Below are 54136 nucleotides of genomic sequence, written 5' to 3' on the forward strand. Positions count from 1 at the left end.
AACAAGGCCAGATGCTCGCGGGGCCCGGCGATCTCGGAGCGATAGCGCGTCACCAGCGGCTCGAGCCGGCCGAGAAAATCGAGGACGGACATCGGGAAACCTCAGGGCAGCGGCAGGCGGTAGCGCTCGAAGCCGCCATTCTTGGCGCCGTCATAGCCGACGATGACATCCAGTCGGTTGCCACGCTGGCCGAGGATCGTCACCGCCTCCGCCTTCAGGCCGGGGCGGGCCGGCAGGTCGCCGAGCAGCTTGGTGGCCTCGGGTTTGATCGGGTCGACCAGCAGGAGCGAATAGGCGAGCGACTGCTCGGCAGCCGGCCCGACCAGGACCAGAAGTCGGCCGTCAGGCAGGGCGGCGAGGTCACGGATGCCGCGGTCGCGGTCGGCGGGAATGGCGATCACGGTCGGCGCGACCGTCGCCGGAGCGTGGCCGGGGGCGAACAGGGCATCGACAGGCGCGCCGACCAGGAAGGCCTTGCCCGCGATCGAGGGAGCGCGCAGGCCGGCCCAGAGGATCGGGCCGGTGACGGCGACGCCTTCGAGATTCATCCCGTTCTCGTCATTGAGGGCCCTGCCGAAATAGGGTGCGGCATCTCCGGCCTGACGCAGCATGTCGCTCAGGCGATAGGTGAGCTCGATTTTTCCGGACGGAGAGCCGGCTTCGTCGACCCGGAGCCGGGCGAGATGGAAGGCCGAAAGCCGGAACTCGCCCTTGTGACGCGAGCAGCCATGCGAGCCGGCGACGTAGAAGGCTCCGGCGGAGAAGGTGACGGCCTCGCCGTCGAGTTCCGCGAATTCGCCGGCTTCCTTGCAGATACCGCCGGGCGGCGTGCCGAGCGTGGCGCTGGAGGCTTCGTCGCCGATCAGGGGCACGGTCGCGCCGGGGGTGACGCGGTTTTCGGCGATCTGGGCGAATTGCGCGAAGGAGCCTTCGTCATTGATCACGAGGCAGCGCAGCGTGCCGGTCGCCGAGGGCATGCAGGCGAGGCCGCTGAGATCGACCGCCGTCTTGCCGGGCTTCTTGCCGGCGAAATCGCCATTGCTGCGCAGGCGCTGCTCGGGCGTGAGCGTGTTGGCGTCCGCCATGGCAGGGCTGAGCAGGGCGGTGGCGAGCAGAATGGCGAGCAGGCGAGACGGCATGGCGAATCCAGGCGGCGAATCGAGCGGGCCGGACTGGCGGACGCCCGAAATTAGCTGACCCGCAGCCTCGCCGATTGCAAGGCTGCGGGTCAGCTTAGAATGAATGCAGCGCTGCGGCGAGCCGCCGAATCCGGGTCATGCTGTCGAAAAGGCCGGGTTCTCCGTGATGCGTCATTAGCGTTGCCGTGGCCGGCTTGCGGGCCGGCTGCGCTAGCCGCGCTTGCGGCTCCAGTCTTCATAGAGCCCCGCCTCGTCGGCGGGGCGCAAGGGCCGCAGCGGGATGGACTGGGCCTGCGGCTCCCTGGTCATCTCGGCATAGACCTTGGCGGTGGACAGGCCGAATTCCTCACCATCCTCGTTCGAATAGGCGAAGAAGGCCGCCTTGACGCCGGTCAGATGCATGGCGGCGAGGCACATCGGGCAGGGATGGCCGCTGGCATAGATGGTCGCGCCGTCGAGGCGCGGCGTGCCGAGCTCCGCGCTCGCCTGGCGGATCGCTTCGAGCTCGGCATGGGCGGTCGGGTCGTTCGTCTCGTGGGTGCGATTGACGGCGCGGGCGAGAATCTTGCCGTCGCGCACCAGCACGGCGCCGAAGGGGCGTCCGCCCTGCCCGATATTGTCGCGGGCAAGCGCCACCGCCTCGCGCATGAAGCTCTCGTCGGACATGGGCTGCCTCCGATCATCATGGCCCGGGCCGGGGACGAGCCCGGCCCGGAGCCTTTGTCAACTTACCGGCAGGCGCCAAGATGGCGGTGCCTGTCGCGGGCTTCAGCCGAGCTTGCCATAGGCGGGGACGGTGAGGAAATCCTCGAATTCCGGCGCGAGCGAGAGCTTGGCGAAGAGTTCGATCGCCTCCGGGAAGCGGCCCTTGTCATAGGCCTCGGCGCCGAGCTCGCCGCGGACGCGCTCCATCTCCTCGGCGAGGCAGCGCTTGAACAGGTCTGCGCTGACCTTGGTGCCGCCGTCGACCTCGACGCCGTACTGGACGAACTGCCAGATCTGGGCGCGGCTGATCTCGGCCGTCGCAGCATCCTCCATCATGTTGTAGATCGGCACGGCGCCGCGCCCACGCAGCCAGGCCTCGAGATACTGCACGCCGACGCGGATGTTCTCGCGGAAGCCGGCCTCGGTGCGGCTGCCCTCGTGCACTTCGAGGAGATCCGCGCGGCCGACATTCACATCCTCGCGCTTCTTGTCGAGCTGGTTCGGCTGCGGCATCAGCCGGTCGAACACCTCCATCGCGACCGGGACGAGGTCGGGATGGGCAACCCAGGTGCCGTCATGGCCGTCGCCGGCCTCGCGCTCCTTGTCGGCCTTGACCTTGGCGAAGGCGGCGGCATTGGCTTCGGGGTTGTTCTTGACCGGGATCTGCGCCGCCATGCCGCCCATGGCAAAGGCGCCGCGGCGATGGCAGGTCTTGATCAGCAAGAGCGAATAGGCGCGCAGGAAGGCCTTGGTCATTACCACCTGCGAACGGTCGGGCAGGATGAAGGCCTTGTTGCGGGCGAGCTTCTTGATGAAGGAGAAGATGTAGTCCCAGCGGCCGCAGTTCAGGCCGGCCATGTGATCGCGTAGCTCGTAGAGGATCTCGTCCATCTCGAAGGCGGCCGGCAGGGTCTCGATCAGCACGGTCGCCTTGATCGTGCCGGCCTTGAGGCCGAGCGCGTTCTGGGCGGCGACGAAGACGTCGTTCCAGAGCCTGGCCTCGAGATGGCTTTCGAGCTTGGGCAGGTAGAAATAGGGGCCCGAGCCCTGGGCCAGCGCCGCCTTGGCGTTGTGGAAGACATAGAGGCCGAAATCGACCAGGGACCCCGAGGCGATCTCGCCGTCGATCTCGATATGGCGCTCGGGAAGATGCCAGCCGCGCGGCCGAATGATCAGGACGGCGGGCTTGTCCTTGAGCTTGTAGGCCTTGCCGGTGGTGGCGTCGGTGAAGTCGATCTTGCCGGCCCAGCGATCCCTGAGATTGATCTGGCCTTCGACCATGTTGGCCCAGACCGGCGAGGAGGCGTCCTCGAAATCGGCCATGAAGACCTTGGCGCCGGAATTCAGCGCGTTGACGATCATCTTGCGGTCGACGGGGCCGGTGATCTCGACACGGCGATCCAGCAGATCGGCCGGGATCGGCGCCACCTTCCAGTCGCCTTCGCGAATATGCCGGGTCTCCGCCAGGAAGTCGGGCGTCTCGCCGGCGTCGAAGCGCTTCTGGCGCTCGGCCCGCAGCGCCAGCAGGCGCTTCCTGGTTTCGTTGAAGCGGCGCTGCAGATCGGCGACGAAGGCGAGCGCCTCATGGCTCAGGATCTCGTCATAGCGCGCGGCGAGCGCACCCTTGACGACGACGCCCTTCGGCAGGGACAGACTGGGCTCGGTGGCGGACATGGCGGGCTCCTCTCGGCGGACCAATGCGTGCTGGAGGCCACTATGTCCCTGGATTATTTTATCCGGTAGGCGTCAGATTGCCGAGGACTTTTGCCGCTTTGGAAATAATAAGCCGCCGCCCTTGGAAGGGCGACGGCCGGTCCGGACGTGCTGGGTCCGTTCAGAACTTGTAGGTGATGCCGGTGCCGAAGATCCAGGGATCGATCTTCACCTTGCCGCTGATGGCGCCGCCATTCACCTTGACCTTGGGCTCGAGGAAGAGCTTCTTCACGTCGAAATTGATGCCCCAATGCTTGTCGAGCATGATGTCGACGCCGGCCTGCAGGGCGAAGCCGAACGAATCCTTCAGGTTGAAGCTGGTGAAGCCGCCCTTGGCCTTCTCGTCGAAGAAGACGGTGTAGTTGATGCCCGCGCCGACATAGGGCTTGAAGGCGCCGATCGGATCGAAATGATATTGCAGCGTCAGCGTCGGCGGCAGCAGCCAGGCCGAGCCGATGCGCGCGCCCGCGAGCGCGCCGGCGCCCTTCACATTGTGCGGGGTGACGCCGAGGATGAGTTCGACCGCGAGGTTGCGGGTGAAGAAATAGGTGATGTCGAGCTCGGGCACGACCGAGGTCGAGATCGAGACGTCGCCGCCGACGATTGGCGCGCCGCCCATCCGCAGGCTGGCCGATTCCTGTGGCATCACGACGAGGGCGCGTCCGCGGATCATCCAGGGGTTCCAGGGGTCGATGGCGGTCATCGTGGGGGCGGTCTTGCGCGAAGGCAGGTCGGCGGCGGTGGCGCCGAGCGACGTCGCGCCCAGGAGCGCGGCTGCGAGCGAGGCGAGGGCGATACGAGACGTCATCGGAGAGATTCCTGCACGGAGGGGCCGCATGAGGCGGTGCAGATCGCTTCGATCATGAGCCGGGGCGGCTGATCCTTGACCTCTGTCAAAGATCCGGATGCGGGCGGGCGAACCGCGATCGACGTGGCATTTTTGTGACGGCGGCGATGCGAGAACCGCTCTGAGGCCGACATAGGCGGAAGGCCGGCGGCCATGGACGCCGGTCGACGACCAGAAGGATGCCCTTATGACCGCCCTCCGCCTCGGACTCTTCGCCGCCGCCCTCGCTGCCGGTTTCGTCGCCGGACCGGCCATGGCGCAGAACCGTTGCGCCGTGACCGACCCGACCGGCACGCCGCTGAACATCCGCGAGACGCCCAATGGCGACATCATCGGCCGCGTCACCAACGGCGTCGGCGTCAGGGTGGTGAATTCGAGCTTCGACGAGCGCGGCCGGCCCTGGGTGCTGATTCGTCCGCGCGGCACGAGCCAGGTCGTCGGCTGGGTCTATCGGGAGTTTGTTTCTTGTTACTGAGGTGGTCGCAGGGCGACAGGCTGACGTTACAAACGCGGGGAACCCTCTCCTGTAAGGAGAGGGCAGGGTGAGGTGTAGGCCCTGTGACCAGTTCCGCGAGCGTTAACCGCGCGATTGGGTTGAAGCTAACGACATTCCTCCGAACACCTCACCCCTACCCCTCTCCTTACAGGAGAGGGGATCCTGCGCCCTATCCTGCCAGTTCGCCGAACCGCTTCAAAAACGCTCCCTGCGCCACTTCCGTCGGCTCGGGCTTCAGCAGGTCCAGCACCTCGCGCGGCAGCGCCTGAGGCCTGCCGAAGATGCGCAGCGCCTCGGCCCGCTCGAAGCCGGCGAGTTCGGTCGCCTCCAGGAAGGCGGCGACGTGGTCGGCTTCCTTGGTCTTGCGCTTGACCAGCGCCGGGGTCGACGCCGGCAGAGAAAAACGCAGATGGATAGCACCGAGCAGGCGCAGCTCGACGCCCTTATAGGCATCGCCCATCACCGCCTTGAACGGCGAGATCATGTCGCCGATGACGTATTCCGGCGCATCATGCAGCAGCGCCATCAGCCGCCATTCTCGCGACCAGTCCGGGTTGAGATGGCCGGCGATCGCCTCGACCAGCAGGGAATGCTGCGCGACCGAGAAGGAATGGGCGCCGCGCGTCTGGCCGTTCCAGCGAGCGACGCGGGCAAGGCCATGGGCGATGTCCTCGATCTCGACATCGAGTGGCGAGGGGTCGAGCAGATCGAGCCGCCGGCCCGACAGCATGCGCTGCCAGGCGCGTGGTGCGGCAGGTGCTTTGGCCATCAGGCTGCCGGGCGGGTGTCGCGCGCGAGCGCCGCGCATTCCTGCCAGCGGAAGCAGCCGGTGAGGTGGTCGTTGACCATGCCGCAGGCCTGCATCACCGCGTAGACGATGGTCGGGCCGCAGAAGGTGAAGCCGGCAGCCTTGAGTTCCTTGGAGATCGCCTTCGACACGGCGGTCTCCGCCGGTACGCCCTCATGGGTCCGGAAGGTGTTCTGGATCACCCGGCCGTCGAGATGTTTCCAGAGGAAGTCGGTGAAGGGCTGCTTCTCGCTGATTTCGAGATAGGCCCGCGCATTGCGGATCGTGCCCTCGATCTTGCCGCGATGGCGGACGATGCCGGCGTCGGCGAGCAGGCGCTGGACATCAGCCTCGCCGAAACGCGCGACCTTCTCCGGTTCGAAACCGGCGAAACCGGCGCGGAAGGCGTCACGCTTGCGCAGGATGGTGATCCAGGACAGGCCGGCCTGGAAGCCGTCGAGCATGAGCTTTTCCCAGAGCGCGCGGGAATCGTATTCCGGCACGCCCCATTCGCTGTCGTGATAGGCGAGGTAGAGCGGATCGCTCCCCGGCCAGATGCAGCGATATTTGCCGTCTGCTCCCTGGACCGCCTCGCGCCCGCCGGTGAGGTCGTTCATGCCGCCGCTCCGAATTCGGGCTCGCCGGGGAAGGGGAAGCGGATGAAGGCCGGTTTCTCCAGCGTGAAGGCGAGGCCGCCGGCATCGAGTCCGTGGCCGGCGGCGAGCGCATCCGCCACCCGGTCGAGCCGGAGCAAAGCGAGGCCGCGGCCTCCCGCGCAGGAGCCGACGCGGCCGAGCAGCTTGCCGCCGGCGCTGGCCTCGACGCCGTCCTCGGGATTCAGGCCCTCGCTGAAGACCACCGGCACGACCCGCGAGCGCGCCGTGCCGCGATGCTGCATGCGCGAGACCACTTCCTGGCCGATATAGCAGCCCTTCTTGAAGGAGACGCCGCCGAGCTGGTCGAGCAGCGCCTCATGCGGAAAAGCGTCGCCATAGACGAAGTCGCGCCCGCCATCGGGAATGCCGAGGGCGATGCGGCGGGCGTGATAATCCTCCATCGCGCCGCCCGCGATCTCCTCGACACCGTCGAGATCGGTGATCGCGCGGTCGCCGAGCTCCGGCAGGCGCGGATCGGCATAACGCAGGCCGAGATCATCGGGCAGCCGGCCGCCATCGCCCGCGACGATGACGGCGGTGCTTTCGGTGAGGTCGTCGAGCGCCACCTTGGCGCGCAGCTTGTAGAGTTTCAGGCGCTTCATCAGATCGGCGGTCTGGAGGAGCGGGCAATCGAGCAGGAAGCCGCCGCCCTCCTCCTCCGGCACGGCGACGATGAGAAAATCGCCGATGATCTTGCCCTGCGGTGTCAGCAGCGCGCCATAGCCGGCGCGCTCGTTGCCGACCTCGTCCATCTCGTTGGTGACGATGTTCTGCAGGAAGTCGCGGGCATCGTCGCTGCTGACGCGGATGACGCCGCGGTCTACCAGTCTGATCGCCGGCATGTCGAACCTTACGCTTCGTGGTGGCTGCGGCTGGGCGCCGTTCGCAGGGATAGTTAGGTCGCTTCGGCGGCATGCTCAACCGGCCGCGTGCCGACAACCGCGATGGCGAGGCGGTTTTCCCTAGGCTCCGCAGGAAACGGGTGCCTGGAGGCCGGGGCGGGCGAGCCCGACGCACCTTCGCATATTCAGCTGACAATGGCCTGTTTCCTGCCAGAATGGGCCCGCCGACGTCATGGAGCGCGCGCCATGCCGAAGCCGCCCTTCGATCAAGCGGAGCTGTTCGCCGATGCGGCACGACGGGCCGCTTCGTTCCGGGAGACCTTGCCGAACCGGCTTCAGCGGCCGCTGGCCGATTATGCCGGGATGCTGCGCCGCCTTGCGGCACCGACGCCGGAAACGGGCCTGCCGGCGGGCGAGGTGATCGCGGCGCTCGACGCGCAGATGCAGCCCGGGCTCCACGCCATGGCAGGCGGGCGCTTCTTCGGCTGGGTCATCGGCGCCTCACACCCTGTCGGCGTCGCTGCCGATTTGCTGACCAGCGCCTGGGGGCAGAATGCCGGCAATCATCAGGCCTCGCCGGCGGCCGCGGCGGCAGAAGCGGTCGCTTCCGGCTGGCTGCTCGACCTGCTCGGACTGCCGCGGGATGCGTCCGTCGGCTTCGTCACCGGGGCGACGGTCGCCAACTTCGTCTGCCTCGCGGCGGCGCGCAGCGAGGTGCTGCGGCGCGTCGGCTGGGATGTCGAGGCCGACGGCCTGTTCGGGGCGCCGCCGATCAAGGTGGTGATCGGCGACGACGCGCACACCACGGTGTTCTCGGCGCTGCAATTGCTGGGGCTCGGCCATGACCGCGTCGTCAGGGTCGCGACCGATGCACAGGGGCGGATAGAGGCCGAGGCCTTCGCGGTGGCGCTCAAGGCCGGCGAAGGGCCGGCGATCGCGGTGCTGCAGGCCGGCCAGATCAATACCGGCGCCAGCGATCCTTTCCGCCGGCTGATCCCGTTCGCACACCGGCACGGGGCCTGGGTGCATGTCGACGGCGCCTTCGGGCTCTGGGCGCGGGCCAGCGCGCAGACGGCCCAACAGGTCGATGGTGTGGAGGAGGCCGATTCCTGGGCGACGGACGGGCATAAATGGCTGCAGACGCCCTATGATTGCGGCTATGCGATCATCCGCAACGGAAAGGCGCATCGCCGCGCCATGACGGCGGCGGCGAGCTATCTGCCCGAGGTCGCCGATGGTGAGCGTGACCCCAGCCATTTCGTGCCGGAATTGTCGCGGCGGGCGCGGGGCTTCGCCAGCTGGGCGATGATCCGCCATCTCGGCCGCTCGGGCATCGCGGCGATGGTCGCCCGCCACTGCGCCTTGGCGCGCCGGATGGCCGAGCGCCTCCAGGCCGAGCCGGGTATAGTGATCGTCAACGAAGTCTGCCTGAACCAGGTCGCGGTGCGTTTTGGGAGCGATCTGCCGGTCGCGGAAGGCGATGCGCTGACGCAGGCCGTGATCGCCCGCCTGCAGGCCGACGGCACCTGCTTTGCCGGCGGGGCGAAATGGCGCGGCCAATCGATCATGCGGCTCTCGGTGATCTCCTGGCCGACCGATGATGAGGATGCCGACGCCGCGGTCGCGGCGATCCTTTGCGCCTGGCGTGCCTGCCGCGGCTGAGTTTTGCGGCGGCCCTGTCGTGCTCGCCGCCTCCAATTCGACGTGCCGACGACGGCGGTTTCCGCTGCTGCAAAAAAAATGCGCCGGGCTCTGAAAAAAATTTCGGCGGCCTGTCGATCTCGCCGTGCCTCGTTCGACGTGAAGACAGAGAGCAGGAATTCTCCTGCTCCGGACATCAGGGCAAAGCGAACTCTAGAAGGCAGGAGAAGACGGATGCGCGTGATGGTTTTGGTCAAGGCCGACAAGGACAGCGAAGCCGGCGTGATGCCGAGCGCAGAGATGCTCACCAGGATGGGCGCTTATAACGAGGAGCTGGTGAAGGCCGGCGTGATGCTGGCGGGCGAGGGGCTCCACCCGAGCGCGAAAGGCCTGCGCATGCGCTTCTCGGGCACGCAGCGGATGATCACCGACGGCCCCTTCGCCGAGGCCAAGGAGCTGCTCTGCGGCTTCTGGATCTGGCAGGTCCGTTCCTTCGACGAGGCGGTCGAGTGGCTGAAGCGGGCGCCCTTCGACGGGGGCGCCGAGATCGAGCTGCGGCCGGTCTTCGAGATGGAGGATTTCGGCGAGGTGCTGACGCCGGAACTGCGCGCGCAGGAAGAGCGGGTGCGCGCCGAGGCGGCGAAGCTCGCCAGCTGAACGAAATCCCTTCTAAAACGACGGCCGTGGCGCAGCGCGGCCGATCCGTTCCCCAATCAAGGAGAAGTCCGATGCGTTTCATGATTCTGGTCAAGGCGACCAAGGACAGCGAAGCCGGCGCGCCGCCGAGCCAGGAACTGCTCGAAGCGATGATGGCCTATAATGAGGAGCTGGTGAAAGCCGGCATCATGAAGGGCGGCGATGGCCTGCAGCCGAGCGCCAAGGGCGTGCGCGTGCAGTTCGACGGGCCGAAGCGCGCGGTCGTCGACGGCCCCTTCGCCGAGACCAAGGAGCTGGTCGCGGGCTACTGGCTCTGGGAATGCGCTTCGCTCGACGAGGCGGTCGCCTGGGTCAAGCGCTGCCCCAATCCTATGCCTGGCCCGTCCGAGATCGAGATCCGCCCGCTCTACGATCTCGCCGATTTCGGCGAGATCGTCACGCCCGAGACGGAGGCGACCTGGCAGCGCCTCAAGAGCGAGATCGGCGACTAGAGGCGCTGAGCCGCCCGACGGCCGCCGTGGCCCGGGCGACTTGCCAGCCGGCGATCCTGATGCTGTCTATCGCAGCCGATGTCGGCGAGCGATGCACACCGCGCCATCGAGGCGGTCTTCCGGATCGAGGCTCCCAGGCTGATCGCCGGCCTCGCCCGTCTCACGCGCGATGTCGGCCGGGCCGAGGAGCTGGCGCAGGACGCGCTGGTCGCGGCGCTGCAGCAATGGCCGGGCGAGGGCGTGCCGCGCAATCCCGGCGCCTGGCTGATGCAGGCGGCCAGGCACCGCGCCCTCGATGGCTTACGCCGCGACAAGATGCTGAAGCGCAAGCACGAGGAGATCGGCCGTGATCTCGACGAGGAGGCCGATCCGATCGCCGAGATCGAGGAGGCGCTCGACGACGAGGTCGGCGACGACCTGCTCAGGCTGATCTTCACGGCCTGCCATCCGGTGCTCGCGATCGAGGCGCGGCTCGCGCTGACGCTGCGCCTGATCGGCGGCCTGACCACCGAGGAGATCGCCCGCGCATTCCTGGTGCCGGAACCGACCATGGCGCAGCGCCTGGTGAGGGCGAAGAAGGCGCTGGCCGAGGCGAATGTGCCCTATGAGGTGCCGCATGGGCCGGAGCTCGCAGAGCGGCTCGGCTCGGTGCTCGAGGTCGTCTACCTGATCTTCAACGAGGGCTATGCCGCGACCACCGGCGAGGATTGGGTGCGTCCGGGGCTGTGCGAGGAGGCGATGCGGCTCGGCCGTATCCTGGCGGGGCTCGCACCGCGGGAGCCCGAGGTGCACGGCCTCGTCGCCCTGATGGAACTACAGGCCTCGCGCCTGCGTGCCCGAATCGGCCAGGACGGCCAGCCCGTGCTGCTGCTCGACCAGAACCGGGCGCTCTGGGACCATCTGCTGATCAGTCACGGCCTCAAGGCGCTGGAGACGGCGCGGGGGCTGACGCCGTCGCCGGGGCCTTACGTCCTGCAGGCCGAGCTAGCCGCCTGCCATGCCCGGGCCGGTAAGGCGGAGGAGACTGACTGGGCGCGGATCGCTGCGCTCTATGGCGCGCTCGGCGCGCTGACGCCCTCGCCGGTGATCGAGCTCAACCGGGCCGTGGCGGTCGCGATGGCGGAAGGGCCGGCCGCCGGGCTCGCGCTCGTCGATGCGCTGGCCGCGGCACCGGCGCTGAAGAACTACCATCTGCTGCCGAGCGTGCGGGCCGATCTCCTGGCCAAGCTCGGCCGCCATGGCGAGGCGCAGGCCGAGTTCAGCCGCGCTGCCGGCATGACCAGGAACCGGCGCGAGCGCGATCTGCTGCTGGGCCGGGCGGAGACGGCGCGAAAGGCGGCCGGCTGAAGGTCCTGCCGTCATTCACGGGCGCAGCGAAGCGCGGACCCGAGAAATTCATGACGAGAAGCACAGGCCGGAGCCTCTTCCGGCCTGAGATGCCCCAGGTCAAGCCCGAGCATGACGTCCTGTATTAGTGGCGCGTGCCGGTGGTGAAGATGCCGGTGCGAAGCTTCTCGGGCAGGGCCTGGGCGAAGACCGCCGTCGCTTCCTCGCCATAGGTCTCGACCAGCGTGCGCATCGCCGCGAACAGCGCGGCATGGGCGAGGGCATCGGAATCGAGCCCGTCCTGCCGGCCCTCGGCGAAGGCATCCTCGATATAGCAATAAGCGACGCGGCGGGCGTCGCTCACATCTTCGGCGAGCAGCGGATCGAGCGGCAGATCGTCGGAGAGAACGGACATGAAGTCTTCAAAACCCGGCAGGCGTCAACGGGGTGCATTCCCGATCCGGTGCGCGAGAGAACGCATCCGTCTCGAAGCAGTGATGCCATGGTTTATAGGCGGGGGCGGCGGGGGGCGCCATCATGGTCTTTAAGAAAGGTTAATTCCCTGGGGAGAGTTTTGGCGAATTGCGACGATTGAGCGCGGCTTATCCGCCGAAGCGCCCGGCCAGGGCCCGTGCCAGCTTCTCGCCTTCGCTGGCGAGCCGGCTCGAGGCCTCCTGGCTGCCCTCGCCGCAGACCCGATGCGTCGCCGAATAGGCCCGAAAACCGCGATTATAGGCGCTCGCCAGCCGCTCGCGTCGCTGCGGGCCGCGGCCCTCCGATTCGAGCAGCGCCGCCATACGCTCGCGCCAGTCCTGCGCCTCGCGGGCGCCGCACAGGGTGCGCAGATAGGCGAGCGAGCCCATGATCTCGGCGAGCTTGAGCAATTGCGGCTCGTAGGGCGGGGGCGGCGCCTCGGGTTCCGGCGCCGGCGCTTCCTGGCGCTGCGAGGCAGGCGGCGACTGTCGCGGCTGATTCGACTGGCTCAAGGCCGGCCCGCTGGCGAGGAGCGCGCAGAGCAGGGCCGAGCCGAGGCGCCGCACCGTCATGGGCCACCGGTCTCTCTCGAGAAGATCGCGGCGGCGCGGCGCAGTACGTCGCCGAGCTCGCGCGTCGTCGGAATGCCGCCGAGCCGCAGCGGATCGGCCCACATCACCGCGCCGGCTTCCGGCCCCGGCTTCGGCTCGCCTTCCAGCCAGGCGCCGACGAAGGAGGCGACGACGAAGTGATGCGTAACCACCCCTTCCGGATCGCGCCCCATGATCTCGACATGGCGGTTGAAGCCGATGATCCGGGCGCTGACGCCGACCTCTTCCGCCAGCTCGCGCAAGGCGGCCGCCTCGAGGTTCTCGCCGAGCTCGACCTTGCCACCGGGCAGCGACCAGAGCTGGTCGGCCGGAGGCTTGGTGCGGGTCGCGAGCAGCACCTTGCCGTCACGGAAGACGGCGACCGAGGCGGCCAGCACCGGCCGCACCGGCTGCCTGCCGGCCGCCGGGAAGGGGATGACGCGGCCGCCCTGCGCGCTCAAACGTGCTGCCCGCCATTGATGTGCAGCTCGGCGCCGGTGACGTAGCTCGAGGCGTCGGTGCAGAGGAAATAGATCGCCTTGGCGACCTCCTCGGTTTTGCCGAGCCGCTGCATCGGCAGCTTCTCGACGATCTTGTCGGTGCCGGGCGAGAGGATCGCGGTGTCGATCTCGCCGGGCGAGATCGCGTTGACGCGGATGCCGAGCGGGCCGAAATCGGCGGCCATTTCGCGGGTCAGGCTGGCGAGCGCTGCCTTCGAGGTGGCGTAGGCCGCGCCGGCGAAGGGATGGACGCGCGAGCCGGCGATCGAGGTGACGTTGACGATCGTGCCCTTGGCCGCCTTCAGCTCGTCGAGCAGGCCGCGCGCCAGCATGATCGGCGCGAAGAAATTGACCTGGAAGACCTTGTGCCAGTCGTTGAACGAGGTCGTCGCGGCGCCGAGGCGCGCGCCGCCCTGTCCCTTCGGGGAGATGCCGGCATTGTTGACCAGCGCATGAAGTTTGCCGCCCTCAGCGGCGAGACGCTTCTTGATCTCGGCGATGCCGCGCATCGTGTCCTCGGGGTCGCCGAGATCGATCTGGACATGGTCGTCGGCGCCGGAGGGCCAGGGGCATTTCTCCGAGAAGGCCTGGCGCGAGCAGGAGAGGATGCGCCAGCCCGCCATGGCGAACTGCATGACGGTGGCGTGGCCGATGCCGCGGCTGGCACCGGTCAGCAGCATGACCGGGCGCTTGCCCGGCTCGGTCTTCGGAAAGTCGAATTTGGGCATGGCCATGGAACGAGACTTCCCTCAGGGATAGAGCCGGGTCTTCGTCCAGGCCTCGCCTGGCGAGGCGCGGCGGAAGACGATGCGATCATGCAGGCGGAAGGCGCCGTCGCGCCAGAATTCCATATAGATCGGCGCGATCCGGAAGCCGGTCCAGTGCGGCGGACGCGGAATCTCGCCGACCCCGAACTTCAGCGCATGGGCGGCGACCGCCTTTTCAAGAGCAAACCTGCTCTCCAGAGGCCGCGACTGCTGCGAGGCCCAGGCGCCGATCCGGCTGTCGCGCGGGCGCGATTGGAAATAGGCATCGGCCTCGGCATCGCCGACCACCGAGACCGGACCACGGATCCGGATCTGGCGGCGCAGGCTCTTCCAGTGGAACAGCACCGCGGCCTTGCTCTGGCCGAGCAGTTCCTCGCCCTTCTGGCTCTGCGTGTTGGTGTAGAAGACGAACCCGTCCGGGCCGCGCCCGTTCAGCAGGACCATGCGGCAATTTGGCAGACCGTCGGCGTCGACGGTCGCCAGCGCCATGGCGTTGGGGTCGTTCGGCTCGGAGGTTTTGGCCTCCTCGAACCAGCTCTCGAACAGGGCGAAGGGCTCGCTGGCCTCGGTGAAGTCACCGCTCGTTAACGCATTCACGTGCTTAATCCTCGGAGGTTTCAGGAAGCGTCGGGCGAGCGCGATCCGTAATGCGGTTTGAGTTGCGAGACATATATAGACCCGTGCGGCGTGCGGGCCAGAGCCCCTGTGAGCGCAGCCCGGTTGCGCGCCGGGCATCCTTGGCCGGCGCGCTGCTGCTGGCGCTGGCCTCGGCCGGCTGCTCGATGTCCTTTCCGATCCTCGGGCTGTCGAGCAAGGCCGAGGACGAGGTCGCCATGACCACCTCTTCGGTGCTGCCGGCGCGTGGCGGGCCGGAGCGCGGCCCGCTGGTCGCGCTGGCGCCCGATCTCGGCCCGGAGGATTGGCGGCGGGCCGAAGGGGCGATGGCGCTGGCGCTCGACCCGCAGGGCAATGGTGCGCCGGTCTCCTGGGACAATGCCCAGAGCGGCATGAAGGGCACCTTCACGCCGGTTGGTGGCCCCTTCCTCAAGGAAGACGAGATCTGCCGCGCCTTCCTTGCCTCGATGGCGCTGCAGAGCGGTCCGGTCAGGCTGCAGGGCACGGCCTGCCGACCTTCCGGTGGGGAATGGGCGGTCAAGGACGCCAAGACCTGGAAAGGCGCGGCCTGAGCGCAGTCCCCCTGTTGCCAACGCGCCACAGTCACCCCATCTAGGAAGCGCTTCCGGCGTGCTGGGAGACTCAATTCATCAGGGGTGCATGTATGCGTGATCCGTATCAGGTTCTGGGCGTGGCGAAATCGGCGAGCGATGCCGAGATCAAGAAGGCGTATCGCCGCCGCGCCAAGGACCTGCACCCCGACCGTAACCAGAACGATCCCAAGGCGCAGGATCGTTTCGCCGAGCTGAACGGCGCCTATGAGATTCTCGGCGACGAGGCCAAGCGCAAGCAGTTCGACCGCGGCGAGATCGATGCCGAGGGCAAGCCGAAATTCTCCGGCTTCGAAGGCATGGGCGCCGGCCGCGGCGGCGGGCGCCAGGGCGGCTTCGAGTATCATTTCGGCCAGGGCGGCTCGCCCTTCGGCCAGGGTGGGGATGCCGGCTTCGACCCGGCGGACATCTTCGGCTCGCTGTTCGGCGATGCCGCGCGTCGCGGCGGCCGGGGCCGCGCGAGCCCGCCGCCGAAGCCGCCGGAGCAGAGCTTCACCCTCGAGGTCGCGCTGGCCGATGCGGTGAAGGGAGCGACGCGCCGGGTCAAGCTGCCGGGCGGCCGGGAGGTCGAGGTGACGATCCCCGAAGGCGTCGCCGACGGCAAGGTGATGCGCCTGCGCGGGCTAGGCCAGCCGCATCCGCTCACCGGTGAGAGCGGCGACGTCCTGATGACGATCAAGGTCAGGCCCGATCCGCGCTTCACCATCGAGGGGCATGATCTGCGCAGCCGCGTCGCCGTGCCGCTTTCCACGGCGGTGCTCGGCGGACCGGTCCATGTGCCGACCCTGTCCGGAACGGTCGAGATGAAGGTGCCGCCGATGACCGGTACGACACGGCAGTTCCGCCTGCGTGGCAAGGGTCTGCCGACCGGGAAGAAGGGCGAGTTCGGCGACCTCTTCGTCGCGCTCGACGTCGAGATGCCGGCGGAGGATGCCGAGCTGACGGCGCTGATGAAGGCACGGGCGGGCTGACCGGATTGCGCCGGGCGAAACCCACACGCCAGCAGTCACGATAGGACGAGGGGACCGGGCGGCATGGCCGGCCGGTATCCTGCTCCGGCTGAATCCGTCTCTTATCCAAAGCGTTGGCACCGACCCGCAGCGAAAAGCGGTTCCCAGTTCTCACCGCCTGCTCTAAGAGACCCTCCGGTTCGTCCAGTTTGAAGGTCCGAGATGGCTGATTCCAGCAGCGTCGCCCCCACCGCCAACCTGCTCAAGGGCAAGCGCGGCCTCGTCATGGGCGTCGCCAACAACCGTTCGATCGCCTGGGGCATTGCCAAGGCGGCCGCCGATGCCGGCGCCGAGCTCGCCTTCACCTATCAGGGAGATGCGCTGAAGAAGCGCGTCGAGCCGCTGGCGAAGGAGCTTGGCGGCCATGTCGTCGGCCATTGCGACGTCACCGACGGCGCGACGATCGACGCGGTCTTCGCCGAGGTCGAGAAGCTCTGGGGCAAGCTCGACTTCGTCGTGCACTGCATCGCCTTCTCCGACAAGGACGAGCTGACCGGCCGCTATGTCGAGACCAGCGAGGCGAATTTCACCAAGTCGCTGCTGATCTCCTGCTATTCCTTCACTGCGATCACGCAGCGTGCCGAGAAGCTGATGAGCGATGGCGGCTCGCTGCTGACGCTGACCTATTACGGCGCCGAGAAGTGGATGCCGCATTACAACGTCATGGGCGTCGCCAAGGCGGCGCTGGAATCGAGCGTGCAGTATCTCGCCGCCGATCTCGGCCCTTCCAAGATCCGCGTCAACGCGATCTCGGCCGGACCGATCAAGACGCTGGCCGCCTCCGGCATCGGCGATTTCCGCTACATCCTGAAGTGGAACGAGTACAACTCGCCGCTGCGTCGCACCGTGACGATCGAGGAGGTCGGCGAGACCGCGGTCTTCCTCGTCTCCGACATGTCGCGCGGCATCACCGGCGAGATCATGCATGTCGACGCCGGCTATCATGTCGTCGGCATGAAGGTGCCGACCGCGCCGGATATCTCGCTCGACAAGGGCGAGTGAGCCTGCACGGTCGCTGGCTGATCGTTCATACATTGTTGTAACAGTTTCGAGTCTCCCGTATTCTGTCCGGCAGAATGCGGGAGATCATCATGCTGAGCGCAGTGAAGAAGTTCGGGAATTCGGCCGGTGTGCTGATTCCGAAGCCGCTCCTGTCTGAGATCGGAGCCAAGGCTGGTGACAGCGTCGACCTGCGGGTCGAGGACGGCCGGATCGTGATCGAGCGCGTTGCCAGACCGGCACGGGCGGGTTGGGCGCAGGACGCGCAGCGGCTGGCACAGGAACAGGACGATGCGTTGGCATGGCCGGAGTTCGGCAATGCCGATGACGAGACGCTGAAATGGTGAAGCGCGGCGAGATCTGGCTGGTCACGCTCGATCCAACGGTCGGCAGTGAAATCCAGAAGACTCGGCCCTGCCTCGTCATCTCGCCCGCCGAGATCCACGACCATCTGCGCACGGTCATCGTCGCGCCGATGACGTCCGGAAGCCGCCCGGCCGGATTCCGTATCCCTGTACGGTTCGACGGCGTCGACGGCCTGATCCTGCTCGAGCAGAGCCGGGCGCTCGACAAGCGTCGGTTGCTGAAGCGCCTGGGACAGGTGCCCGAGGAAACGCTCGCGCAGGTACTGCGGACGCTTCGCGAGCTCTATGAGGACTGACGCGACAGCATGGCCTTCAGCCGCGCTGTCTCCGTATCGTCCCGTTTGACGTCGCTATCCGCGGTTGCCGCTAGCAGCGCGCCGACCTTGAAGCCCCCGATCATTTCCTCCGGCGCGATCTCGGCGAGCGGCGCCAGCACGAAGGCGCGTTCGGCGATGCGCGGATGCGGGACCTGCAGGCCGGGCCGGTCGATCGTCTGGCCGCCATAGGTCAGGATGTCGATGTCGAGCGTGCGCGGCCCCCAGCGCTCGCGGCGCTCGCGGCCGCTCTCGCGCTCAATGGCGAGGCAGAGGTCGAGCAGTTCCTCGGCCGAGAGCGAAGTCTCCAGCAGCACCGCCATGTTGCGGAATTCCGGCTGGTCGAGCTTGCCCCAGGGGGCGGTACGCCAGACAGAGGAGATACCCGTCAGCGTGATGGCGTCATGGCCGCGCAGCCGCGCCAGCCCCGTGCCGAAGGCCGCGACGGGATCACCGATATTGCCGCCCAGGCCGAGCGTCGCTTCAAGCTTCACGCTGGAAGTCCAGCTTGATGCCGACCGATTCCATCCGGCCGGGGATGGGCGGCGAGGGCTTGCGCAGGGTGACCGAGACGCGGGTCACCGGCGGATATTGTGCCAGGATCGCGTCGGCGAGCGCGCGCGCCGCGGCTTCCAGAAGCTTGAAGCGCCGGGCCGAGAAGGTGCGGGTGACGAGCGCGACCACCTCGCCATAGTCGACGGTGTCGGAGAGGTCGTCGCTGACCGATGAGGTGCGCAGGTCGCAGTCGAGGACGAGGTCCATCGAGAAGCGCTGGCCGAGGCGGCCCTCCTCGGCGAAATGGCCGTGATAGGCGTAGAGGTCGAGCGCCTCGATGAAGATCTGACCGGTCGCGCTCATGCCGTCCTCCTGATCGCGGCCCAGATCTTGAGCGCGTCGACATGTTCGTCGATGTCATGGGCCCGGATGATCGCGGCGCCGCGCATCACCCCGTAGAGATGGGCGGCGAGCGTGGCTGCGAGCCGCTCGGCCGGGATTGTCTTGCCGGTGACGAGGCCGAGCGTCGATTTCCGGGAGGCGCCGAGCAGGACCGCGCAGCCGAGAGCCTGCGGCAGCCGATCGAGCTTCTCGATCAAGGCGAGGTTCTGTTCCGGCGTCTTGCCGAAGCCGATGCCGGGATCGACGACGATCTGCTCGCGCGGAACTCCGGCCGCGACGGCGATGCCGATGGATTTTTCCAGGAAGCGCAGCACTTCGGCGAGGATGTCGAGGCCGGCATCGACGCTGTCGCGATTGTGCATCAGCACCATCGGTGCGCCGAAGCGGGCGGCGACCCCGGCAATGGCCGGCTCGCGCTGGCAGCCCCAGACATCGTTGACGAGCGCGGCGCCGGCCTTCAGCGCCACCTCGGCGACCTCGGCCTTGTAGGTGTCGATCGAGATCGGCACCGGGCTCGCGGCGGCGATCCCGGTGATCACCGGCAGGACGCGGGCCAGCTCGGCCTGCGCATCGAGGCGCTCATGGCCGGGCCTGGTCGATTCGCCGCCGATGTCGACGATGTCGGCGCCCTGCTGCGCCAGCTTCAGGCCATGCGCGACGGCGATGGCGGGGTCGGCGAAGAGGCCGCCATCGGAGAAGGAATCGGGCGTGACGTTGACCACGCCCATCAGCAGGGGGGCGGTTCCGAAGGCGAACCTGCGGCCGTCCGGCAAGGTTAGAGAGGTGTTCATGCGGCGACCTGGAGGGCGAGAGCCGCCTATACACAGGCTGCGCGGTCCCGGCCACCGGAAAGCTCGCATGCATGTGAGGCAGCCCTGCGGCGCTTTCGCCGCTTTGACGCTGCGGGCGCGAGCGTGCATGAGGCAGGGCATGATACGCATGTCGCTTCCTGGTCGCCTTTTCCTCGTCCGCCATGGCGAAACCGATTGGAACCGTGAGGGCCGTCTGCAAGGCTCGCAGGACATCCCGCTGAACGCGCTCGGCCGGATGCAGGCGGCCGAGGTCGCCGACCGGCTGCGGGCGCTGAAGCCGGAATTCGCGACAAGTGCCTATGTCGCCTCGCCGATGCATCGCGCTCGCGAGACGATGACCATCCTGCGCAACGAGCTTTCCCTGCCGCCCGAGGATTACCGCATCGACGATCAGCTCAAGGAGCTGACCTTCGGGGATTGGGAAGGCTTCACCTGGCGCGAGATCCGCAAGAGCGAGCGCGAACTCGCCCAGGCGCGCGAGCGTGACAAATGGGGTTTCGTGCCGCCCGGCGGCGAGAGCTACCGCATGCTGGCGGAGCGCATCCGCCCGTCTCTGGAGGCGATGGCGCCGGACACCGTGATGGTCAGCCATGGCGGCGTGGCGCGCGCCGTGCTGGCGCTGATCGGCGCGGTCGACCCGGCGGAAGCCGCGAAGGTCGAGATCTGGCAGGGCAAGATCCTGGTCGTCGAGGGCGACAAGGCGAGCTGGAAGTAACCGAAAGCTGCGCTCCGAGACGAGCCCTTAACCGCGTTTCGGCTTGTCCCTCCGGCGTTCATAGGGCATTCATCGCGAACTGAGCAGTTACGCTCGACGGGGAGCCGCGCGGCTGCGGCGTTCAAGGTCTAAGGTTCGAGCGGGCGCGGGCGCGAAGGGGATGCGTCCGCATCGGCGTGGATGAAGGTGCGGCTTTAGCCGCCGGAGGCCGGGATGCGCGGCGGGTTTTCCGGGCCCGAACGCAACGGCGTCGGTGGTCGCCGCTGCGGGGCAGAATGAACGAAATCAGCGCAATTTCCGCCGATGATAAGCTCGCCCAGGGTGCAAGGCCGCTGGCCATGCTGGCCGGCGAGAAGCTGCCTGAACTGATCCGCGACGAGGTTCTCGCCGAGATATTTGCCGCGACGGTCGCGGGTCGCCCTGACCATCCGGCGATGATCTCCGGTGCGCGCCGTCTCACCTATGCCCAGGTCTGGGAGCAGGCGCAGGCGCAGGCGCGCGGTTTGGCTCTCGCCGGCATCGGCCCGGGCGACATGGTCGGGCTCTGGATGCCGCGCGGCATCGATCTTCTGGTGGCGCAGATCGCGATCACCCTGTCGGGTGCCGCCTGGCTGCCCTTCGATGCCGAGGCGCCGGTCGAGCGCATCGCGACCTGCCTCGACGATGCCAGCGCCAAGGGGCTGGTGACGCAGGCCGACTGGAAGGCGAGGGCGGCTGCCACCAACCGCACTGCCTGGTCGCCGCAGGAGCTCGCGGCTGCGAGCGACGGCACCTTGCCGCCGGCCCGGCCGGCCGGGCTGACGCCCGAGCATCCGGCCTATCTGATCTACACCTCGGGCTCGACGGGCGTCCCCAAGGCGATCGTCATCAGCCATCGCAATATCTGCCACTTCCTGCGCTCGGGGAACGTGCTCTACGGCATGGGGCCGGACGACATCGTCTTCCAGGGCGCCTCGGTCGCCTTCGACCTGTCGATGGAGGAGATCTGGACGCCTTATCTCGCAGGCGCGACGCTTTTCGTGGCCTCGCCGGAGATGATGGGCGATGCCGAGAAGCTGCCGGCGATCCTGACCGAAGCCGGCGTCACGATGATCGACACGGTGCCGACGCTGCTCGGCATCCTGCCCGCCGATATTCCGTCGCTGAGGCTGATCATTCTCGGCGGCGAGGCGCTGCCGCCGGCGGTCGTCCAGAAATGGTCGAGGCCCGGCCGGCGCATTCTCAACAGCTACGGCCCGACCGAGGCGACGGTGGTCGCGACGGCAGCGCTGGTCGAGCCCGGCCAGCCGGTGACGATCGGCCGGCCGATCCCGAACTACACCGCCTATATCGTCGACGAGGAGATGAAGCTGACCGGTATCGGCCAGCAGGGCGAGCTTCTGATCGGCGGCCCGGGCGTCGCCAAGGGCTATCATCTGCGGCCCGAGCTGACCGCCGAGAAATTCATCGCCAATCCGTTCGGCGGTACCGAGGATCCGATCCTCTACCGTTCGGGCGACGCCGTCAGCCTCGACGAGAACGGGAACATCGTCTTCCACGGCCGCATCGACGACCAGGTCAAGATCCGCGGCTTCCGCGTCGAGCTCGGCGAGATCGAGACGGCGCTGTCGGACGAGGCCGGCATCAGCCAGGCCGCGGTGGTGCTGCGCACCGATGACGGCATCGAGCGGTTGGTCGCCTTCCTGGTCGGCGAGCCTGGCGTGCAGCTCGAGGGCGCGGTACTGCGCGCCTCGCTGCGCGAGAAGCTGCCGCCCTACATGATCCCGGCGCATTTCGAGCCGATCGGCTCGCTGCCGCGCATGGTCTCGGGCAAGGTCGACCGGAAGATGCTGAAGGCCGCGCCCTTGACGGCGCCGGCGGCGAGCGGCGAGCAGGAGCCGCCGCGCAACGCGACGGAAGCGACGCTGCTCGACGCCGCCAAGCGTGTGCTCGGTGCTCAGGCCCTGCCGCTCGAGGCGGACTTCTTCGTCGATCTCGGCGGCCATTCGCTGCTGGCGGCGCGCTTCATCTCGATCGTGCGCGAGACGCCGGCCTATGCCGGCATCACCCTGCAGGACGTCTACGGCGCGCGCACCTTGCGGGCGATGGCGGCGCTGCTCGACAGCCGTGGCGCGCAGGTCGCCGAGGATCTCTCCTTTACCCCGCCTTCGCTGCTGCGCCGCTTCCTCTGCGGCCTGGCACAGGCGGCGGCGCTGCCGATCATCATCAGCCTGTCGACGGCGCAATGGCTCGGCATCTTCGTCAGCTACATGCTGCTCTCGGGCGAGGAGCTCTCGCTCGGCGGCCAGGTCCTCGCGCTGCTCGGCATCTATGTCGCGATCACTATCATCACCGGTTTCATCTCGATCGGGCTGAAATGGCTGGTGCTCGGCCGGACCAAGCCGGGCGTCTACCCGCTCTGGGGCGTCTATTACTTCCGCTGGTGGTTCGCCTCGCGCGTCGCCGGGCTCGTCCATATCAAATGGCTGCAGGGCACCCCGGTGATGCGCTTCTACTGGCGCCTGCTCGGCGCCAAGGTCGGGCGCGACGTCATCATCTCCGACTATGAAGCCGGCGCGGTGGATCTGATCGAGATCGGCGATTATACGACGCTCGGCTCGAAGACGACCTTCGCCAATGCCGAGGCGGTCGGCGCCAATCTGATCATCGGGCGGATCAAGATCGGCAAGGATGTCTATGCCGGTTCCTCGGTGGTGTTCGGCCATGACTGCGTCGTCGGCGATCATGCCGAGATCGGCGATCTGACGCCGATCGCGCCGGGGATGCAGATCGGCGAGGCCGAGATCTGGGATGGCTCGCCGGCGCGCAAGACCGGAATGGTCGATGTCGCGGCGCTGCCCGAGCAGGCGCAGGCGAGCGGCAAGCGCCGTGCCGCGCTGACGCTGTTCTACATCGTCATGCTGATCGTGCTGCCGCCGATCAGCCTCTTGCCGATCTTCCCGGCCTTCTGGCTGTTCGACAAGATCGACAACTGGGTCGCGACCTGGTCCGATGTCAGTTATCTCTGGTATCTGCCGTTCCTGACCTGGCCGACCGCGATCGGCCTGATCTCGATCACCGTGTTCCTGATCATCGCGCTGCGCTGGCTGATCCTGCCGCGGGTCAATTCCGGCTCCTATTCGATCCATTCCGGCTTCTACGCCCGCAAATGGACGGTGGCGCTGGCGACCGAGGTGACGCTGGAGACGCTCTCCTCGCTGTTCGCGACGATCTATATGCGCTTCTGGTACCGGATGATGGGCGCCGGCATCGGCCAGGGCTCGGAGATCTCGACCAATCTCTCTGGCCGCTATGACATCACCGGCATCGGCGCCGGAAACTTCATCGCCGACGAGGTGATCTTCGGCGACGAGGACATGCGCCGCGGCTATATGCGCCTAGATCTGACGAAGACCGGCGACCAGGTCTTCGTCGGCAACGACGCGGTGGTGCCGCCCGGCGCCGTGATCCCTGACAAGGTGCTGATCGGCATCAAGTCGAAGCCGCCGGCGAACGAGCTGATGTCGCCCGGCGACACCTGGTTCGGCTCGCCGCCGATCAAGCTGCCGACCCGGCAGAAGGTCGATCTGGGTGCCGACTGGACCTACAAGCCCTCGCTCGGCAAGAAGCTGGCGCGCGCCGGCTTCGAGGCGCTGCACACCTCCTTCCCGGCGATGCTGTTCATCACCTTCGGCACTATCGCCGTCGATCTCGTGCTGCAGCAGAAGATCTTCGACCGCGACTGGGTCGGGCTCGGGCTCGCCTTCATGGGCTGCGCGGTCGTCATCGCCATCCTGCAGGCGCTGATCTGCGCCCTGATGAAATGGCTGCTGATGGGCGTCTACAAGCCGGTGATGAAGCCGATGTGGTCGTTCTGGGCGATGCGGACCGAGGCCGTCTCGGTGCTCTATTGGGGCCTCGGCGGCAAGGTGCTGTTCGACTATCTGCGCGGCACGCCGTTCCTGCCCTGGTTCCTGCGGCTGTTCGGCGCGCAATACGGCCAGGGCGTCTGGCTCGACTCGACCGACATCACCGAATTCGACTGCATCAAGGTCGGTGATTTCTGCACGGTCAACGCCCATTCGGCGCTGCAAACCCACCTCTACGAGGACCGGGTGATGAAGGTCGGCCGGGTGCATCTCGGCAAGGGCGTCTGCGTCGGAGCCGGGGCGACCGTGCTCTACGACACCCATGTCGGCGACTACGCCCAGATCGGCCTGCTCACGGTGATCATGAAGGGCGAGAACCTGCCGGCGAATACGCGCTGGGAAGGCGCTCCCGCCGTGCCGGCCAAAGCGGCGCATTAGCGACTGCTGAGCCGGGCCGCACAGCCGGTCCGGACGCGACGCGAATCCGGAGACGCTCGTAAGGCGGCGCTGGAACTCATGAAAAAGGGCTCGCCGGGCATGGCCTGGCGAGCCCTTTGCGTTGCGGTTGCAGAGCGTCTCAGCCGATCGTGGCGACGCACTCGATCTCGATGTCGAAGGGCAGGGGCCAGGGCTTGATGGCGAGGCTCGTCCGCGCCGGGAAACCGTCGGCGAAGCGGGTCCGGTAGACGGCGTTGACACCGGCCATCAAGGCGGGATCGGTGACGTAGACCGTCGCCTTGACGACGGCGTCGAGCGAGGAGCCGCCATGGCGCAGCGCGACGTCGAGCGCGTCGAGCGCGGCGCGGGTCTGGGTCTCGATGTCGCCGGTGACGATCTCGCCGGTCACCAGGTCGACCGGCGGCATGCCGCAGGTGAAGAGCAGGTCCCCGGCGCGGGCCAGCGCCGAGGTCGGGGCGCCGAGCCGGCGGATCGCCTCCGAAATGACGGGGACTTCGATGATTTCTCGTTTCATGGCAGGCATGGCCTTCTCGATCGGGTTCCCGGCAAGGCTAGAGCGCTTTGAGCGGGGCGTCAGATAGATATTGGCTATCCGAAGCAGAGGCCGCCCCGGCGCCCGCCGGATCGGCTGCCAGAAGCTGAGCTTCGAAGACACGCTGGAACGCCGCCTCGGCAGCGCTCGGTTCCATCGCCGGGTTGGTGATGAAGTAGAGATCGGCGCCGAGATTCTCGTCCGGAGAGGAGAGATCCCAGAGCGTGCCGGCGGCGAGTGCATCCTGCACCGAGGCAACGGGCAGGATGCCGATGCCCATGCCGGCCGCGATCATGCGGGCGACCTCCTCGAGATGCGGGCTTGAGCCGATGATCCGGCTGCCGAGGCCGACGCCCTGGCGCAGCGACACCATCGGCTCGAGGGCGCCGTCCTGACCGCAGGCGAGCGCGATGAAGGGCTCGTCCTTCATGTCGGCGAGCGGGATGTCCTTCAGCCCGTAGAGCGGGTGGTCGCGCCCGCACAGGATGCCGAACTCCTCGCGCAGCAGAAACCGGCAGGTCAGCCCGGCCAAGGGGTTCGGCAGAAGGCAGATGCCGAACGGGCTGAGCTTTTGCGAGACGGCACGGACGATGTCCTGGCTGGTCGCGACGTCGATGCGGACATTGACCGACGGGTGCTGGCGATTCAGCAGGGTCAGCGAGCGATCGAGCACCGGCATGACGACATGGGTGACGACCAGGACGCGGACGAGGCCGGTGAGCTCGTCATGCTCCTCCGACAGCTTGTCGCCGATCCGGGCGACGCTGCGATAGATGTCGACGCATTCCTTGTAGAGCAGCTCGCCGCGTTTGGTCAGCACGAAGCGGCGGCTGTCGCGCTGGATCAATTGGCTGCCGAGCGTCTCCTCCAGCCGCTGCAGCGCGGCGCTGACCGAGGGCTGCCGCACCAGAAGACGGTCGGCGGCCTTGGTGATGGAACGCTCCTCGACAATCACCAGGAAGGTGTGGAGCAGGTTCCAGTTCAGGTGGTGCAGCTTGGGGCGTGTCGCATTCAACGGAGCTCTCCCGCGCCTCGCGGCGAGGCTCAACGGCGGATCGGCCCCATATCGCCCCCGATGCCCGGAGGAGGCAACGGCTTTCTCGGGGGGAGCGTCGCGTGGCGGTCCGGAAGCAGCGGCTTGCCGCTGCCGCTCAGGCGAAGGTGGGGGTCAGGATCGCCCGCGTGTGCAGCCAGCTCTCGCGATCGGGCGCGCAGAGCAGGCCAAGCGTCGGATTCGCCGGCTCGTAGACGCTGCCGTCGAGCATCCGGACATGCCCGCCGGCTTCGGCATAGAGCAGTGAGCCCGGCGCATGGTCCCAGGGGCTGAGGCGGCCATAGAGCAGGAAATGGCCGTTCCCGGCGGCGGCGAGCCGGTATTCATGGCCGCAGCAGCGCAGCGAGGAGACATTGGCGAAGGCGGGCATGCGGCCCGGCAACTCGCTGCGCAGCGGCTCCGGGAAATATTGCCAGCTCATCATGCCGGTCATCTCGGAGGGAGCCGCGCCCGGCGCCACCCGCAGATCGCGGCTCTTGCCGTCCGTGCGGGCGAGCCAGGCGCCTTCGCCGCGCAGCGCCATGGCGCTGTCCTCGACGACGGGGTCGTGGATCACCGCCGCGATGACCTCGCCCTTGACCAGTGCCGCCGCCATCACCGCGAAGAGCGGAAGGTCGGAGGCGTAGTTCAGCGTGCCGTCGATCGGGTCGATGACGAAGGCGAGCTCGGCATCGGCCAGCCGTTCGAGCAGAGCGGGGTCGGCGGCGGCAGCCTCCTCGCCGACCAGCGTGGCGCCCGGAAAGGCACGGGCGAGCTCGGCGCTGATGAAGCGTTCCGCCGCCTCGTCGGCCTCGGTGACGAGGTCGGTCGCCGAGCGCTTCTCGCGGATCTCGCCTTCGGCGAGGTTACGGAAGCGCGGCATCACCTCGCGGCGGCCGGCCTCGGCGAGGATGCGTGCGAGCGTCTCATGGTCCTGGCGTGAAAAGAGCATCGTGGTCCGGTCTCGAATGGCGTGGTCGCGCTCGCGGCCTTCAGCCGAGGTCGAATTCGACGAGGATGGGCTGATGGTCGGAGACCTTGGTCTCGACGTCGCAGATGACGGTGCGGGCGCGGGCGGCGAGATCGGGCGTCGCCAGCACATAATCGAGGCAGCCGGGCTGGCCATAGGTCTGGTCGAAGAGATTGGCGGTCGGCGGATGCGGCGCCTCGCCCATCACCGAGGGCCAGAGATCGACGAGCGGCGGAACCTCGCCCTCGAAGGGCGCCATCAGGCGCGCCAGAACCGGGTCGTCCGGCCGCATGTTGAAGTCGCCGGTGAGCACGGCGCTCGGCGAGCTCGGCGTCATCCTGTAGGTGTGCGGTCCGGCGGAACGGGGCTTGGCGTGACGGGCGAGGGCCATGCGGTGGGCCTCGCGGATGCCCTCGACCTGCGCGGCGCGCAGTTTCGAAGACGAGTATTCGAGATGCGTCGTCATCAGCCGGACCGGGCCGAGCGGGGTCGACGCCATCGCCTCGATCATGATGCGCGGCATGTTGCGCGTCTCGGCGGCCTCCCAGGGCAGGAGATGGCGCAGGATCTGCGCGACCGGATAGCGCGTCAGCAGCATGTTGCCGAAGCGCCGGCGGCCGCCCTTGCCGTCATCGACGTCGACGCCGATGCCCTCGATCGCGGTGAAGCCGGGCAGCAATTCGGCGAAGCGGGCGAACTGGTCGGTCTCGTCGTTGAAGTCGAGCTCCGGGAAATTGTCGGCGACCTCCTGCAGGCAGAGCACGTCGAAATCGGCCATCTGCCGAGCGTGGGCGATGACGCGCGCCGGGTCGACGCGGTTGTCCATGCCGCGGGCCCACTGAATGTTCCAGGTGATCAGTTTCATTGGAATAGCCGTCTCGTCACTTGATGCCTGCGCGCATGAAGCTCTGCACGAACTGACGCTGGAACAGCAGGAAGCCGACCAGAAGTGGGGCCGAGGTCATCAGGGTCGCCGCGCAGATCACGGCCCAGTCGATGCCCTGGTCGGTCGAGGAGAAAACCTGGAGGCCGACGGTGAGCGGCCGCGCCTCGACCGAGTTCGTCACCAGCAGCGGCCAGAGGAAGTTGTTCCAGTGATAGCTGACCGAGACGAGGCCATAGGCGATATAGGTCGGCCGGGCGAGCGGGACATAGACCTTCATCAGTACCTGGAGCGGGCTCGCGCCCTCGACGCGGGCGGCGTCGTCGAGCTCCTTGGGCACCGTCTTGAAGGTCTGCCGCAGCAGGAAGATGCCGAAGGCCGAGGCGATATAGGGCAGGGCGATCGCGGTGATGGTGTCGACCAGGCCGAGCTTGGCCATGGTGCGGTAGTTCTCGACGATCAGCGCGTCCGGCATGATCATCAGCTGGGCGAGGATCAGCGCGAAGGCGACGTCACGCCCCCAGAAGTCCTGGCGCGCCAGCGCATAGGCCGCGAGCGTGCCGAGCACGAGCTGGCAGACCAGGATCAAGGTCACCAGCACGAAGGTGTTGAGGAAATAGCGGGCGAAGGGCGCTGCCGCCCAGGCGCGGGAAAAATTCTCCAGTGTCAGCGGCGCGGTCAGCTCGAAGCGCGTCGTGAACTCGCTGGGATGGAAGGCCGCCCAGACCGCATAGGCCAGCGGCAGCACCCAGATCAGCGCGAGCAGGATCGCGCCGCAGGATTCCAGCGTCAGCGAAAGGCCTTTGGGCGCGTAAGGATCGGCGCGGCTGATGCCGCCGGCGGGCAGCTTTGCGGGCTTTGCGGCGGCGCTCATCGATAATGCGTCCTGCGTTCGAGCCAGCCATACTGGATGAAGGCGATCAGGGCGAGCAGGGCGAGCAGCACGCAGGTCAGCGCTGCCGCATAGGCCGTGTCCCAGAAGCTGAAGCCGACCTGGTAGATGTAGTAGAGCAGCAGCGTCGTCGCATTGTCCGGGCCGCCACGCGTCATCACGAAGAGATGGTCGACCATGCGGAAGGCGTTGATCATCGCGTTGATCAGGACGAACAGCGTCGTCGGCATCAGCAGCGGGAACTGGATCCGCCGGAAATAGGTCCAGCGCGAGGCGCCCTCGATCGCCGCCGCCTCGCCGAGGCTGGGCGGAATCGTCTGCAGCGCCGCGAGGTAGAAGATCATGAAGAAGCCGGCTTCCTTCCAGATCGCGACGATGGTCACGGCGTAGAGCGCGGTGTCCTGCGAGCCGAGCCAATTGGTCGAGCTGCCGCCGAAGAAGGCGACGATCTGCTCGAGCAAGCCGTATTGCGGCGTGAAGAAGAACAGCCAGATGTTGGCGACCGCGATCATCGGCAGCACGGTCGGCGTGAAATAGGCCATCCGGACCCAGGTTCGCGCCAGGATGCGGTCGTTGACCCAGACCGCCATCAGCAGGGCAAGCGCGATCGAGGTCGGCACCGTGCCAAGCGCGAACCAGAGATTATTGCTCATCGCCTTCCAGAAGATCGGGTCGGCGAGCATCTGCTGGTAGTTGTCGAGGCCGATGAACCGCGCGGGCCTGCGCCCGCGCGGTGTCGAGTAGAAGGAATCGATGAAGCTCGCGACGGCGGGCCAGTGCGTGAAGAGGGCGAGGCAAGCCATGGCCGGCAGCAGCAGCAGCCAGCCATGGAGGGTCGCGGTCGCGCGGGTGTTCATCGTCCGCTTCGTCGTCCGGTCAGCGATAGGGCTTGAGGATGCGCTCGGCCTCGGCCTGCGCGTCCTCCATCGCCTTCTGCGGCGCCTTGGTGCCGGTCAGCGCGGCCTGGAGGCCGTCATTGAGGGCCTTGGTGACGCGCTGGTTCTCATGGGTCGAGAGCTCGGCGACGGCGTGCGGAAGCTGGTCGCGAGCGACCAGGGCCGGCGGGAACTCGGCGGCGTATTTCTTCATCGCGGCGGTCTCGTAGGAATCCGGCCGCACCGCGACATAGCCGGTGTCGATGCTCCACTGCGCCGCGCGCTCGGGCGTGGTGATCCAGCGCACGAACTTGAAAGCGGCTTCCTGCTCGGCCTTCGAGGCCTTCTTGGAGATGTAGAAATTGCCGCCGCCCGTCGGGCTGCCGAGCCGCTTGCCGGCCGGCAGCAGGCCGACGCCGAAGGGGAACTTGGCGTTGCTCCTGACATTGGTCAGGTTGCCGGTGGTCGTCCACATCATCGCGACCTTGCGCTCGAAGAAGTCGCGCGGGGTGGTGCCCCATTCGACGATGCCGGTCGGGTGCACCTTGTGCTTCTGCGCGAGGTCGACCCAGTACTGCAGCGCCTCGACCACGGCCGGGTTGGCATAGTCGGTCTTGTCGCCCGCCGCATTGGCGAGGATCGCGCCGGCCTGCGTCGAGAGGCCCTGGAACAGCCAGTAGGGGAAGCCGGAGGAGGGGATCTGGATGCCCCATTGCGTGACGTTGCCGGCGGCGTCGCGCTTGGTCAGCTTCTGGGCGAAGGCGAGCTGCTCGGCCCAGGTCTTGGGCGGGGTCTCGGGATCGAGCCCGGCTTCCTTGAACAGCTCCTTGTTCCAGTAGAGGACCACCGTGGAACGCTGGAAGGGGATGCCCCAGGTCTTGCCGCCGGTCTGGCTGTTCTCCATGAAGCCGGGGAAGAAGCTGGCGAGCCACTTCTTGTCCTCGTCGGTCTTCACGAACTCGTCGAAGGGGACGATGGCGTCCTCGTCGATCAGCGTGAACATGTCCGTCGAGAGCAGCACCGAGAGCACCGGCGGCGTGCCGCTCTTGTGCGCGGTCAGCGCCTTGACGATCGTCTCCTGATAGGTGCCCGCATAGATCGGGTTGACCTTGATCCCGGCGTTCTCGCCGGCGAAGCCACTGGCATAGGCGTCGATCAGCTTGGTGATCGGCCCGCCGACGGCGACCGGGTAGAAGAACGAGATCTCGGCGGCCTGCTGCGCGCGTGCCAGCGCCGGCATCGCCACCGAACCGGTCAGCGCCATGGCGCCGGTCATGAATTCACGTCTGTCCATGTTCTGAACTCCCTGTTGTCGTGCGATCGCCCGGCTTCTGCGGCCGGATCACCCCGGAACCACCCTTCGCTCGGTCGACTGGTCGAACCAGTGCAGCAGCGATTGTGACAGCTTGATGTAGACCTTGTCGCCGGCCAAGGCCCGGACCTTGCCGGGGCGCCGGACGATGAAGGGATGGCCGTCGATGCGGGCCTCGATCAGCGTGTCGGCGCCGAGATACTCAACCGCGACCACCTCGGCCGCGATGCCGTTCTCGGCGAGCTCGCTCACTTCGGGGCGGATGCCGACGCTCAGCCTGGCGGGATCGAGCCCGGGAGGCGGAGCGATGTCGCCGCCGCCGGCGAGGAGCGCCGTCAAGGGCACGACGTTCATCGGCGGCGTGCCGACGAAGCGCGCGACGAAGATGCTGGCCGGATTCTCGTAGAGCTCGTCGGGCGGCGCGTCCTGCTCGATGCGGCCATTGCGCATCAGCACGACCTGGTCGGCCATGGTCATCGCCTCGACCTGGTCATGGGTGACATAGACCATGGTCATGCCGAGGCGCTGCTGCAATTCGCGGATCTCGCGCCGCATCTCGACGCGCAGCTGGGCGTCGAGATTGGAGAGCGGCTCGTCCATCAGGCAGACCGGGGCTCGCGCCACGATGGCCCGGCCGAGCGCGACGCGCTGCTGCTGGCCGCCGGAGAGCTGCGAGGGCTTGCGGTCGAGCAAGGCTCCGAGGCCGAGGATCTCGGCGGCGCGGGCGAGGCGCTCGTCGCGCTCGGCGCGCCCCAGCTTGCGGACCTTGAGCCCGAACAGGATGTTCTCGGCCACCGAGAGATGCGGGAACAGCGCATAGTTCTGGAAGACCATGGCGATGCCGCGGCCCGAGGGCGGCGCCTGGGTGACGTCCTTGCCGCCGATGGCGATGACACCCGAGCTGGCATCCTCCAGCCCGGCGATCAGCCGCAGCGTCGTCGACTTGCCGCAGCCGGATGGGCCGAGCAGCGCGACGAGCTTGCCCTCGCCAACGGTGAAGGTCACCTGGTCGACGGCGGCGGTTCCGCCCCAGTTCTTAGAAACGGCCTTGAGCTCGACTGATACCATACGCTGACCGGTTCTTCCCGATAGACATTGCCTCTGCCCGGCCGAATCCGCAGCGTCCTGCATCTTTTTCCCCGGCGTGCGCGAGCATGCCGGTATTTTGCCGGCGCACAAGCCTTCCTCCACAGGGAGTATCGCGTGCCGGCGTCGCCTCGGCTGGGAGACCGACTGCCTTCATAAAGCTGTTGCGTGCCGGTGCAAGTGTCCGCTACGCTTATTCCAAGCGATGAGAGAAATGGATCAGATGTTCCATTTTCTTGGAATAAGGTCGCATAGGGAGACGGTGTTGCGGGCCGAACGGCAACAGAGCTTGCGCTCGGGCGAGGCGATCAGCGTGCGCGGTCTGCACGTTGGCTACGGCAATACGCGTGTCCTCCACGGCATCGATCTCGATTTCTCGCCCGGCAGCTTCACTGCGCTGCTCGGCTCCTCCGGCTGCGGCAAGACCACGCTGCTGCGCTCGCTGAGCGGCTTCGTGCCGGTCCAGTCCGGCTCGATCATGGTCGGAGGGCGCGATGTCGCCGGGCTGCCGCCTGAAAAGCGCGGCATGGCGATGGTCTTCCAGTCCTACGCGCTCTGGCCGCATATGACGGTGCTCCAGAATATCGGCTACGGGTTGAAGCTGCGCGGCGTGCCGAAGGCCGAGATCGCCGCCAAGGTCGCCGCGATGCTCGAATTCCTCGGCCTTTCCGGCTATGAGGGCCGCAAGGTCACGGCGCTCTCGGGTGGCCAGCGCCAGCGTGTCGCGCTCGGCCGGGCGCTCGCCATCGATCCCGGCATCCTCCTGCTCGACGAGCCGCTCTCCAATCTCGACGCCAAGATCCGCATGACGATGCGGCATGAGATCCGGGCGATCCAGCAGCGCCTCGGCGTGACGGCCGTCCATGTCACGCATGATCGCGAGGAGGCGATGACCATGGCCGATCGGCTGGTCATCATGGAGGCCGGGCGGATCGCCCAGGTCGGCACGCCGGAGGAGGTCTATGATCGCCCGGCCAGCGCCTTCGTCGCCAATTTCATGGGGGCGGAGAACATCCTGCCGCTGCGCGTCGAGCATTCTGCGGGCGGCGCCTCGCTGTTCGCCGGCGATGCCGCGGCCGAGCTGCCGCCGGCCCTGCGCGACGCCCTGCCTGCCGGCCGGGCAATGGCCTATTTCCGCGACGATGTCGCGCGCCTCGATGCGGCCGATGCGCCGTCGGCGGGGGATCTGGTGATGGCGGGCCATGTCGCGGCCCGTGCCTATCCGGGTGGGGTCTATCGCTACCGCGTCAAGACCGACGACTGCGAGGTCACGGTCGACGACGCCACCCGTCACGAACTCGGAGCGAAGGTCGGGCTGCGCATTCCCGTGCAGCGCCTTCACATCTTCCCGGCATCCGAGGCCGGGCTTGCTGCCTGACAGGGGTTGATCACATGCGCACGCTCACGATTGCCTGTTCGATCGCAGCGCTGATGGCGGCGACGCCGCTCTCGGCGCAGACACTCAACGTCGCCACGGCCGGCGACCAGAACATGGTCGACTATGTGAAGGACTATCTCGGGCCGATGTTCGAGAAGGCTCATCCCGGGGTGAAAGTGGTCTCGGTCGGCACCGGGCCGGGCGATTCCGGCTCGCAGAAGATCTATGAGAAGCTCGACGCCCAGAAGGCCTCGGCCGCCACGGATTTCGACGTCGTCGTGATCCACCAGAAGGCCGCCGGCACGATGGTCAAGGAAGGGCTCCTCGCCAAGTACACCGGCGGGGTCGACACCGCGAAGCTCGTCTCCAGCGAGGCGGCGAAGAACGCGCTCGGCGCCGACGTCTCCGGCTATGTCCTGCCGATGTTCCAGTCGCAGACCGCGCTGGCCTACAATGCCGATCTGTTGAAGACCCCGCCGAACAGCTTCGCCGAGCTGAAGGACTGGGTGAGCAAGAACCCGAAGCAGTTCGGCTATAACGGCATCAAGGGCGGCATGTCCGGCGTCGCCTTCGTCACCGGCTGGGTCTATGCCTTCGGCGGCGATGCCGACAAGCTGGTCAAGGGTCCCTATGATCCGGCGGTGAAGGCCGGCTGGGACGGCGCGCTCGCCGATCTCAAGACCTTCAACAAGAACGCGGTCATCACCCCCGGCAATGCCGGCACGCTCGACATGCTGAACCGCGGCGAGATCGCCATGGGGCCGGTCTGGGTCGACATGTTCTATTCCTGGCAGGCCGACGGCAAGTTGCCGCCGAACATGAAGCTCAAACTCGCCGCGCCGGGCATGCCGGGTCAGCCGATGTATTACGCCGTGCCGGAGAAGACCGCGCACCGCAAGCTGGCGGAGGCGTTCATCGCGCTCGCCACCAGCCCGCAGGTCCAGGCCGACGGCATCGTCAAGCGCTTCAACTGGTATCCGGGCATCGATGCCAAGAACCTCGAAGGCAAGCTCGACCAGGCCGCCTGGAACAAGCTCTTCACCGATATCACCCCAGCCGATCTCAGCGCCAAGGCGAAGCCGTTCCCGATCGCGCCCTACTTCAACGACATTCTCGAAAGCTACGAGAAGAAGGTCGCGAACTGAGCCTCACCCCCAATCGCGGCCCGGCTCCTGCCGGGCCGCATCTTTCCCGATGGCGCCCAACATGCTGTCTCAACGCCAACTGGCGCTGATCCTGATCGCTCCCGGCCTGTTCCTCGTCGCGGCGCTGTTCCTCTACCCGCTCGGCTTCTCGCTGATCTCGGCCTTCACCCGGCCGGACGGCTCGCTGACGCTGGAATGGTTCGCCAAGGCCTTCGAGCTCTATTCGGGCGACATCCTCTTCACCATCATCATCGTGGTGACCTCCTGCGTGCTGACCGGGCTCGCCGCCATCGCGATCGCCGGCACGCTGACGCTCGGCGAGAACCGCTGGGTCGTCGGCACGCTGCGGGCGCTCTATCGCTGGCCGCTGTTCATTCCGTTCATCGTCGCGGCGCAGTGCATGCGCACCTTCCTCGCCAAGAACGGGCTGATGAACAACACCTTCGTCTCGCTCGGGCTGATGGAGCCCTTGAGCGCGACGAGCTTCCTCGACTGGCGCGGCATCATCGCCACCTTCGTCTGGAAGCAGACGCCTTTCGTCGCGCTGCTGCTCGCCGGCGCGCTCGCCTCGATCGACCGGGCGACGCTGGAGGCCGGGCGCAATCTCGGCGCCTCGCGCCCGCGCGTGCTCTTCGAACTCGCTCTGCCGCAGGTGATGCCGACGCTGCTGGTCGCGCTCGTCCTGTCCTTCGTGACGATGCTCTCGGTGCTCTCGGTGCCGATGATGGTCGCCGGCTCGCAGCCGACCATGCTGACCGTCGACATGGCCTTCCGGATCAACGCCTATGGCGACTATTCGACCGCCAACGCCCTCGGCGTGATCACCTATCTGATCAGTGCCGGTGCCGCGATCCTCTATCTGAAGCGCGGGCTGGCCAAGGAGGGCGCGCCATGATGCGGCTCGCTTCCGCCGCCAGGGCGACTTTCGCCGCGGCCATCCTCACCGCCTTCGCCTTCGTTCTGATCGGCCCGCTCGCCAATCTGGCGCTGTGGTCGGTCGCCGAGCGCTGGTACACGCCCTACAAGCTGCCGGTGACCTATGGCACGCGCTATTGGGAGCAGGTCTTCCGGCCGACCGGCGACGCCATGGCTTCGCTCGGCACCAGCGTCTGGATCGCGGTGCTGACGGTCATCGTCGCGCTCGCCTTGTCGATACCCGCCGGCTACGCGCTGGCGCGGCTGAAGCTGCCGATGCGGGCGGCCTTCATGGTGCTCTTCCTGCTGCCGCAGGCCTTTCCGTCGGTCGCGATCTACATCAACGTCGCCCGCGTCTTCTACCAGCTCGGCATCAACGGCACGGTGCTGGGCGTGGTGCTGGTCCATGCCGCGCATGGGCTGGTCTATTCGGTCTGGATTGCGGCAGCGGCCTTCGCCGCCGTCGACAAGGACCTCGAACTCGCCGCGCGCAATATCGGCGCCTCGCCGCTGCGGACCTTCTTCACGGTGACGCTGCCCTTGGCGATGCCGGGCATCATCGCCAGCGGCATCTTCGTCTTCCTGGAATCGCTCGACGAGTTCACCGGCACCTTCTTCGTCGGCGTGCCGCAGGTCACAACGCTGCCGCTGCTGCTCTACAATGCGGCGATGGGCGGCAACTACCAGGTCGCCTCGATCACGGCACTGATCCTGCTCGTGCCCTCGGTGCTGTTCATGCTGTTCATCGAGCGCTTCCTGCGCGCGGACGTGCTGGCGAAGGTCGGCGCCTGAGGCCGGCCCCGCTACTCCGCCCAGGACAGCAGGATCTCGCCGGCGATGGGCTTCACAGCCCTGATGTCGGCATCGCTTGAGGAAAACTCGCTATCGCCGGAGACGCGATCAAGCGCCGCGGCATTGGCCCCTGGCGTATCGTGGAAGCGGACGAGCAGCCGGCAGCCGCCGCCTGCCTTGGCCAGCTTCCCACCTCGCCAGTCGGTTGCGGTGCCGGCATAGTCCCAGCCGAAGCCGAGGATGGTGAAGGGGCCGCCATTGGCCTTCTCGACCGCCGCGAGTGAGGTGCCGATGCCGATAGGCGTGCCGTCCGGGGTCTGGACGACCTGCGTCGAGCCTTCGCGGATGTAGATCGTCGCCGGGCGCCGCCGTTTCGCGCCGTCATGCCAGATCAGTTCGATGCGGCGCTTGCCGTCGCCCGGGAAGATGATGGCGCCTTGCTGCTTCTCGCCCTCGCCGACCTCGATCCGCGCCCGCCGGACATTCGCCTTGCCGAAGGCCCGGATCAGCGAGGCCTCGTCGGCATTGCGGGCGAAGGGGCCGGTGCAACTGAGCGGGGCGGACTGCGCGAAAGCCGGGGCGGCGGCGAAGAGCGCCGTTGCGGCGACGGCGTGTCGTAACCGGAAGGGAGAGCATGGGCGCGGAGCGGAACGCATGCGCTATTTAGCGCGCCTTCCGCAAGGGAAGATAGGCCCGTCCTTCAGATGCGTCGCGCCCACTTCCGGCGAACTTTTCAAGCCGCGCAACGTTTCAAGCGGTGAAGGGAGCCTCAGATGACGATGTACCACCAGGCCGCAGGCGAGCCCGGCGGCGATCCGCTGCCGCCCATGCCGCCGCCCGAATTGCCGCCGCTGACGCCGGGCGAGGTGCCGCCGGCGCCGCCGGTCGAGACGCCGCCCGATGCCGAACCGATCGGCATTCCGACCGATCCGCCGCCGGAACTGCCGCCGAACGCGCCGCCGGAAACACCGCCGGCGACGCCTGTCGACCTGCCGCCGGCACGCGATCCGCGCCAGCCGCAGGAGTGAAAGGGCCCGTACGGGTCCTCGGTCAAACCAGTCTCAGAGCGCCGGCGTGTTGCCGTCGCCGAGATCCCAGTAGAGCCCGGCCATCATGGCGAGCGCCTCGCGGGCGATCGCGACCGGCAGGTGCTCATTGGGGGCGTGCTGCGAGCAGCCCGGATAGGAGTGCGGCACCCAGATCGTGCGCAGGCCGAGGATCTCCGAGAAGATGTCGTTCGGCAGCGAGCCGCCGAGATTGGGCAGCAGGGCCGGCTTCTTGTTGGTCGACTTGGCGATCGAGGCCAGCGCCCAATGCACCCAGGCATCCTCGGGGTCGAGGCGGGTCGCGTTGAAGATCTCGTCACGGGCGAGCGTGACCTCGACCATGTCGAGGCCCTGGCGCTTCAGATGGCGGCGCAGAGCCGGCAGCACCTCGTTCGGGTCGATGCCGACGACGAAGCGCAGCTGGCAGCGGGCCCAGGCGCTCGGCGGCACGGCGTTGACCGGGGTTTCCGGCACGCCCGACTTCATCGCCAGAACGTCGAAGGAGCACCAGCCGAAGACCTGCTCGGCCGGCGACAGGCCGGGCTCGCCCCAGTTCGGATCGATGGTCGGGCCGTCCGGGCCGCCATCGACCTCGCAATCGGCCAGCGCCTTGCGGACCGGCTCGGGCAGCTCCTTCGGCACCCATTCATGGATGCGGATCTGGCCGGTCGGGCCGGCGATCGAGGCGATGGCATGGGCGAGCTGGATCGCCGGGTCGGAGAGGATGCCGCCCCAGTTGCCGGAATGGTGGCCGCCCTCGCGGGCATTGATCGAAAGGTCGAAGGTGACGCCGCCGCGCGAGCCGAGGAAGATGGTCGGGCGCTCGGCATTGAGGCGCGGCCCGTCGGAGCCGATCAGTACGTCCGACTTGAACAGCTCCTTCTGCTCGGTGCAGAGCTCGCGCAGGCCCGGCGAGCCGCATTCCTCGCCCATCTCGATCAGGTATTTGGCGTTGAAGCCGAGCTTGCCGCGGGTTTCGAGCACGGCGCGCAGGGCATTGATGTTGATGACGTGCTGGCCCTTGTTGTCGACCACGCCGCGGCCGTACCAGCGGTCGCCGCGCTCGGTCAGTGTCCAGGGTGACAACCCCTCGCTCCATTGCGCGTCGAGGCCGCGGATGACGTCGCCATGGCCGTAGCCGAAGATCGTCGGCAAAGACGGGTCCTCGATGCGCTCGGCGAAGAGGAAGGGTCCCTTGGCGCGCGGATGGGTCAGCGTCCTGCAGGTGAAGCCGAGGCCTTCGAGCAGCGGGCGCATCTCGTTTTCGAGATAGTCGCTGAGCACGGGCGCGCGCTCGGGATTCTGGCTCTCGGTCGGCATGGCGATGAGACGCGAGAGGTCGCGCTTGAGACTGCCGGAATCAAAGTAGTCCTGGGCATGCGCGACGGCCTGGGCGCGGGTCATGGGAACGTCTCCTCGCTGGGAATTCTGCCTGTCCCGGCCTCATCCTGAGGAGCCGTGCAGCGGCGTCTCGAAGGATGCTCCAGTGTGCTCTGGAAGCATCCTTCGAGACGCGATCTGCCATCGCTCCTCAGGATGAGGGCCGAGGGGAAAATGGACATGTCAGGCGGCGGCGGTGCTCGCCGGTTCGTCATAGAGATGGCAGGCGACGAGGCCGGCCGCGTCCTGGCGCAATTTCGGCTCGACGCTGGCGCAACGCTCCGTCCGCGCCGGGCAGCGCGGGTGGAACGGGCAGCCGCTCGGCGGGTTGAGCGGGTCCGGGAAGGCGAGGCCGAGCCCGGTCTCCGGGATGCCCTTGCCGGGCTCCGGCGTCAGCACGGAAGCGAGCAGCGCCTTGGTGTAGGGATGGCGCGGCGCCTTGAAGAGCGTCGCCGTATCGGCGAGCTCGACGACGCGGCCGAGATACATCACCGCCACCCGCGTCGCGATATGCTCGACGACGACGAGGTTGTGGCTGATGAAGACATAGGTCAGGCCGAGCTCGCGGCGCAGATCGTTGAGCAGGTTGAGGATCTGCGACTGCACGGAGACGTCGAGCGCCGAGGTCGGCTCGTCGCAGACCACCATCTCCGGATTGAGGATCAGGGCACGGGCGATGGCGACGCGCTGGCGCTGGCCACCGGAGAGCTCGCGCGGATAGCGGTCGGCGAAGCGGCGGGGCAGGCCGACCTTGTCGAGGATGGCGATGGCGCGCTCGCGGCGTTCCTTGGCGGTGCCGATGCCCTGGACGGCGAGCGGCAGCGCGACGATCGAGGCGATGGTGCGGCGCGGGTTCAGCGAGGAATAGGGGTCCTGGAACACCGGCTGGACCCGCTTGGCCATGCCGAGCCGGCCGAGCTTGCCGACATCTTCGCCGGCGAGTGCGATCTCGCCGCTGGAGGGCGGCAGCAGGCCGAGCAGCATGCGCGCCAGCGTGGACTTGCCGCAGCCGGATTCGCCGACGATGCCGAGCACCTCGCCCTTGGCGATGGCGAGCGAAACGCCGTTGACGGCGTGGAGCTTGCGCTTGCCCTTGAACAGGCCCTGGCTGACCGAGAAGGAGCGGGTGAGGTCCCGCGCCTCGAGCAGGATCGGATTGGTCGCGCTCATGCCGCGTCCTCCAGGATGCAGCGCCAGCTATGCCCGTCCGGCCGCTGTCGCAGCGGGGGCGCCTCGGCACAGGCGGGCTTGGCGTGCTTGCAGCGGTCGCGGAAGCTGCAGCCCCTGATCTCGCCGACCAGGGAAGGAACGACGCCCGGAATGACGCCGAGCTTGCCGCCGGGCTCTGTACGACCGGGCACCGGGATACAGTCGATCAGCCCTTGCGTGTAGGGGTGGCGCGGATTGCGGAAGATCGCCTCGGTCGGACCTTCCTCGACGATCTGGCCGGCATACATCACCCCGACCCAGTCGGCGATGCGGGCGACGATGCCGAGATCATGGGTGATCAGCACCATGGCGATGCCGAGCTCCTTCTGGAGATCGGCGAGCAGGCGCAGGATCTGGGCCTGGATGGTGACGTCGAGGGCGGTGGTCGGCTCGTCGGCGATCAGGAGGTCGGGCGAGCACATCAGCGCCATGGCGATCATGACGCGCTGGCGCAGGCCGCCGGAGAGCTGGTGCGGATACTGGCCGAGGCGCTGGGCGGCATTGGCGATGCCGACCTTGCCGAGCAGCAGGATCGCGCGCTCGCGGGCCTCGGCCTCGCTCGCCTTGCGGTGCAGCTTGTAGGCCTCGGTCATCTGGTCGCCGATGGTGTAGGCGGGGTTCAGCGCCGTCATCGGTTCCTGGAAGATCATCGCCATGCGGTCGCCGCGCAGCGCGTTGATGCGCTTGGCACCGGCCTTGGCGAGGTCCTCGCCGGCGAAGGAAAGGCGCTTCGCGCTCTTCTTCGCCGCCTTGGGCAGGAGGTCCATGATCGCGAGCGAGGTCATCGACTTGCCGCAGCCGGATTCGCCGACGAGACAGAGCGTCTTGCCCTTCTCGACGGTGAAGGAGAGTTCGCGCACCGCATGCAGCGGGCCGCGCGGGGTCGCGATGTCGACGCTGAGGCCGTCGACCTGGAGGATGGCTTCGCTCATCAGGTGCGCCCCTCCGGCGAGATGACGTCGCGCAGGCCGTCGCCGGCGAGATTGATCGCGAAGATCAGCAAGGCAAGCGCGCTGCCGGGCAGGGCGATGAGCCAGAACGAGAAGAACATGTAGGCCTTGGCTTCCGAGATCATCAGTCCCCAGGAGGGCAGGGGCGGCTGCACGCCGAGCCCGAGGAAGGACAGCGCCGCCTCGAGCAGGATGGCGCTCGCCGCTTCCAGCGTCGCGACGACGATGAGATGCGGTGCGATGTTGGGCAGCACCTCGCCGAGGATGATGCGGCTGGTCGAGGCGCCGGCGGACTGGGCCGCGGCGACATAGTCGAGCGAGCGGACCTGCTGGGTCGCGCTGCGCATCACCACCGCGAAACGGTCCCATTTGAGCAGGCCGAGCACGAGGATGACGATCCAGAGCGAGGAGCCGACGATGGCGACGACGGCGAGCGCCACCAGGATCACCGGCATGGAGAGCCGGGTGGTGACGAGGAAGGTCATCACCATGTCGATCCGGCCGCCGAAATAGCCGGCGAGCAGACCCATGGTGGTGCCGATCAGCCCGGAGATGATGACGACGCTGATGCCGATCAGCAACGAGATCCGGGCGCCGTAGAGCAGGCGCGAGAGATAGTCGCGCCCGAGCGGGTCGGTGCCGAGCGGATGCACCCAGTTGCCCTTCTCATACCAGAAGGGCGGGATGTTCCGCGCCGTCAGGTTCTGCAGATAGGGGTCGTGCGGTGCCAGAAGCGGGGCTGCGAGCGCGATCAGAATGAACAGCACGAGCAGGCCGAAGCCGAAGACGAAGGCCTTCTGGCCGAGGAAACGGCGCAGCAGCTTGCGACCTTCGGAGAGCTCGGGCGCTTCGGCGACGGAGAGGGAGGTTTCGCTCATGGTCAGGCCACCCGGATGCGCGGATCGAGCCAGGCATTGGCGATGTCGGCGGCGAGCGTCAGCAGCACATAGACGACGGAAAGCAGCAGGACGACGACCTGCATGACCGGGAAATCCTTGTAGGTGATGCTCTGATAGGCGAGGTAGCCGAGGCCATCGAGCGCGAAGATCGTCTCGATCACCACGGAGCCGCCGAGCAGGAAGCCGAGCTGCACCGCAGCCAGGGCCACGACGGGAACGACGGCGTTGCGCAGCGCATGCTTGAAGATGATCTTGCCGGAGGGCAGGCCCTTGGCCCGGGCGGTGCGGATATAGTCGGCCGAGAGCACTTCGATCATGCCGGCGCGGATCAGCCGCATGAAGGCCGGCGCGGCATAGTAGCCGAGCGCCACGGTCGGCATGATGTAGTGCTGCCAGGTCGCGGAGCCGGAGACCGGCAGCCAGCGCAGGGTGATCGAGAACAGCATCACCAGGATCAGCGCGAAGAAGAAGTTCGGCATTGCCTGGCCGAAGACCGCGACGGCGAGCGCCACCCGGTCGATCCAGCTATTGGCGTAGATCGCCGCGAGCACGCCGAGCGGGATCGAGATCAAGAGCGCGAAGGCGAGCGAGGTCAGGCCGAGGATCAGCGTCACCGGCATCTTGGCCAGGACCAGCTCGGAGACGTCGGTCTTGAAATAGATCGATGTGCCGAAATCGCCGCGCAGCGTCTTCCAGAGCCAGTCGAGATACTGGACGAGGAGCGGCCGATCGAGCCCGTAGGTCTTGCGGATCACGTCGATGTCCGCCTGCTGCGCGCCTTCGCCGGCGATCGCGACCGCGACATCGCCGGACAGTCGCAGCAGGAAGAAGGCGATGGCCGAGACCGCGAGCGCGACCATCAGTGCCAGGCCAAGACGTTTGAGTATGAAGCCGAGCATGGGGCTTCCTTCGAAGTCTGAAGGGTTATGTTCGCCAGGCCGGCGAGCGACCGGCCTGGCGTCATGGTCGGCCTCGAGCCGACCATCTCGTGACTGAGAGTCTCGGGCCTACGCTTCGCTGCGCCCGAGAACGACGCTGCGCGTCACTTCCAGCCCATTTCCCAGAAGCGGACCATCTCGTCCGGATAGGCCTTGAAATTCAGGTCCTTGTTGGCGACGTAGTAGACCGGCAGCGAGTAGAGCGGCGTCGCATAGGCCTTGTCGGCGATGATCTTGAGCGCGCCCTTGTAGGCTTCCTTGCGGACCGCCGGATCGACCGAGTTGTTGCCCTTGTTCAGGAGGTCGCGGACCGCCGGATCACGGGTGATGTCCTCGCTGCGGAAGGCGAAGTAGTTCGGGGTCGCGGCCGAGACGTCGTTGACCGAGAAGGAGCCCCAGGTCTGGTGGGTCAGCATCGCCTTGTTGGTGGCGATCTGCTCGCGCATCGCGGCATATTGCAGGAAGCGCAGATTGGTCTTGATGCCGACGGCCTGGAGATAGCCGATCAGCGCCTCGGTCTGGTTGCGCTCGCGATAGGCGACGATGTCCAGGGTCAGGTCCTTGACGCCGGCTTCGGCCAGCAGGGCCTTGGCCTTGGCGGGATCGTAATTGTAGCGCGTCGCGCCCTCGTCGGTGCAGCCGAACTGCGAGGGGAAGCAGATCGTGTTGATGACGCGCGAGCCTTCGCCGACGATGTTCTTGACCATCGCCTCACGGTCGATGGCGTGGATGATCGCCTTGCGGACGCGCTCATCCTTGAGCGCCGGCGCCGGGGTGCCGTCCTGGATGTTCATCTGCATGAAGACGATGCGCATCGTCTCGCCGGAGACGACCTGCAGGGTCGGCACGGTCTTGAGCTGGTCGGCCTGGTCCTTGGGGACGTGCATGATCAGGTCGCCGCCACCCGAGAGCATCTCGGCCATCTGGGTCTGGCGATCCGGGATGAAGCGGATGTCGATCTTGCCGATCTTGGGCTGCGGCTTCGGCGAATCCTTGAAATAGTCCTTGTTGAGCTCGAGCGTGATCGACTTGCCCGGGACGTAGTTCGAGACCTTGTAGGGGCCCGAGCCGACCGGCTTCTCGTTCTGGCCCTTGGGGCCGACCTTCTCGTAATACTCGTTCGGATGGATCACCACCGGGCCGGCGAGATATTCGATCGCGGCCGGGAAAATCTCCTTGGTGGTCAGGCGGACCTTGTACTTGTCGAGCTTCTCGGCCTTCTCGATCCAGTTGACGTTGCCCTGGGTGACGACCTTGTTCTCGGGCTTGGAGATGAAGTTCAGCGTGTAGACGACGTCGTCGGCGTCGAACTCCTCGCCATTGTGGAACTTCACGCCCTCGCGCAGCTCGAACTCGATGGTCTTGTCGTCGATCTGCTTCCAGCTCTTGGCGAGCTGGCCCTTGTACTCATTGGTGTTCGGGTCGCGGTAGATCAGCGTGTCCCAGACATTGGCGCCGATGATCACGCCGATGCGGACATTGTTGAAGAACGGGTCGACGTTCTCGGGCGCCTGGTCATAGGCGAAGCGGACCGTGTTGGCGGCCTTCTGGGCGGAGGCCGGCATGGTGGTCAGGGCCGCCATGGCGGTACCCGCCAGCGCGACGGCCAGCGTCTTCATCGAGATTCGCATTCTTATCCCCTCACGGCTTCATCGAGCGTGCTGACAAAGCTCCGCCACGGCTGGACTGCCGCAGTTTTGCTTTATTCGAAATCTGCCCAAGGATTGAGCTTGCCGCCATAAGAATGAATCGAAGGGATCGTTGCCGAACCGGCAAAGCTTCTCTAAAGCCGCGCCATGCAGACAGCGGCCCTCCGATATTTCCTGGCGGTGGCGCGGACCGGCTCGGTCAGCGCGGCGGCGCAGCGCCTGCGGGTGGCGGCTTCGGCCGTCAGCCGTCAGATCGCCAATCTCGAAAAGGAGCTCGACGCCGACCTGTTCGAGCGGCGCTCGCACGGCATGATCGTGACTCAGGCGGGCCAGACGCTCGCGGCCTATGCCCAGCGCCTTGAGCTGGAGGCCGAGCAGGTCGTCAACGAGATCCGCGAACTGCACGGCGCCGGCCGGGGGCTGATCCGCCTGGGCGTCACCGAGGGCTTCGCCGTCTCCTTCATTCCCGAGACGATCTATGCCTTTCGGCAGCACTATCCGGACGTCGCCTTCGACATGAAGGTGATGTCGCCACAGGTCGTGACCGAGCAGGTCCGCACCGGCGCGATCGACCTCGGCCTGACTTTCGTGCTGCAGCAGGAGCGCGGCGTCACCATCAATTGGCAATGCGCCGTACGGACCTATGCCTTCGTCGCACCGCCTCATCCGCTGGCGCAGCAGGAAACCGTCCGAATCGAGGACATCTTCGCCCATCCGATGGCGGTGCTCGACAACGAGGCGACGGTGCGCAAGATCGTCGACATCTATTTCTCGGCGCGGGGGCTGACCGTCGATCCGGTGCTGACCTCGACCAATGTCGCGAGCCTGCGCCATTTCTGCAAGCTCGGCGGCGCCGTGATGTTCGCCAGCTCGATCTCCTTCGGCGCCTCGATCCGCGACGGCTCGGTGGTGGCGCTGCCGCTGAAGGACGGCGAATTGCCGCCGCGCAGCCTGCAGATCCAGACCATGTCCGGCCGGGCCCTGCCCAAGGTGGTGACGAATTTCATCGGCACGCTGATCGAGCGGCTGCAAAGCGAGAACGCGGCGGTCGCCGAGGCCGCGCTCGCAGGCGAAGCGGCGAAGCCGGGTGACCGTCCGCAAGGGCTACAGGGATGAGGCTCGATGACGTGACGGGCCAGGGCGCCGCGGCCGACACCATGGTGCCGCATCCGCACCAGCTGGTGGCGCGCGACGCGATCCTGGCGGCACGGGCGGCCGGCAAGCCCGGATTCCTGCTCGGCGATCTCACCGGCCTCGGCAAGACGCTCTCGGCCTGGCTCGCCATCGCGGCGATGCCTGAGCAGGAGGTGCTGGTGATCTGCCCGAAGGGTGCGATCCCGCAATGGCGGCGCACCATCGCCCGTTCCGGCCTGCCGTCGAAAAAGCTGACCCTGATGAATTTCGAGCGGACGAAATCGCTGCTCGCGCCGCCGCCGGCGAGCAACAAGCGTTCGACCAGGGCGAAGAACAACGAACTCGCCAAGCATGGCACGCCGAAGCGCGTCTGGCCGCTGGTGGTAATCGACGAGGCGCACCGCATCCGCAATCCGAATTCGCAGCAGGGGCTGGTCTGCCGGCAGATGGCGGCGGCGGCGCAGTTCACGATCTATATGAGCGCGACGGCCGGACAGGCGCCGCACGAACTCTCCTATCTCGCGAGACTGCTCGCGGACGCGACCGGCGCGCCCGATGGCGATCTCGACGGTTTTCGGGCACTGATGAAGAAGCTGAAGATCGGCCGTGCCAAGGGGCGCTGGAAGAACTGGAGCTGGGAGCCGAACGAGGCCGACCGCAAGGTGATGGCCGAGCTGCTCTATCGCGGCCGCAACGCCATTGGCCTGCGCCGGCGGCCGGAGGAGATCGCCGGCTGGCCGGAGGTGCAGCGCGAGCTTGCCCCCGTCGCGCTCGATGCGAGCGAGCGCAAGCTCTACGACGCGACCTGGCGCGAGTTCCGGCGCGAGCTCGGTCTCGCCGGCGGCTCGACCCGCAAGCCGGCCGGCTGGGCCGCCGATCTGCGCTTCCGCCAGAAGGCGAGCCTGCTCAGGACCGCCGGCACCGCGGATTTCTGCCAGGACCTGCTCGAGAATGACGAGCAGGTCGCGATCTCCGTCGCCTTCCTCGAAACCGGCGCCATGCTGGCGGAGAAGCTCGCGGGACGGGGCTGGCGCGTCGGCTCGATCACCGGCGAGCATTCCGGCGAAGCCAATGAGGCGACGCGGATCGCCTTCCAGACCGGCAGGCTCGACGCCGTCATCTTCACCGTGACCGAGTCGATCTCGCTGCATAAGGGCGAGATGCCGGGCGGGGAGCGCGAGCGGGCGCTTGTGGTCCACGATCTGCGCCACAGTGCGATCCAGCTGCAGCAGATCGAGGGGCGTTGTCATCGCGACGGCCAGCACGCGACGATCTTCTACGCCTATGCCGAGGATACGGTGGAAGAGAAGGTCGCTGCGACGGTGCTCGCCCGCATGGCGGCGATGGAGGGACTCGCCGGCGACGAGACCGCCCTGATCGAGGCGATCGCCGGCGAGATCGAGCAGGCGGCACTGGCGCGGGAGGCGGCTTAGCCGGTGCCTATCCCGTTATGGCCGGGCTTGCCACGTCTTGGCCTTTGCCTATCAGCCTCGGTGTTCAGGACGTGGATGCTCGCCGCAAGGGCGAGCATGACGGCGTCGTTCAATTCATCTGCGTGCGCGGCGGCGTGTCCGGCGCCCGCTCGCTGACGCGCTTGGCTTCGTCGACCACGCGCTCGGTCGCGCCGACGGCCTTGGACCAGAGGTCGCGCGTATAGGCGCCCTGATGGACCACGGCGTCATAGCCGATGGCGAGGACCGCGATCACCAGCAGAATGCGAAACATGGGATGTCCCCCGTCATTGCGATGTCGGCTGGAAGAACGCCTCGGCCGCCGGGCGGTTCCGCATCGCATCGTGGACGACCGGTTGACCGGGGCGGTGCGGCATTGTCCCCTCACGGCCTGACAACGCTTCGCAGGGCCGCGGGAGAGAAACGGCATGTTCGACGATCTGAAGGGAAAGCGCGTACTGGTGACCGGCGCCTCCTCCGGCCTGGGGGCGCATTTCGCCCGGCTGCTGGCGGAGCGCGGCGCGCATGTCGCCGCTGCGGCGCGCCGTACCGACCGGCTCGCGGCACTGGCGCGGGAGGCTACCGGCCTGCCGGGGAAGATTGTGCCGGTCTCGCTCGATGTCGGCTCGGTCGCGGCGATCGAGAGCGGCATCGCGGAGGCGGCCAACCTGCTCGGCGGGCTCGACGTCCTCGTCAACAATGCCGGCGTCGGCGAGACGGAGCAGGCGCTTTCGGTGAGCGAGGCGCAATGGGACGCCCAGCTCGATGTCAACCTGAAGGGCTGCTTCTTCGCGGCGCAGGCGGCGGCGAAGATCATGGTGGATCAGGGACGTGGCGGCGCCATCGTCAACATCGCCTCGATCCTCGGCGAGCGCGTCGCCGGCAGGGTTGCGCCCTATGCGATCTCCAAGGCCGGGCTGATCCAGATGACCAAGGCGCTGGCGCTGGAATGGGCGCGCCATGCGATCAGGGTCAATGCGTTGGCGCCCGGCTACATCGTCACCGACATCAACCGCGAGTTCTTCGCCAGCGAGGCAGGCGAGGCGCTGAAGAAGCGCATCCCTATGCGCCGGGCCGGCGAACTCGCCGATCTCGACGGTCCGCTCCTGCTGCTCTGTTCGGATTCCGCCCGCTACATGACCGGCGCGGTCGTCGCCGTCGATGGCGGGCACTTGGTGAGCGGACTGTAGTCGATCCGTTTGTCCGTTATTCCGGCCGCAGCGAAGCGGAGCGCCGGAAATCACGGACGCGACGTTGCTACAACTCGTCATGCTCGCCCCTGTGGCGAGTATCCACGTCTTGAACACAGGTCGCGACCAGCGAAGACGTGGATGGTCGGGACAGGCCCGACCATGACGGAAAGGGCGGTGTTCATGGCTTCCGGGCTCAGGCCTGTGACCTGCCCCCGGAAAGAGCGCAGCGTGTTCTAGCTGGCCGGCAGCAGGTCCCTCAGCCTGATCAGGGCGATCTTCTCGACCTGCGCCAGTGCCGTCCCGAACTCCTGCTCCGGCGTGCTCTTCAGCCTAACCTCGAACGCGGCGAGGATGTCCGCCTTGGTCAGGCCCTTCACCGCGAGGATGAAGGGAATGCCGAACCGCGCCTTGTAGGCCTCGTTCAGCGCGGTGAAGCGGGCGCGCTCGTCGGATGTCAGCCGGTCGAGCCCGGCGGAGCCCTGCTCGCCGGCCGATTCCGGCGTCAGCTCTCCCGCCGCAGCGATCTTGCCGGCAAGGTCCGGATGGGCGAGGAGCAGCGCCTTCTGCCGCTCGCGCGGGGCGGCGCGCATCACCGCGACCATCGCCCGGTGCAGCGCCTCGGCGCCGTCATGCTGCGGTCCGAGGCCGGCAGCATGGGTCGCCTCGGCGATCCAGGGCGAATGCTCCCAGATGCGGCCGAAGACCTCGACGAACAGCGCCTTCGGCACGGCCGAGGGGCGATAGCCGCCGGCGGGCGGATGCGTTCGTACCCAGTGGCGGGCGATGTCGAGCCGGGTCGCGACCCAGACCCTGTCATGACCCCGGACATAGTCGAGGAAGCGGGCGAGGGCGGCGGCGCGGCCCGGGCGGCCGACGAGGCGGCAATGCAGGCCGACCGACAGCATCTTCGGGGCGGTCTCGCCTTCCGCATAGAGCGTGTCAAAGGAGTCCTTGAGATAGGCGAAGAACTGGTCGCCGCTGTTGAAGCCCTGCGGCGTCGCGAAGCGCATGTCGTTGGCGTCGAGCGTATAGGGCACGGCGAGCTGGGGCCCATGCGGGCCTTCGAGCCAGTAGGGCAGTTCGTCGGCATAGACGTCGGCGGTGTAGAGGAAGCCGCCTTCCGCCATGGTCAGGGGGATGGTGTTGACCGAGGTGCGGCCCTGATAGCAGCCGAGCGGGCGCTCCCCGGCGAGCTCGGCCTGGATGCGGATCGCTTCCTCGATATGGGCGCGCTCGGTCTCGGCTGGCAGGTCGCGATAGTCGATCCATTTCAGCCCGTGCGTGGCGATCTCCCAGCCGGCCTCCTGCATCGAGGCGACGATCTCGGGATAGCGCTGCAGCGCCGATGCGACGGCGAAGACGGTGACCGGCAGCTTGCGCTGCGTGAACATCCGCCAGAGCCGCCAATAGCCGGCGCGCGAGCCGTATTCGTAGATCGACTCCATGTTCATGTGGCGTTGGCCGGGCCAGGGCGCGGCGCCGACGATCTCGGAGAGGAAGGCTTCCGAGGCCGCGTCGCCATGCAGCGTGCAGTTCTCGCCGCCTTCCTCGTAGTTGATCACGAACTGCACCGCGATCCGCGCCTCGCCCGGCCAATGCGGATGCGGCGGGGTGCGGCCATAGCCGACGAGGTCGCGCGGATAGGAGGAGCTCATAGCTAGATTCAGGTCCATGCGACGGTGATTCAGGAGCGGCGCGTAAGGCGTTGGAAACGGAATCGTTTCGCCTCAGCTGCCGCGATAGGTCGAGTAGCTCCAGGGCGAGGCGAGAAGCGGCACGTGATAGTGCCCCTCCGGCTCGGCGATGCCGAAGCGGATCGGCACCTGGTCGAGGAAAGCGGGCTCCGGCTGGGCCGTGCCGAGGCCTCGAAAATAGTCGCCGATGCGGAAGCTCAGCTCGTAGCAGCCTGTCGTCAGCGTGCCGCTCAGCAAGGGAGCGTCGGTGCGGCCATCGGCATTGGTCTGGGTTTCCAGAACGCGATTGCGCGAGCCGTCCGGGGCGATCCAGTCGAGCGTGAGGCGTACCCCCGCTGCCGGCCTGCCATTGACCGTGTCGAGCACATGCGTCGACAAGCGCCCCATGCCTGATCCTTTCGCTGATGATGCCGCGGGAGCGCGGCGGGAATGATGCTTGCGTTCCGGAAAAGGCCGAACCTAGTCTGGAGACAGCATGCAAGTTCCATCCCCGAATCTGCCCTGTCAATTCGCGCGCCGAGGCGCCTTCGCGGAGACGCCGCATGCTTGAGGCCTATCTCATGGAATGGGGCGGCATGCTGCTGCGCTGGCTGCACGTCATCGCCGCCATCGCCTGGATCGGCTCGTCCTTCTTCTTCATCCATCTCGACGCCTCGCTCAGGGCGGCGCCCGATGCGCCCCAAAACGCGGCCGGCCAGCCGACCCAGTTCCTCGCCTGGCAGGTGCATGGCGGCGGCTTCTACGCGATGCGGAAATATCTGGTCGCGCCGGAGGTGCTGCCGAAGGAACTGACCTGGCACAAATGGCAGGCCTACTGGACCTGGATCTCCGGCTTTTTCCTCCTGGTCTGGGTCTATTATGCCCAGTCGGAACTCTATCTGATCGACCCGGCGGTGATGGCGCTCTCGCCCTTCGCGGCGGGAGCGATCGGCATTGCGGCTTTGGCCGGCGGCTGGCTGTTCTATGGCCTGCTCTGCAAGTCGCCGCTGGGCAGGAACGACGTCGTGCTCGGGCTGCTCGGCTTCGGCTATGTCATCGCCGCGAGCTGGGCCTTCTCCAGTGTCTTCTCGGGGAGGGGCGCGCTGATCCATACCGGCGCGCTGATGGCGACGATCATGTCGGCCAACGTCTTCTTCGTGATCATGCCGAACCAGCGCAAGACCATCGCCGCGATGGTCGCCGGCGAGGTGCCCGATCCGAAATACGGCAAGCAGGCCAAGCAGCGCTCGCTGCACAACAACTACATCACCCTGCCGGTGCTGTTCCTGATGCTGGCGAACCATTACCCGGTGACCTACGCCAATTCGGCGGTGATCCCGGTTCTGGTCGCGCTCGTGATCGTCGCCGGCGCGCTGATCCGCCACTTCTACAATGTCCGCCATGCCGACCATGCGAAATCGCCCTGGTGGACCTGGGCGGTGGCGGCGCTGGCACTCTGGCTCGCCTTCTGGGTGGCGATGGCCTCCTCGCCCGGTGGGCGCGAGCGACTCGGCCTGAAACCGTTGCCTGAGGCCAGGCCGATCATGCTGGCGGGGTTGGTGCCGCCGCCGGCCGAGGTCGCCAACATCGTCACCGGGCGCTGCGCCATGTGCCATGCGCCGGAGCCGTCCTGGCCCGGCATCGGGGTCGCTCCGAAGGGCGTCTATCTGCACGAGCCGGAGCTGATCGCGCGCCAGCGCCATGCGATCGGCGTGCAGGCGGTGATGACCCATGCCATGCCGCCGAACAATCTGTCGGGGATGACCACGGATGAGCGGCGCCAGCTCGCCGCCTGGGTGGCGCAGAAGCGCTGAACTGTTCGGGGGCGTTGTCCCTCCAGCCCTCATCCTGAGGAGCCGCCCTCGGGTCCGGCCTTCGGCCGGCCCAAGGATAAACTCCGGGGCGTCTCGAAGGATGCTCCAGTTCGCTCTGAGCCTTCCGATCATCCTTCGAGACGCGATCTGCGATCGTTCCCCAGGATGAGGGCTGAGAACGAGATTCCGCGACCCTGGTAGCGGCGCGTTGACGCTGCCGCGTGAATCTGAACGGCGCGCCGGTTTCATTCAGTTTCGGTTCACGTCGCGGGCCGCATTTTTCCGGCCTGTTCAAATCGGCGTGAACAACCCCCCGGCAAGCGGGCGGTGGGCGCGCCCCAGGGACCGGGGGGTCCAGTTGGACCACGCATCGACCAAGGGCGCCGGCTACAGGCTGGCGGCCGTGCTGTTCCTGTGCGCCTGGGTGGCGCTGTGCTGGCCCTGGCTCTCCGGGGCGGTGACGATTCCATTCGACGCCAAGGCGCATTTCCAGGCGCAGATCCAGTTTCTCGCCCAGGCGCTGCATTCCGGCCAGTCGCCGTTCTGGACGCATAACGTCTTCGGTGGCTCGCCGCAGATCGCCGATCCGCAATCGCTGATCTTCTCGCCGGCGATCCTGCTGGCGCTGATCAACCCTTCGCCGAGCTTCCGGGCGGTCGACGCCTATGTGCTGGCGCATCTCCTGGTCGGCGGCCTCGCCTTGCTGATGTTCTTCCGCGACCGCGGCTGGCATCCGGCGGCGGGCCTGCTCGCGGCGCTGGTCTTCGCCTTCGGCGCCTCGGCGGCTTGGCGCGTCCAGCATGTCGGGCAGATTTCGAGCCTCGCCTTCTTCGCGCTCTCCCTCTGGCTGACGGCGCGCATGCTGCAGCGTTCCTCGCTGCTCTATGGGTTCCTCGCCGGGCTGGCCTCCGGGATGATGGTGCTCGATCCCGACCAGGTCGCGCTGCTCGGCGCCTATGTCCTCGTCGGCATGGTGGTTTCCTACTGGATCGCCGAAGGCAAGGCGGGCTTCCGCGCCAGCCTCGCGCCGATCGCCGCAGCCTCCGTCGCCGGTATCGCGACCATCGCCGTGCCGCTGCTCTGGACCTGGCTGTTCGCCGAGGCGACGACGCGCCCGGCCGTCGATTTCGTCGAGGCGGGCAGGGGCTCGCTGCACCCGGCCTCGCTGCTCACCGCCTTCATCGGCGACCTGTTCGGCGCGAGCGACCCGGCCGTCGACTTCTGGGGGCCCTACAGCCCGCAATGGGACGCCAAGGAGCTGTTCCTGTCGCAGAACATGGGGCAGGTCTATGTCGGGGCGCTGCCATTCCTGCTGCTGATCGCGCCGGGTCTCAGCCGTGGCTGGCTCTGGGACAGGGCGATCCGGCCCTTCACCATCCTGTTCGTGCTGATGGTGCTGTTCTCGCTTGGGCGCTACACCCCGTTCTTCCACCTCGCCTATGAGTACCTGCCCGGGGTCAAGGCGTTCCGCCGGCCCGCCGACGCGACTTTCCTGATCGGGGCGCTCGGCGCGGTGCTCTCGGGCTATCTGCTGCACCGGCTCCTGACCGAGGAGAAGGCGAAGGCCCCCTGGCGCGATCTCGGCATCGTGGCGCTGGTGCTCGCGGCGTTGATCGCCGGGGCGCTGCTGGTCGCGCAGCGCGAAGGCCATCTCGGCGATGCCTGGTGGCCGAGTGCGATTGCGGGGCTCTGGTTCGCGCTCGCCGGGGGCATCGTTCTCGCCCTGACGCGCTGGCGCGCCGCGATCGGCCCGCTGGCGGCGAGCCTGATCGTCACGGCCGCCGTCGGTGCCGATCTCGCCTTCAACAACGGTCCTAACGAGTCGACGGCGCTGGCGCCCGAGCTCTACGACGTGCTGCGGCCGGAGACGCAGAACGAGACGGTCGCCGTGCTCAAGCGGCTGACCGCCCAGCCGGCGGGCTCGCCGCGGCGCGACCGGGTCGAGCTGCTCGGCCTCGGCTTCGAATGGCCCAATGCCGGCATGATCCACGGCTTCGACCATACGCTGGGCTACAACCCGCTGCGGCTTGCCGATTTCTCGGACGCCGTCGGCACGCGCGATTCGATCGCCGGGCCGGACCAGCGCGTCTTCACGCCGCTGTTCCCGTCCTATCGCTGCCGGCTCGCCGATTTCCTCGGCCTGCGCTACATCGCCTCGCGCGTGCCGATCGGCCAGGTCGATCGGACGCTGCGGCCGGGCGATCTCAAGCTCGCCGCCTACACCAAGGACGGCTTCATCTACGAGAACCCGCGCGCCTTGCCGCGCGTGCAGTTCGTCGGCGGCTGGCAGCTCGCCGATTTCGAGGGGATGAAGACGGCCGGCAAATGGCCGGATGCCGACCCACAGCAGGTCGTCCTGCTCGACAGCGAGCCGGGCGAGGGCGTCGCCGAGGGGCCGAGCCGCGCCCAGGGCGAGGTCAAACTCAAGCGCTACGGCAATACCGAGGTCGAGATCGAGGTCGAAAGCGCCCAGGCCGGCTTCGTCGTGCTCAACGACATCTGGCATCCCTGGTGGCGCGCCGAGCTCGACGGCACGGAAGTCGAGATCCTCAAGGCCAATGTCCTGTTCCGGGCGGTCAAGGTGCCGGCCGGCAAGCACAAGGTCCGCTTCGTCTTCAGGCCGCTGGAAGGCGCGATCGCAGAACTGCGCGACCGTGTCAGCGAGCCGCAGGAGGAGAGCGCCGTAGCCGAGCAGGCGCCGGAAACCGTGC

56 protein-coding genes (2 of these 56 only partly in view) are annotated in these 54136 nt (G+C 67.4%); 22 read left to right on the forward strand and 34 right to left on the reverse strand.

What is annotated here, in order from left to right; translation table 11 throughout:
• From AC3RCC_RS11290 to AC3RCC_RS11310, 5 genes are all read right to left on the reverse strand, one after another.
• Positions 1–92: the 5' portion of an NUDIX hydrolase gene (locus AC3RCC_RS11290; protein ID WP_492258459.1), read on the reverse strand. Its footprint begins 481 nt before the window's first position; 92 of the gene's 573 nt are visible here — the first part of the coding sequence; it begins with the start codon at positions 90–92; the stop codon falls past the left edge of the window.
• A gap of 9 nt (positions 93–101) precedes the next feature.
• Positions 102–1139, reverse strand: coding sequence for a DUF3616 domain-containing protein (locus tag AC3RCC_RS11295; RefSeq protein WP_291635983.1), 1038 nt, complete (start codon positions 1137–1139; stop codon positions 102–104).
• A gap of 210 nt (positions 1140–1349) precedes the next feature.
• Complete coding sequence (locus AC3RCC_RS11300; RefSeq protein ID WP_492258460.1) at positions 1350–1805, reverse strand: nucleoside deaminase; 456 nt, start codon at positions 1803–1805, stop codon at positions 1350–1352.
• A gap of 102 nt (positions 1806–1907) precedes the next feature.
• Positions 1908–3518: a malate synthase A gene (gene aceB, locus AC3RCC_RS11305; protein WP_492258461.1), complete on the reverse strand. Its 1611-nt coding sequence runs from the start codon at positions 3516–3518 to the stop codon at positions 1908–1910.
• A 160-nt stretch (positions 3519–3678) separates the two neighbouring features.
• On the reverse strand, positions 3679–4365 hold the full coding sequence (locus tag AC3RCC_RS11310; protein ID WP_492258462.1) for an OmpW/AlkL family protein: 687 nt from the start codon (positions 4363–4365) through the stop codon (positions 3679–3681).
• Positions 4366–4591: 226 nt separating this feature from the next.
• On the opposite strand from AC3RCC_RS11310, the gene AC3RCC_RS11315 reads away from it, so the two are divergent.
• A complete protein-coding gene (locus tag AC3RCC_RS11315; RefSeq protein ID WP_291635990.1) occupies positions 4592–4879 on the forward strand; it encodes an SH3 domain-containing protein in 288 nt (95 codons plus the stop codon).
• A 190-nt stretch (positions 4880–5069) separates the two neighbouring features.
• Here AC3RCC_RS11315 and AC3RCC_RS11320 read toward each other — a convergent pair whose 3' ends face one another.
• Genes AC3RCC_RS11320 through ygfZ form a run of 3 tightly spaced genes read right to left on the reverse strand, consistent with a single transcriptional unit; the run spans position 5070 to position 7185 of the window.
• Entirely contained in the window at positions 5070–5669 is a 600-nt protein-coding gene (locus tag AC3RCC_RS11320) for an HD family hydrolase (protein WP_291635992.1), read from the reverse strand.
• Entirely contained in the window at positions 5669–6304 is a 636-nt protein-coding gene (locus AC3RCC_RS11325) for a DNA-3-methyladenine glycosylase I (RefSeq protein ID WP_492258463.1), read from the reverse strand. Before AC3RCC_RS11325 ends, AC3RCC_RS11320 begins: the two co-directional genes overlap by 1 nt.
• Positions 6301–7185, reverse strand: a complete 885-nt coding sequence (ygfZ, locus tag AC3RCC_RS11330) for a CAF17-like 4Fe-4S cluster assembly/insertion protein YgfZ (protein ID WP_492258464.1) — start codon at positions 7183–7185, stop codon at positions 6301–6303. The genes AC3RCC_RS11325 and ygfZ overlap by 4 nt, the downstream gene beginning before the upstream one ends.
• 246 nt (positions 7186–7431) lie before the next feature.
• Here ygfZ and AC3RCC_RS11335 point away from each other — a divergent pair, with 246 nt between their 5' ends.
• From AC3RCC_RS11335 to AC3RCC_RS11350, 4 genes are all read left to right on the forward strand, one after another.
• The gene (locus AC3RCC_RS11335) at positions 7432–8847 is read left to right on the forward strand and encodes a pyridoxal phosphate-dependent decarboxylase family protein (protein ID WP_492258465.1); all 1416 of its coding nucleotides are present in this window, start codon (positions 7432–7434) and stop codon (positions 8845–8847) included.
• Positions 8848–9060: 213 nt separating this feature from the next.
• A complete protein-coding gene (locus tag AC3RCC_RS11340; RefSeq protein ID WP_291636000.1) occupies positions 9061–9483 on the forward strand; it encodes a YciI family protein in 423 nt (140 codons plus the stop codon).
• Positions 9484–9554: 71 nt separating this feature from the next.
• The gene (locus tag AC3RCC_RS11345; protein WP_291636002.1) at positions 9555–9974 is read left to right on the forward strand and encodes a YciI family protein; all 420 of its coding nucleotides are present in this window, start codon (positions 9555–9557) and stop codon (positions 9972–9974) included.
• 78 nt (positions 9975–10052) lie between these two features.
• Positions 10053–11321, forward strand: a complete 1269-nt coding sequence (locus tag AC3RCC_RS11350; protein ID WP_492258466.1) for an RNA polymerase sigma factor — start codon at positions 10053–10055, stop codon at positions 11319–11321.
• 124 nt (positions 11322–11445) lie between these two features.
• Here the strand turns inward: AC3RCC_RS11350 and AC3RCC_RS11355 are convergent, their stop codons facing one another.
• From AC3RCC_RS11355 to pdxH, 5 genes are all read right to left on the reverse strand, one after another.
• The gene (locus AC3RCC_RS11355; RefSeq protein ID WP_291636005.1) at positions 11446–11715 is read right to left on the reverse strand and encodes a hypothetical protein; all 270 of its coding nucleotides are present in this window, start codon (positions 11713–11715) and stop codon (positions 11446–11448) included.
• Between the two features lie 187 nt (positions 11716–11902).
• Entirely contained in the window at positions 11903–12346 is a 444-nt protein-coding gene (locus AC3RCC_RS11360; protein ID WP_492258467.1) for a TIGR02301 family protein, read from the reverse strand.
• On the reverse strand, positions 12343–12825 hold the full coding sequence (locus AC3RCC_RS11365; RefSeq protein WP_492258468.1) for an NUDIX hydrolase: 483 nt from the start codon (positions 12823–12825) through the stop codon (positions 12343–12345). Before AC3RCC_RS11365 ends, AC3RCC_RS11360 begins: the two co-directional genes overlap by 4 nt.
• On the reverse strand, positions 12822–13598 hold the full coding sequence (locus tag AC3RCC_RS11370) for an SDR family NAD(P)-dependent oxidoreductase (RefSeq protein ID WP_291636012.1): 777 nt from the start codon (positions 13596–13598) through the stop codon (positions 12822–12824). The genes AC3RCC_RS11365 and AC3RCC_RS11370 overlap by 4 nt, the downstream gene beginning before the upstream one ends.
• A 15-nt stretch (positions 13599–13613) precedes the next feature.
• Positions 13614–14228, reverse strand: a complete 615-nt coding sequence (gene pdxH / locus AC3RCC_RS11375; RefSeq protein ID WP_291636013.1) for a pyridoxamine 5'-phosphate oxidase — start codon at positions 14226–14228, stop codon at positions 13614–13616.
• A 140-nt stretch (positions 14229–14368) separates the two neighbouring features.
• Here pdxH and AC3RCC_RS11380 point away from each other — a divergent pair, with 140 nt between their 5' ends.
• The 5 genes from AC3RCC_RS11380 to AC3RCC_RS11400 all read left to right on the forward strand — a co-directional run bounded on the left by AC3RCC_RS11380 (position 14369) and on the right by AC3RCC_RS11400 (position 17527).
• Positions 14369–14818: an RT0821/Lpp0805 family surface protein gene (locus AC3RCC_RS11380; RefSeq protein WP_291636015.1), complete on the forward strand. Its 450-nt coding sequence runs from the start codon at positions 14369–14371 to the stop codon at positions 14816–14818.
• A gap of 92 nt (positions 14819–14910) precedes the next feature.
• On the forward strand, positions 14911–15828 hold the full coding sequence (locus tag AC3RCC_RS11385; protein ID WP_492258469.1) for a DnaJ C-terminal domain-containing protein: 918 nt from the start codon (positions 14911–14913) through the stop codon (positions 15826–15828).
• A 201-nt stretch (positions 15829–16029) separates the two neighbouring features.
• On the forward strand, positions 16030–16869 hold the full coding sequence (gene fabI / locus AC3RCC_RS11390) for an enoyl-ACP reductase FabI (protein WP_291636019.1): 840 nt from the start codon (positions 16030–16032) through the stop codon (positions 16867–16869).
• Between the two features lie 74 nt (positions 16870–16943).
• Positions 16944–17213: an AbrB/MazE/SpoVT family DNA-binding domain-containing protein gene (locus tag AC3RCC_RS11395; RefSeq protein ID WP_492258470.1), complete on the forward strand. Its 270-nt coding sequence runs from the start codon at positions 16944–16946 to the stop codon at positions 17211–17213.
• Positions 17207–17527, forward strand: coding sequence for a type II toxin-antitoxin system PemK/MazF family toxin (locus AC3RCC_RS11400; protein ID WP_291636023.1), 321 nt, complete (start codon positions 17207–17209; stop codon positions 17525–17527). Before AC3RCC_RS11395 ends, AC3RCC_RS11400 begins: the two co-directional genes overlap by 7 nt.
• Here the strand turns inward: AC3RCC_RS11400 and folK are convergent.
• Genes folK through folP form a run of 3 tightly spaced genes read right to left on the reverse strand, consistent with a single transcriptional unit; the run spans position 17515 to position 19233 of the window.
• Complete coding sequence (gene folK, locus AC3RCC_RS11405) at positions 17515–18039, reverse strand: 2-amino-4-hydroxy-6-hydroxymethyldihydropteridine diphosphokinase (protein ID WP_492258471.1); 525 nt, start codon at positions 18037–18039, stop codon at positions 17515–17517. The genes AC3RCC_RS11400 and folK overlap by 13 nt on opposite strands.
• On the reverse strand, positions 18029–18403 hold the full coding sequence (gene folB, locus AC3RCC_RS11410; RefSeq protein WP_452117848.1) for a dihydroneopterin aldolase: 375 nt from the start codon (positions 18401–18403) through the stop codon (positions 18029–18031). The genes folK and folB overlap by 11 nt, the downstream gene beginning before the upstream one ends.
• On the reverse strand, positions 18400–19233 hold the full coding sequence (folP, locus tag AC3RCC_RS11415; protein WP_492258472.1) for a dihydropteroate synthase: 834 nt from the start codon (positions 19231–19233) through the stop codon (positions 18400–18402). Before folP ends, folB begins: the two co-directional genes overlap by 4 nt.
• A gap of 148 nt (positions 19234–19381) precedes the next feature.
• Here folP and AC3RCC_RS11420 point away from each other — a divergent pair, with 148 nt between their 5' ends.
• Both AC3RCC_RS11420 and AC3RCC_RS11425 read left to right on the forward strand, forming a co-directional pair.
• The gene (locus AC3RCC_RS11420) at positions 19382–19969 is read left to right on the forward strand and encodes a histidine phosphatase family protein (RefSeq protein ID WP_291636031.1); all 588 of its coding nucleotides are present in this window, start codon (positions 19382–19384) and stop codon (positions 19967–19969) included.
• A gap of 275 nt (positions 19970–20244) precedes the next feature.
• The gene (locus AC3RCC_RS11425) at positions 20245–24255 is read left to right on the forward strand and encodes a Pls/PosA family non-ribosomal peptide synthetase (protein WP_492258473.1); all 4011 of its coding nucleotides are present in this window, start codon (positions 20245–20247) and stop codon (positions 24253–24255) included.
• 139 nt (positions 24256–24394) lie between these two features.
• Here AC3RCC_RS11425 and AC3RCC_RS11430 read toward each other — a convergent pair whose 3' ends face one another.
• The 8 genes from AC3RCC_RS11430 to AC3RCC_RS11465 form a co-directional block, all read right to left on the reverse strand.
• Positions 24395–24790, reverse strand: a complete 396-nt coding sequence (locus tag AC3RCC_RS11430; RefSeq protein WP_291634213.1) for a RidA family protein — start codon at positions 24788–24790, stop codon at positions 24395–24397.
• Positions 24791–24827: 37 nt separating this feature from the next.
• On the reverse strand, positions 24828–25823 hold the full coding sequence (locus AC3RCC_RS11435; RefSeq protein WP_291646844.1) for a LysR family transcriptional regulator: 996 nt from the start codon (positions 25821–25823) through the stop codon (positions 24828–24830).
• A gap of 136 nt (positions 25824–25959) precedes the next feature.
• A complete protein-coding gene (locus AC3RCC_RS11440) occupies positions 25960–26793 on the reverse strand; it encodes an inositol monophosphatase family protein (RefSeq protein WP_492258474.1) in 834 nt (277 codons plus the stop codon).
• A 40-nt stretch (positions 26794–26833) separates the two neighbouring features.
• A complete protein-coding gene (locus AC3RCC_RS11445; protein WP_492258475.1) occupies positions 26834–27676 on the reverse strand; it encodes an endonuclease/exonuclease/phosphatase family protein in 843 nt (280 codons plus the stop codon).
• 16 nt (positions 27677–27692) lie between these two features.
• Entirely contained in the window at positions 27693–28568 is an 876-nt protein-coding gene (locus AC3RCC_RS11450; RefSeq protein ID WP_291634221.1) for a carbohydrate ABC transporter permease, read from the reverse strand.
• On the reverse strand, positions 28565–29443 hold the full coding sequence (locus tag AC3RCC_RS11455) for a carbohydrate ABC transporter permease (protein WP_291634224.1): 879 nt from the start codon (positions 29441–29443) through the stop codon (positions 28565–28567). Before AC3RCC_RS11455 ends, AC3RCC_RS11450 begins: the two co-directional genes overlap by 4 nt.
• Positions 29444–29462: 19 nt before the next feature.
• On the reverse strand, positions 29463–30755 hold the full coding sequence (locus tag AC3RCC_RS11460) for an ABC transporter substrate-binding protein (RefSeq protein ID WP_492258476.1): 1293 nt from the start codon (positions 30753–30755) through the stop codon (positions 29463–29465).
• A 48-nt stretch (positions 30756–30803) separates the two neighbouring features.
• Positions 30804–31841 carry an ABC transporter ATP-binding protein gene (locus AC3RCC_RS11465; RefSeq protein ID WP_291634228.1) on the reverse strand — a complete coding sequence of 346 codons (1038 nt, stop codon included), beginning with the start codon at positions 31839–31841 and terminating at the stop codon, positions 30804–30806.
• A 283-nt stretch (positions 31842–32124) separates the two neighbouring features.
• Here AC3RCC_RS11465 and AC3RCC_RS11470 point away from each other — a divergent pair, with 283 nt between their 5' ends.
• The 4 genes from AC3RCC_RS11470 to AC3RCC_RS11485 all read left to right on the forward strand — a co-directional run bounded on the left by AC3RCC_RS11470 (position 32125) and on the right by AC3RCC_RS11485 (position 36089).
• Positions 32125–33237, forward strand: a complete 1113-nt coding sequence (locus tag AC3RCC_RS11470) for an ABC transporter ATP-binding protein (RefSeq protein WP_492258477.1) — start codon at positions 32125–32127, stop codon at positions 33235–33237.
• A gap of 14 nt (positions 33238–33251) precedes the next feature.
• On the forward strand, positions 33252–34382 hold the full coding sequence (locus tag AC3RCC_RS11475) for an ABC transporter substrate-binding protein (protein ID WP_452117859.1): 1131 nt from the start codon (positions 33252–33254) through the stop codon (positions 34380–34382).
• Positions 34383–34446: 64 nt separating this feature from the next.
• Complete coding sequence (locus tag AC3RCC_RS11480; RefSeq protein ID WP_414644950.1) at positions 34447–35277, forward strand: ABC transporter permease; 831 nt, start codon at positions 34447–34449, stop codon at positions 35275–35277.
• Positions 35277–36089, forward strand: a complete 813-nt coding sequence (locus AC3RCC_RS11485) for an ABC transporter permease (RefSeq protein WP_291634432.1) — start codon at positions 35277–35279, stop codon at positions 36087–36089. The genes AC3RCC_RS11480 and AC3RCC_RS11485 overlap by 1 nt, the downstream gene beginning before the upstream one ends.
• A gap of 11 nt (positions 36090–36100) precedes the next feature.
• On the opposite strand, the gene AC3RCC_RS11490 is transcribed toward AC3RCC_RS11485, so the two are convergent.
• Positions 36101–36745 carry a hypothetical protein gene (locus AC3RCC_RS11490; protein ID WP_291634236.1) on the reverse strand — a complete coding sequence of 215 codons (645 nt, stop codon included), beginning with the start codon at positions 36743–36745 and terminating at the stop codon, positions 36101–36103.
• Positions 36746–36862: 117 nt separating this feature from the next.
• On the opposite strand from AC3RCC_RS11490, the gene AC3RCC_RS11495 reads away from it, so the two are divergent.
• Positions 36863–37117 carry a hypothetical protein gene (locus tag AC3RCC_RS11495; protein WP_291634238.1) on the forward strand — a complete coding sequence of 85 codons (255 nt, stop codon included), beginning with the start codon at positions 36863–36865 and terminating at the stop codon, positions 37115–37117.
• A gap of 33 nt (positions 37118–37150) precedes the next feature.
• Here AC3RCC_RS11495 and AC3RCC_RS11500 read toward each other — a convergent pair whose 3' ends face one another.
• The 6 genes from AC3RCC_RS11500 to AC3RCC_RS11525 all read right to left on the reverse strand — a co-directional run bounded on the left by AC3RCC_RS11500 (position 37151) and on the right by AC3RCC_RS11525 (position 44142).
• Positions 37151–38539 (reverse strand): M20 family metallopeptidase, encoded by a 1389-nt coding sequence (locus AC3RCC_RS11500; protein WP_492258478.1) that lies wholly within the window; start codon positions 38537–38539, stop codon positions 37151–37153.
• Between the two features lie 159 nt (positions 38540–38698).
• Positions 38699–39685 carry an ABC transporter ATP-binding protein gene (locus tag AC3RCC_RS11505; RefSeq protein WP_291634242.1) on the reverse strand — a complete coding sequence of 329 codons (987 nt, stop codon included), beginning with the start codon at positions 39683–39685 and terminating at the stop codon, positions 38699–38701.
• The gene (locus tag AC3RCC_RS11510; RefSeq protein WP_291646833.1) at positions 39682–40656 is read right to left on the reverse strand and encodes an ABC transporter ATP-binding protein; all 975 of its coding nucleotides are present in this window, start codon (positions 40654–40656) and stop codon (positions 39682–39684) included. The genes AC3RCC_RS11505 and AC3RCC_RS11510 overlap by 4 nt, the downstream gene beginning before the upstream one ends.
• Positions 40656–41552, reverse strand: coding sequence for an ABC transporter permease (locus AC3RCC_RS11515; RefSeq protein ID WP_291634246.1), 897 nt, complete (start codon positions 41550–41552; stop codon positions 40656–40658). The genes AC3RCC_RS11510 and AC3RCC_RS11515 overlap by 1 nt, the downstream gene beginning before the upstream one ends.
• Before the next feature lie 2 nt (positions 41553–41554).
• A complete protein-coding gene (locus tag AC3RCC_RS11520) occupies positions 41555–42472 on the reverse strand; it encodes an ABC transporter permease (protein WP_291634248.1) in 918 nt (305 codons plus the stop codon).
• Between the two features lie 143 nt (positions 42473–42615).
• Positions 42616–44142 carry an ABC transporter substrate-binding protein gene (locus AC3RCC_RS11525; RefSeq protein WP_492258479.1) on the reverse strand — a complete coding sequence of 509 codons (1527 nt, stop codon included), beginning with the start codon at positions 44140–44142 and terminating at the stop codon, positions 42616–42618.
• Positions 44143–44307: 165 nt separating this feature from the next.
• Here AC3RCC_RS11525 and AC3RCC_RS11530 point away from each other — a divergent pair, with 165 nt between their 5' ends.
• Together AC3RCC_RS11530 and AC3RCC_RS11535 are read left to right on the forward strand one after the other, a co-directional pair.
• Positions 44308–45276, forward strand: coding sequence for a LysR family transcriptional regulator (locus AC3RCC_RS11530; protein ID WP_492258480.1), 969 nt, complete (start codon positions 44308–44310; stop codon positions 45274–45276).
• On the forward strand, positions 45273–46727 hold the full coding sequence (locus AC3RCC_RS11535; RefSeq protein WP_492258481.1) for an SNF2-related protein: 1455 nt from the start codon (positions 45273–45275) through the stop codon (positions 46725–46727). The genes AC3RCC_RS11530 and AC3RCC_RS11535 overlap by 4 nt, the downstream gene beginning before the upstream one ends.
• 109 nt (positions 46728–46836) lie before the next feature.
• Here the strand turns inward: AC3RCC_RS11535 and AC3RCC_RS11540 are convergent, their stop codons facing one another.
• Positions 46837–47019 carry a hypothetical protein gene (locus tag AC3RCC_RS11540; RefSeq protein ID WP_492258482.1) on the reverse strand — a complete coding sequence of 61 codons (183 nt, stop codon included), beginning with the start codon at positions 47017–47019 and terminating at the stop codon, positions 46837–46839.
• Positions 47020–47173: 154 nt separating this feature from the next.
• Here AC3RCC_RS11540 and AC3RCC_RS11545 point away from each other — a divergent pair, with 154 nt between their 5' ends.
• Entirely contained in the window at positions 47174–47935 is a 762-nt protein-coding gene (locus tag AC3RCC_RS11545; protein ID WP_492258483.1) for an SDR family NAD(P)-dependent oxidoreductase, read from the forward strand.
• 236 nt (positions 47936–48171) lie between these two features.
• Here AC3RCC_RS11545 and puuE read toward each other — a convergent pair whose 3' ends face one another.
• Entirely contained in the window at positions 48172–49593 is a 1422-nt protein-coding gene (gene puuE / locus AC3RCC_RS11550; protein ID WP_492258776.1) for an allantoinase PuuE, read from the reverse strand.
• A gap of 72 nt (positions 49594–49665) precedes the next feature.
• Complete coding sequence (gene uraH / locus AC3RCC_RS11555; protein ID WP_291634262.1) at positions 49666–50019, reverse strand: hydroxyisourate hydrolase; 354 nt, start codon at positions 50017–50019, stop codon at positions 49666–49668.
• Between the two features lie 155 nt (positions 50020–50174).
• Between uraH and AC3RCC_RS11560 the strand changes: the two genes are divergently transcribed.
• Both AC3RCC_RS11560 and AC3RCC_RS11565 read left to right on the forward strand, forming a co-directional pair.
• Positions 50175–51425, forward strand: a complete 1251-nt coding sequence (locus AC3RCC_RS11560) for a urate hydroxylase PuuD (protein WP_492258484.1) — start codon at positions 50175–50177, stop codon at positions 51423–51425.
• Positions 51426–51783: 358 nt separating this feature from the next.
• A protein-coding gene (locus AC3RCC_RS11565; RefSeq protein WP_492258485.1) for a glycosyltransferase family protein crosses the window boundary here: on the forward strand, positions 51784–54136 show its 5' portion. Its footprint extends 86 nt past the window's final position; the window shows 2353 of its 2439 coding nt (coding positions 1–2353); it begins with the start codon at positions 51784–51786; its stop codon lies beyond the right edge, outside the window.

The sequence above is a fragment of the Allobosea sp. GW823-FHT01F03 genome (assembly GCF_058798075.1).

Coding starts and splice junctions, on each gene's coding strand:
- AC3RCC_RS11295 (WP_291635983.1), bottom strand. CDS start 1,139: ATGCCGTCTCGCCTGCTCGCCATTCTGCTCGCCACCGCCCTGCTCAGC.
- AC3RCC_RS11300 (WP_492258460.1), bottom strand. CDS start 1,805: ATGTCCGACGAGAGCTTCATGCGCGAGGCGGTGGCGCTTGCCCGCGAC.
- aceB (WP_492258461.1), bottom strand. CDS start 3,518: ATGTCCGCCACCGAGCCCAGTCTGTCCCTGCCGAAGGGCGTCGTCGTC.
- AC3RCC_RS11310 (WP_492258462.1), bottom strand. CDS start 4,365: ATGACGTCTCGTATCGCCCTCGCCTCGCTCGCAGCCGCGCTCCTGGGC.
- AC3RCC_RS11315 (WP_291635990.1), top strand. CDS start 4,592: ATGACCGCCCTCCGCCTCGGACTCTTCGCCGCCGCCCTCGCTGCCGGT.
- AC3RCC_RS11320 (WP_291635992.1), bottom strand. CDS start 5,669: ATGGCCAAAGCACCTGCCGCACCACGCGCCTGGCAGCGCATGCTGTCG.
- AC3RCC_RS11325 (WP_492258463.1), bottom strand. CDS start 6,304: ATGAACGACCTCACCGGCGGGCGCGAGGCGGTCCAGGGAGCAGACGGC.
- ygfZ (WP_492258464.1), bottom strand. CDS start 7,185: ATGCCGGCGATCAGACTGGTAGACCGCGGCGTCATCCGCGTCAGCAGC.
- AC3RCC_RS11335 (WP_492258465.1), top strand. CDS start 7,432: ATGCCGAAGCCGCCCTTCGATCAAGCGGAGCTGTTCGCCGATGCGGCA.
- AC3RCC_RS11340 (WP_291636000.1), top strand. CDS start 9,061: ATGCGCGTGATGGTTTTGGTCAAGGCCGACAAGGACAGCGAAGCCGGC.
- AC3RCC_RS11345 (WP_291636002.1), top strand. CDS start 9,555: ATGCGTTTCATGATTCTGGTCAAGGCGACCAAGGACAGCGAAGCCGGC.
- AC3RCC_RS11350 (WP_492258466.1), top strand. CDS start 10,053: ATGTCGGCGAGCGATGCACACCGCGCCATCGAGGCGGTCTTCCGGATC.
- AC3RCC_RS11355 (WP_291636005.1), bottom strand. CDS start 11,715: ATGTCCGTTCTCTCCGACGATCTGCCGCTCGATCCGCTGCTCGCCGAA.
- AC3RCC_RS11360 (WP_492258467.1), bottom strand. CDS start 12,346: ATGACGGTGCGGCGCCTCGGCTCGGCCCTGCTCTGCGCGCTCCTCGCC.
- AC3RCC_RS11370 (WP_291636012.1), bottom strand. CDS start 13,598: ATGGCCATGCCCAAATTCGACTTTCCGAAGACCGAGCCGGGCAAGCGC.
- AC3RCC_RS11385 (WP_492258469.1), top strand. CDS start 14,911: ATGCGTGATCCGTATCAGGTTCTGGGCGTGGCGAAATCGGCGAGCGAT.
- fabI (WP_291636019.1), top strand. CDS start 16,030: ATGGCTGATTCCAGCAGCGTCGCCCCCACCGCCAACCTGCTCAAGGGC.
- AC3RCC_RS11395 (WP_492258470.1), top strand. CDS start 16,944: ATGCGGGAGATCATCATGCTGAGCGCAGTGAAGAAGTTCGGGAATTCG.
- AC3RCC_RS11400 (WP_291636023.1), top strand. CDS start 17,207: ATGGTGAAGCGCGGCGAGATCTGGCTGGTCACGCTCGATCCAACGGTC.
- folB (WP_452117848.1), bottom strand. CDS start 18,403: ATGAGCGCGACCGGTCAGATCTTCATCGAGGCGCTCGACCTCTACGCC.
- folP (WP_492258472.1), bottom strand. CDS start 19,233: ATGAACACCTCTCTAACCTTGCCGGACGGCCGCAGGTTCGCCTTCGGA.
- AC3RCC_RS11420 (WP_291636031.1), top strand. CDS start 19,382: ATGTCGCTTCCTGGTCGCCTTTTCCTCGTCCGCCATGGCGAAACCGAT.
- AC3RCC_RS11425 (WP_492258473.1), top strand. CDS start 20,245: ATGAACGAAATCAGCGCAATTTCCGCCGATGATAAGCTCGCCCAGGGT.
- AC3RCC_RS11430 (WP_291634213.1), bottom strand. CDS start 24,790: ATGAAACGAGAAATCATCGAAGTCCCCGTCATTTCGGAGGCGATCCGC.
- AC3RCC_RS11440 (WP_492258474.1), bottom strand. CDS start 26,793: ATGCTCTTTTCACGCCAGGACCATGAGACGCTCGCACGCATCCTCGCC.
- AC3RCC_RS11445 (WP_492258475.1), bottom strand. CDS start 27,676: ATGAAACTGATCACCTGGAACATTCAGTGGGCCCGCGGCATGGACAAC.
- AC3RCC_RS11450 (WP_291634221.1), bottom strand. CDS start 28,568: ATGAGCGCCGCCGCAAAGCCCGCAAAGCTGCCCGCCGGCGGCATCAGC.
- AC3RCC_RS11455 (WP_291634224.1), bottom strand. CDS start 29,443: ATGAACACCCGCGCGACCGCGACCCTCCATGGCTGGCTGCTGCTGCTG.
- AC3RCC_RS11460 (WP_492258476.1), bottom strand. CDS start 30,755: ATGGACAGACGTGAATTCATGACCGGCGCCATGGCGCTGACCGGTTCG.
- AC3RCC_RS11465 (WP_291634228.1), bottom strand. CDS start 31,841: ATGGTATCAGTCGAGCTCAAGGCCGTTTCTAAGAACTGGGGCGGAACC.
- AC3RCC_RS11475 (WP_452117859.1), top strand. CDS start 33,252: ATGCGCACGCTCACGATTGCCTGTTCGATCGCAGCGCTGATGGCGGCG.
- AC3RCC_RS11485 (WP_291634432.1), top strand. CDS start 35,277: ATGCGGCTCGCTTCCGCCGCCAGGGCGACTTTCGCCGCGGCCATCCTC.
- AC3RCC_RS11490 (WP_291634236.1), bottom strand. CDS start 36,745: ATGCGTTCCGCTCCGCGCCCATGCTCTCCCTTCCGGTTACGACACGCC.
- AC3RCC_RS11495 (WP_291634238.1), top strand. CDS start 36,863: ATGACGATGTACCACCAGGCCGCAGGCGAGCCCGGCGGCGATCCGCTG.
- AC3RCC_RS11500 (WP_492258478.1), bottom strand. CDS start 38,539: ATGACCCGCGCCCAGGCCGTCGCGCATGCCCAGGACTACTTTGATTCC.
- AC3RCC_RS11505 (WP_291634242.1), bottom strand. CDS start 39,685: ATGAGCGCGACCAATCCGATCCTGCTCGAGGCGCGGGACCTCACCCGC.
- AC3RCC_RS11510 (WP_291646833.1), bottom strand. CDS start 40,656: ATGAGCGAAGCCATCCTCCAGGTCGACGGCCTCAGCGTCGACATCGCG.
- AC3RCC_RS11515 (WP_291634246.1), bottom strand. CDS start 41,552: ATGAGCGAAACCTCCCTCTCCGTCGCCGAAGCGCCCGAGCTCTCCGAA.
- AC3RCC_RS11520 (WP_291634248.1), bottom strand. CDS start 42,472: ATGCTCGGCTTCATACTCAAACGTCTTGGCCTGGCACTGATGGTCGCG.
- AC3RCC_RS11525 (WP_492258479.1), bottom strand. CDS start 44,142: ATGCGAATCTCGATGAAGACGCTGGCCGTCGCGCTGGCGGGTACCGCC.
- AC3RCC_RS11530 (WP_492258480.1), top strand. CDS start 44,308: ATGCAGACAGCGGCCCTCCGATATTTCCTGGCGGTGGCGCGGACCGGC.
- AC3RCC_RS11535 (WP_492258481.1), top strand. CDS start 45,273: ATGAGGCTCGATGACGTGACGGGCCAGGGCGCCGCGGCCGACACCATG.
- AC3RCC_RS11540 (WP_492258482.1), bottom strand. CDS start 47,019: ATGTTTCGCATTCTGCTGGTGATCGCGGTCCTCGCCATCGGCTATGAC.
- AC3RCC_RS11545 (WP_492258483.1), top strand. CDS start 47,174: ATGTTCGACGATCTGAAGGGAAAGCGCGTACTGGTGACCGGCGCCTCC.
- puuE (WP_492258776.1), bottom strand. CDS start 49,593: ATGAGCTCCTCCTATCCGCGCGACCTCGTCGGCTATGGCCGCACCCCG.
- uraH (WP_291634262.1), bottom strand. CDS start 50,019: ATGGGGCGCTTGTCGACGCATGTGCTCGACACGGTCAATGGCAGGCCG.
- AC3RCC_RS11560 (WP_492258484.1), top strand. CDS start 50,175: ATGCTTGAGGCCTATCTCATGGAATGGGGCGGCATGCTGCTGCGCTGG.